46 protein-coding genes and 3 pseudogenes are annotated in these 54,561 nt (G+C 71.2%); 33 read left to right on the forward strand and 16 right to left on the reverse strand.

Features of this window, described 5'->3' with window-relative positions:
* The 3 genes and pseudogenes from I8N67_RS28585 to I8N67_RS28595 form a co-directional block, all read left to right on the forward strand.
* Positions 1-310: pseudogene (locus I8N67_RS28585) on the forward strand (tripartite tricarboxylate transporter substrate-binding protein); the annotation flags it as partial.
* Positions 307-822: a tripartite tricarboxylate transporter TctB family protein gene (locus I8N67_RS28590; RefSeq protein WP_200307100.1), complete on the forward strand. Its 516-nt coding sequence runs from the start codon at positions 307-309 to the stop codon at positions 820-822. The pseudogene I8N67_RS28585 and the gene I8N67_RS28590, both read left to right, overlap by 4 nt.
* Before the next feature lie 13 nt (positions 823-835).
* Positions 836-2,329, forward strand: coding sequence for a tripartite tricarboxylate transporter permease (locus I8N67_RS28595; protein WP_200307101.1), 1,494 nt, complete (start codon positions 836-838; stop codon positions 2,327-2,329).
* Between the two features lie 147 nt (positions 2,330-2,476).
* Here the strand turns inward: I8N67_RS28595 and I8N67_RS28600 are convergent, their stop codons facing one another.
* From I8N67_RS28600 to I8N67_RS28610, 3 genes are all read right to left on the reverse strand, one after another.
* On the reverse strand, positions 2,477-2,665 hold the full coding sequence (locus I8N67_RS28600; RefSeq protein WP_200307102.1) for a hypothetical protein: 189 nt from the start codon (positions 2,663-2,665) through the stop codon (positions 2,477-2,479).
* A 61-nt stretch (positions 2,666-2,726) separates the two neighbouring features.
* The gene (locus I8N67_RS28605) at positions 2,727-3,746 is read right to left on the reverse strand and encodes a pectinesterase family protein (protein ID WP_200307103.1); all 1,020 of its coding nucleotides are present in this window, start codon (positions 3,744-3,746) and stop codon (positions 2,727-2,729) included.
* 72 nt (positions 3,747-3,818) lie between these two features.
* A complete protein-coding gene (locus tag I8N67_RS28610) occupies positions 3,819-4,592 on the reverse strand; it encodes a rhamnogalacturonan acetylesterase (RefSeq protein WP_234046444.1) in 774 nt (257 codons plus the stop codon).
* 795 nt (positions 4,593-5,387) lie between these two features.
* On the opposite strand from I8N67_RS28610, the gene I8N67_RS28615 reads away from it, so the two are divergent.
* The 4 genes from I8N67_RS28615 (at position 5,388) to I8N67_RS28630 (ending at position 8,240) form a co-directional block, all read left to right on the forward strand.
* Positions 5,388-5,591, forward strand: coding sequence for a cold-shock protein (locus I8N67_RS28615; protein ID WP_200307105.1), 204 nt, complete (start codon positions 5,388-5,390; stop codon positions 5,589-5,591).
* A 320-nt stretch (positions 5,592-5,911) separates the two neighbouring features.
* Positions 5,912-7,423, forward strand: a complete 1,512-nt coding sequence (locus I8N67_RS28620) for a DEAD/DEAH box helicase (RefSeq protein ID WP_200307106.1) — start codon at positions 5,912-5,914, stop codon at positions 7,421-7,423.
* A gap of 46 nt (positions 7,424-7,469) precedes the next feature.
* Positions 7,470-7,874 carry a CBS domain-containing protein gene (locus I8N67_RS28625; RefSeq protein ID WP_200307107.1) on the forward strand — a complete coding sequence of 135 codons (405 nt, stop codon included), beginning with the start codon at positions 7,470-7,472 and terminating at the stop codon, positions 7,872-7,874.
* 54 nt (positions 7,875-7,928) lie between these two features.
* Positions 7,929-8,240: an SCO5918 family protein gene (locus I8N67_RS28630; RefSeq protein ID WP_200307108.1), complete on the forward strand. Its 312-nt coding sequence runs from the start codon at positions 7,929-7,931 to the stop codon at positions 8,238-8,240.
* A 546-nt stretch (positions 8,241-8,786) separates the two neighbouring features.
* Here the strand turns inward: I8N67_RS28630 and I8N67_RS28635 are convergent.
* Positions 8,787-10,328: an alanine/glycine:cation symporter family protein gene (locus I8N67_RS28635; RefSeq protein ID WP_200307109.1), complete on the reverse strand. Its 1,542-nt coding sequence runs from the start codon at positions 10,326-10,328 to the stop codon at positions 8,787-8,789.
* A 338-nt stretch (positions 10,329-10,666) separates the two neighbouring features.
* Between I8N67_RS28635 and nhaA the strand changes: the two genes are divergently transcribed.
* The 6 genes and pseudogenes from nhaA to I8N67_RS43050 all read left to right on the forward strand — a co-directional run.
* On the forward strand, positions 10,667-11,998 hold the full coding sequence (gene nhaA, locus I8N67_RS28640; RefSeq protein ID WP_200307110.1) for a Na+/H+ antiporter NhaA: 1,332 nt from the start codon (positions 10,667-10,669) through the stop codon (positions 11,996-11,998).
* Complete coding sequence (locus I8N67_RS28645) at positions 11,995-12,180, forward strand: hypothetical protein (RefSeq protein WP_200307111.1); 186 nt, start codon at positions 11,995-11,997, stop codon at positions 12,178-12,180. Before nhaA ends, I8N67_RS28645 begins: the two co-directional genes overlap by 4 nt.
* Positions 12,181-12,475: 295 nt before the next feature.
* Entirely contained in the window at positions 12,476-12,898 is a 423-nt protein-coding gene (locus tag I8N67_RS28650) for a hypothetical protein (RefSeq protein WP_234046445.1), read from the forward strand.
* Positions 12,899-12,978: 80 nt separating this feature from the next.
* Positions 12,979-15,012: a flotillin family protein gene (locus I8N67_RS28655; protein ID WP_200307112.1), complete on the forward strand. Its 2,034-nt coding sequence runs from the start codon at positions 12,979-12,981 to the stop codon at positions 15,010-15,012.
* A 78-nt stretch (positions 15,013-15,090) separates the two neighbouring features.
* Positions 15,091-20,028 (forward strand): DNA repair ATPase, encoded by a 4,938-nt coding sequence (locus tag I8N67_RS28660; RefSeq protein WP_200307113.1) that lies wholly within the window; start codon positions 15,091-15,093, stop codon positions 20,026-20,028.
* Between the two features lie 109 nt (positions 20,029-20,137).
* Positions 20,138-20,335: pseudogene (locus I8N67_RS43050) on the forward strand (MerR family transcriptional regulator); the annotation flags it as partial.
* Between the two features lie 63 nt (positions 20,336-20,398).
* Here I8N67_RS43050 and I8N67_RS28665 read toward each other — a convergent pair.
* Positions 20,399-22,342, reverse strand: coding sequence for an NAD-binding protein (locus tag I8N67_RS28665; RefSeq protein ID WP_372443815.1), 1,944 nt, complete (start codon positions 22,340-22,342; stop codon positions 20,399-20,401).
* A gap of 113 nt (positions 22,343-22,455) precedes the next feature.
* Here I8N67_RS28665 and I8N67_RS28670 point away from each other — a divergent pair, with 113 nt between their 5' ends.
* On the forward strand, positions 22,456-22,623 hold the full coding sequence (locus I8N67_RS28670; RefSeq protein WP_200307114.1) for a hypothetical protein: 168 nt from the start codon (positions 22,456-22,458) through the stop codon (positions 22,621-22,623).
* Between the two features lie 76 nt (positions 22,624-22,699).
* Here the strand turns inward: I8N67_RS28670 and I8N67_RS28675 are convergent, their stop codons facing one another.
* On the reverse strand, positions 22,700-23,938 hold the full coding sequence (locus tag I8N67_RS28675; RefSeq protein WP_200307115.1) for a cation:proton antiporter: 1,239 nt from the start codon (positions 23,936-23,938) through the stop codon (positions 22,700-22,702).
* 324 nt (positions 23,939-24,262) lie between these two features.
* On the opposite strand from I8N67_RS28675, the gene I8N67_RS28680 reads away from it, so the two are divergent.
* The 3 genes from I8N67_RS28680 to I8N67_RS28690 all read left to right on the forward strand — a co-directional run bounded on the left by I8N67_RS28680 (position 24,263) and on the right by I8N67_RS28690 (position 27,090).
* Complete coding sequence (locus I8N67_RS28680; protein ID WP_200307116.1) at positions 24,263-25,324, forward strand: PucR family transcriptional regulator; 1,062 nt, start codon at positions 24,263-24,265, stop codon at positions 25,322-25,324.
* A 407-nt stretch (positions 25,325-25,731) separates the two neighbouring features.
* Positions 25,732-26,265 (forward strand): MarR family winged helix-turn-helix transcriptional regulator, encoded by a 534-nt coding sequence (locus I8N67_RS28685; protein WP_200307117.1) that lies wholly within the window; start codon positions 25,732-25,734, stop codon positions 26,263-26,265.
* Between the two features lie 144 nt (positions 26,266-26,409).
* On the forward strand, positions 26,410-27,090 hold the full coding sequence (locus I8N67_RS28690) for a hypothetical protein (protein WP_234046446.1): 681 nt from the start codon (positions 26,410-26,412) through the stop codon (positions 27,088-27,090).
* Between the two features lie 25 nt (positions 27,091-27,115).
* Here the strand turns inward: I8N67_RS28690 and I8N67_RS28695 are convergent, their stop codons facing one another.
* Positions 27,116-27,877 carry a DUF4142 domain-containing protein gene (locus I8N67_RS28695; protein ID WP_200307118.1) on the reverse strand — a complete coding sequence of 254 codons (762 nt, stop codon included), beginning with the start codon at positions 27,875-27,877 and terminating at the stop codon, positions 27,116-27,118.
* Positions 27,878-28,247: 370 nt separating this feature from the next.
* Between I8N67_RS28695 and I8N67_RS28700 the strand changes: the two genes are divergently transcribed.
* Both I8N67_RS28700 and I8N67_RS43055 read left to right on the forward strand, forming a co-directional pair.
* A complete protein-coding gene (locus I8N67_RS28700) occupies positions 28,248-28,808 on the forward strand; it encodes a DM13 domain-containing protein (RefSeq protein WP_200307119.1) in 561 nt (186 codons plus the stop codon).
* Between the two features lie 49 nt (positions 28,809-28,857).
* Entirely contained in the window at positions 28,858-29,088 is a 231-nt protein-coding gene (locus I8N67_RS43055) for an Imm51 family immunity protein (protein WP_200307120.1), read from the forward strand.
* Positions 29,089-29,200: 112 nt separating this feature from the next.
* On the opposite strand, the gene I8N67_RS28710 is transcribed toward I8N67_RS43055, so the two are convergent.
* From I8N67_RS28710 to I8N67_RS28745, 8 genes and pseudogenes are all read right to left on the reverse strand, one after another.
* On the reverse strand, positions 29,201-29,539 hold the full coding sequence (locus I8N67_RS28710; protein WP_060893019.1) for a thioredoxin family protein: 339 nt from the start codon (positions 29,537-29,539) through the stop codon (positions 29,201-29,203).
* A gap of 298 nt (positions 29,540-29,837) precedes the next feature.
* Positions 29,838-30,092: pseudogene (locus I8N67_RS28715) on the reverse strand (hypothetical protein); the annotation flags it as partial.
* Positions 30,035-30,349, reverse strand: a complete 315-nt coding sequence (locus tag I8N67_RS28720; RefSeq protein ID WP_200307121.1) for a hypothetical protein — start codon at positions 30,347-30,349, stop codon at positions 30,035-30,037. The pseudogene I8N67_RS28715 and the gene I8N67_RS28720, both read right to left, overlap by 58 nt.
* Before the next feature lie 432 nt (positions 30,350-30,781).
* Positions 30,782-31,264 (reverse strand): hypothetical protein, encoded by a 483-nt coding sequence (locus tag I8N67_RS28725; RefSeq protein ID WP_200307122.1) that lies wholly within the window; start codon positions 31,262-31,264, stop codon positions 30,782-30,784.
* Entirely contained in the window at positions 31,248-31,748 is a 501-nt protein-coding gene (locus I8N67_RS28730) for an RNA polymerase sigma factor (protein ID WP_200307123.1), read from the reverse strand. The genes I8N67_RS28725 and I8N67_RS28730 overlap by 17 nt, the downstream gene beginning before the upstream one ends.
* A 95-nt stretch (positions 31,749-31,843) precedes the next feature.
* Positions 31,844-32,470: a class F sortase gene (locus I8N67_RS28735; RefSeq protein ID WP_200307124.1), complete on the reverse strand. Its 627-nt coding sequence runs from the start codon at positions 32,468-32,470 to the stop codon at positions 31,844-31,846.
* Positions 32,467-32,886 carry a Tat pathway signal sequence domain protein gene (locus tag I8N67_RS28740; RefSeq protein ID WP_200307125.1) on the reverse strand — a complete coding sequence of 140 codons (420 nt, stop codon included), beginning with the start codon at positions 32,884-32,886 and terminating at the stop codon, positions 32,467-32,469. Before I8N67_RS28740 ends, I8N67_RS28735 begins: the two co-directional genes overlap by 4 nt.
* Before the next feature lie 162 nt (positions 32,887-33,048).
* A complete protein-coding gene (locus I8N67_RS28745) occupies positions 33,049-37,299 on the reverse strand; it encodes a bifunctional nitrate reductase/sulfite reductase flavoprotein subunit alpha (protein ID WP_307835397.1) in 4,251 nt (1,416 codons plus the stop codon).
* Positions 37,300-37,657: 358 nt separating this feature from the next.
* Between I8N67_RS28745 and I8N67_RS28750 the strand changes: the two genes are divergently transcribed.
* The 4 genes from I8N67_RS28750 to I8N67_RS28765 all read left to right on the forward strand — a co-directional run bounded on the left by I8N67_RS28750 (position 37,658) and on the right by I8N67_RS28765 (position 40,359).
* A complete protein-coding gene (locus I8N67_RS28750; protein ID WP_200307144.1) occupies positions 37,658-38,047 on the forward strand; it encodes a cell division protein SepF in 390 nt (129 codons plus the stop codon).
* A 106-nt stretch (positions 38,048-38,153) separates the two neighbouring features.
* Positions 38,154-39,356: an AAA family ATPase gene (locus tag I8N67_RS28755; protein ID WP_200307127.1), complete on the forward strand. Its 1,203-nt coding sequence runs from the start codon at positions 38,154-38,156 to the stop codon at positions 39,354-39,356.
* Positions 39,343-39,699 (forward strand): nucleotide pyrophosphohydrolase, encoded by a 357-nt coding sequence (locus I8N67_RS28760; RefSeq protein ID WP_200307128.1) that lies wholly within the window; start codon positions 39,343-39,345, stop codon positions 39,697-39,699. Before I8N67_RS28755 ends, I8N67_RS28760 begins: the two co-directional genes overlap by 14 nt.
* Before the next feature lie 183 nt (positions 39,700-39,882).
* Positions 39,883-40,359: a DUF6099 family protein gene (locus I8N67_RS28765; RefSeq protein ID WP_200307129.1), complete on the forward strand. Its 477-nt coding sequence runs from the start codon at positions 39,883-39,885 to the stop codon at positions 40,357-40,359.
* A 250-nt stretch (positions 40,360-40,609) separates the two neighbouring features.
* On the opposite strand, the gene I8N67_RS28770 is transcribed toward I8N67_RS28765, so the two are convergent.
* The gene (locus tag I8N67_RS28770; protein WP_200307130.1) at positions 40,610-40,774 is read right to left on the reverse strand and encodes a hypothetical protein; all 165 of its coding nucleotides are present in this window, start codon (positions 40,772-40,774) and stop codon (positions 40,610-40,612) included.
* 241 nt (positions 40,775-41,015) lie between these two features.
* Between I8N67_RS28770 and I8N67_RS28775 the strand changes: the two genes are divergently transcribed.
* The 10 genes from I8N67_RS28775 (at position 41,016) to I8N67_RS28820 (ending at position 54,261) form a co-directional block, all read left to right on the forward strand.
* Positions 41,016-41,939 (forward strand): LLM class F420-dependent oxidoreductase, encoded by a 924-nt coding sequence (locus I8N67_RS28775; protein ID WP_200307131.1) that lies wholly within the window; start codon positions 41,016-41,018, stop codon positions 41,937-41,939.
* 205 nt (positions 41,940-42,144) lie between these two features.
* Positions 42,145-43,515 carry an amidohydrolase gene (locus tag I8N67_RS28780; protein ID WP_200307132.1) on the forward strand — a complete coding sequence of 457 codons (1,371 nt, stop codon included), beginning with the start codon at positions 42,145-42,147 and terminating at the stop codon, positions 43,513-43,515.
* Positions 43,505-44,563, forward strand: a complete 1,059-nt coding sequence (locus I8N67_RS28785) for a LacI family DNA-binding transcriptional regulator (protein ID WP_200307133.1) — start codon at positions 43,505-43,507, stop codon at positions 44,561-44,563. The genes I8N67_RS28780 and I8N67_RS28785 overlap by 11 nt, the downstream gene beginning before the upstream one ends.
* 139 nt (positions 44,564-44,702) lie before the next feature.
* Positions 44,703-45,452, forward strand: coding sequence for a glutamine amidotransferase (locus I8N67_RS28790; protein WP_200307134.1), 750 nt, complete (start codon positions 44,703-44,705; stop codon positions 45,450-45,452).
* A complete protein-coding gene (gene deoD, locus I8N67_RS28795; RefSeq protein WP_200307135.1) occupies positions 45,449-46,192 on the forward strand; it encodes a purine-nucleoside phosphorylase in 744 nt (247 codons plus the stop codon). Before I8N67_RS28790 ends, deoD begins: the two co-directional genes overlap by 4 nt.
* Positions 46,193-46,340: 148 nt before the next feature.
* Positions 46,341-47,438 carry a BMP family lipoprotein gene (locus I8N67_RS28800; protein ID WP_200307136.1) on the forward strand — a complete coding sequence of 366 codons (1,098 nt, stop codon included), beginning with the start codon at positions 46,341-46,343 and terminating at the stop codon, positions 47,436-47,438.
* 18 nt (positions 47,439-47,456) lie between these two features.
* Entirely contained in the window at positions 47,457-49,127 is a 1,671-nt protein-coding gene (locus I8N67_RS28805; RefSeq protein WP_200307137.1) for an ABC transporter ATP-binding protein, read from the forward strand.
* The gene (locus I8N67_RS28810) at positions 49,124-50,299 is read left to right on the forward strand and encodes an ABC transporter permease (protein ID WP_200307138.1); all 1,176 of its coding nucleotides are present in this window, start codon (positions 49,124-49,126) and stop codon (positions 50,297-50,299) included. Before I8N67_RS28805 ends, I8N67_RS28810 begins: the two co-directional genes overlap by 4 nt.
* The gene (locus tag I8N67_RS28815; RefSeq protein WP_200307139.1) at positions 50,296-51,231 is read left to right on the forward strand and encodes an ABC transporter permease; all 936 of its coding nucleotides are present in this window, start codon (positions 50,296-50,298) and stop codon (positions 51,229-51,231) included. The genes I8N67_RS28810 and I8N67_RS28815 overlap by 4 nt, the downstream gene beginning before the upstream one ends.
* 165 nt (positions 51,232-51,396) lie before the next feature.
* Positions 51,397-54,261: an esterase-like activity of phytase family protein gene (locus tag I8N67_RS28820; RefSeq protein WP_200307140.1), complete on the forward strand. Its 2,865-nt coding sequence runs from the start codon at positions 51,397-51,399 to the stop codon at positions 54,259-54,261.
* Positions 54,262-54,561 lie beyond the last annotated feature (300 nt).

Below are 54,561 nucleotides of genomic sequence, written 5' to 3' on the forward strand. Positions count from 1 at the left end.
GCTCAAGGGACTCGCCGTACTGAGCGAGAAGCGGCTGCCCGGCCTTGACGCACCCACCGCCTCCGAGCAGGGATACGACGTCACGCTGGCCAACTGGCGGGGCATCTACGGCCCTCCGGGCATGCCCGCGTACGCGGTGACGTACTGGCAGAACGCCCTGCGGCGGGCGGTGGAGAGCGACACCTGGAAGCGCATCGCCGAGCGCAACGAGTGGACCACGACCTTCATGACCGGCAAGACCCTCTCCGACTACCTGGCGAAAACCCAGGCCTCGGTGGAGAAGGGGCTCCGGGAGACGGGACAGCTGTGAGTACCCTGCCGGACCGGTCCTCGCCGAGGGCGGACGTCACAGTGGGCCTGGGGGTCACCGCGGCCGGTATGGGACTGTTCCTGGCGGCGCTGCGCATCGCGGCGCCGCCGGGCGGCTCGGACACCCTCGGCCCGTCCGCCTTCCCCGTCGCGGTGAGTCTGCTCCTGGCGCTGTCGGGCCTGATGCTCGCGGGCAGGGGAGCGCGCGCCGGGCACAGGACGCGGCACACGGCCGTACCGGAGCGGACCGAGGGGCCGCTCGAATCGTCCGAACCCCCGGTTCCCTGGCGTCGACTGGCCCTGATGACAACCCTGTTCACCGCCTACGTACTGTTCTTCATCCCTCTCGGCTACCTGACCGCGACCACGGCCTACCTGTTCGCCACCAGCACACTGATCGACCGGGAACGGTGGCGACGCAACCTCGGCTTCGCCGTCGCCTTCACCGTCGTTGTCCACGTCTCGTTCACCAGGCTGCTCGGGATCGAACTGCCCGCCGGTCTCCTCGGCTGAGCGAAAGGGACTCGTGGACGCGTTCGCCCATCTGTTCTCGGGAGTGGTCCACGCCCTCACTCCCGAGAACCTGCTCTTCGTCTTCCTGGGGGTGCTGGTCGGAACGGCCGTCGGCGTCCTACCCGGCGTCGGGCCGATCACGGCCATCGCCCTGCTCATCCCGCTGTCCTTCGGACTCGATCCGGCGGCCGGTCTGATCCTGCTCAGCGGGATCTACTACGGCGCGATGTACGGCGGTTCGACCACCTCGATCCTCATCAGGACACCGGGCGAGGTGGCCTCCGCGGTGACGGCGCTGGACGGCTACGAGATGGCCCGCAAGGGCCGCGCCGGTGCCGCGCTGGCCACCGCCGCGGTGGGCTCGTACATCGGCGGGATCGTCGCCGTCCTCGGTCTGGTCCTCGTCGCGCCCCTCATGGTGCGGGTTTCCGTCGCCTTCGGCTCGGCCGAGTACACCGTGCTGATGTTCGGCGCCCTGGCCATGACGGCCTCGCTGATCACCGGCTCGCGCCTGAAGGCGTGCGTCTCCGTCCTGTTCGGGATGGCTGTCGCCCTGGTCGGCACCGACAGCCAGTCGTCGGTCAGACGCTGGACCTTCGGCGTGCTCGAACTCTCCGACGGCATTGACATCGCCCTGGTCGCCATGGCGCTGTTCGCCGTGCCCGAAGCCCTGCGGCAGTTGTCGGTCGGCCGGAAGCGGCCGGACGAGGGGGTGGAGATGACCGGTCGTGCCTGGATGAACCGCGAGGAACTGTGCCTCTCGCTGCCCGCCTACGGCCGTGGCACGCTTGTCGGCTTCCTCTCCGGTCTGCTGCCCGGGTTCGGCCCCACCCTGGGCACCTTCGCGGCGTACTCCCTCGAGAAGCGCATCGCGCGCGGCGAGCGTAGACGCCTCTTCGGCCATGGGGCCATCGAGGGTGTCGCCGCACCCGAGACCGCCAACAACGCCGGCGTCGGCGCCGCCATGATCCCCATGATGACGCTGGCCGTGCCCGCGTCGGCGACCACGGCTCTTCTGCTGTTCGTCTTCCAGATGTACGGCCTTCAGCCGGGACCCCAGCTGTTCAGCTCGGACCCCGACCTCGTGTGGACGATCGTGGCCAGCATGCTCGTGGGCAACACGATGCTGTTGATCCTCAACCTGCCCATGGTCCGGCTCTTCGTGAAACTTCTGACGGTACCACCGCCGCTGCTCTACGGCAGCGTGATCGCCTTCACGATGCTGGGTGCCTACGCCCTCACCTTCAGTATGTTCAGCCTCCTGATGCTGCTCGGCATCGGGCTGGTGGGCTACGTCATGCAGGAGAACGGGTTCCCGCTGACCCCCGCCATCCTGGCCGCCGTACTGACACCGCTGCTGGAGGACAACCTCCGGCGCAGCCTGATCATCGCCGGCGGCGACTGGACCGTCTTCGTCGAACGCCCGCTGTCACTGTCACTGCTGGCGCTGATCGCCCTCGGCGTCGGCGTCCCCGCGGTGCTCAGGATCCGAAGGCCCCGTCCGTGATCGTGTACGGGCGAACCCCGTGTCCGGCGCGCCGGAGCTCTCCGGCCGACGCTCTCACGCGGCCACGGAGGAGTAGGAATCGCCCTGGGCGCCCTCACGATGCTCGGCGAGCCGAGAAACCTGCTCTGACCCGGGCTTTTCCACGACTCAGCTGAACATGTCGGCGAAATCGCCTGGGCCGAGTCGGCGGGCGAGGGCCGCGTGGCGGCCGCGGGGTGGCTCGCCCACCGGGTCGGCAGCGGCATCAAGTGCCCGGCGCTCGTCGTCGGTGAACTCCGGCCGGGTCCGGCCCGGCCCGGCCGGTACGCGCTGTTCCCGCTGGTCGGCGTTTGCCACGCGGCGGGTCGGTCCGTTGTCGATGACTCGCCGGTTCGCGCTTCGCCGCAGGCGGTTCCTTTTACGGCACTGGGTTCCAGTTGTCATTGCCGGCCAGGTAGTTCTGGGCGGTGTAGCTCGCGGCCGTCGAGGCGCTCATCTGCGGCCGGTCGCTGGTTCCCTGGGTGGCACCGGAGCCGGTGTTGTTGTACTCCGAGAACCGGCAGGTCTTCCAGGAGAAGCCGCCCATGTCCTGCCAGGCGCCGGCCTGCCGGAGGTGGCCGCCGAGCGTGGAGTCCCGGACGAGCACCTGGCCTATCGCGTCCGTGGCGCCGCCGGCGTGCCAGCAGCGGCCCAGCGCCACCGTCTGCGAGGCGGCGGTACTCAGCAGGGTCGACCGGGTGATCAGGATGCCGTACTTGTTGCTGGTGTTGGTGGCCGCGGCGGTGATGTAGCCGTTGTTGGTGCTGCTTCGGTCGAGCGAGCGGATTGTCGAGCTGTCGATCACCAGCGCACCATTGCCGTAGATGAAGTCGACGGCACCCTCGATGTAGCTCTTGTAGACGTACTGGCGGACCTGGGAGCTGCCGGTGCCGCCCCAGGACAGGAAGGTGTCCTGGTAGCCGAGCAACCGGACGTTGCGGTAGAACTGCCGGTCGCCCCCCGCATACAGGGCCAGGGCCTGGCTGTCGTGGGCGGCATAGGTGTTGGCGATCGTGAGGCCCTTGATCGTGGTGTTCGCGGCCCTGTTCAGCACGGTGGCGCTGCCGGCCGTCCCGGCGGTGGAGGCCGGGGCGCTACCGGTGATCACGACGTCCGTCGAGGTGCCCGTGGCACCCTGCAGGGTGATGCCGGACTTGCTCGACGGAATGGACACCTGACCCTGGTAGGTGCCGGCTTTGATGGTGATGACAGTTCCCGTGGAGGCGGCCGCGACGGCTGCCTGGATGGTGGTGTAGTTGCCCGACCCATCGGCGGCGACCGTGATCGCGGTGGCGGCGGAAGCGTTGTCGGTGCAGACGGTGACGGCCGCGGCCGCGGTGGCTAAGGCGGCGACCGTGGCGCGGGCGCTGACGAATCGGCGCTTGGTGAGAAGGGGCATGTACGGCTGCTTTCTCATGGCCGCGCCGGGGCGCGGCGGACGGATCGCCCCTGGAGGGGAAGCGACGGGTGCTCAGTAGGGTGCGGTGGTGGGCCAGACGATCGCGCTGGTGGGGATTTTGTCGTCGAGCTTCTGGAAGTCGGCCGCCGGAATGACGGCTTGGCTGTTGAGCGAGCGGGCCACCAGGCGGGCTACCTGGATCGCGCCGTACGCCTGGAAGTGGGTGTTGTCCGCGATCCCGTCCGGGTAGTTGGGGTACGTCCCGGCCGGCAGGGTCATGAAGTAGTTCTTGGTGCCTTCGACTCCTTGCGCGTTCCACAGCCGCGTGCTGGAGGCGGTCAGGTCGATCAGCGGCACACCTTTGGCCGTGGCGAGTTCGGTCATCGCGGCCGGGTACTCACCGTGACTGGGCGTGATGACGCCGACGCTGTTGAAGCGGCGCCGCTCGACCGGTGTGATGAGGACCGGGTTGGCTCCCTTGGCCCGCGCCTTGTCGATGTACTGCGACAGGTAGGACTTGTACGTCGTCGCCGGGATCGTGTACCGGGTGGGGTCGTCGACTTTCTCGTCGTTGTGCCCGAACGAGATGAGCAGGTAGTCGCCTGCCGTGATGAGGCCGAGGATGTGGTCGAGCCGGCCGAGGTCGATGAAGCTCTTGGAGCTGGCGCCTGACTTGGCGACGTTCACGACCACCGCGTTGGAGTTGAAGAAGACGGGGAGGGCCTGTCCCCAGCCGGTCCGGGGGGCCTGGCCGGTGGTGTAGGTCGACGCGGTCGAGTCGCCGGCGACGTACACGCGCACCGGGGAGGCGGCATACGCGTTGGTCGTGCCGTGGCTCAATAACATGAGTGGCAGCGCACCCAAGCACACTGCCAACGCGAACAGCGCGCGCCAGGGTCGCCCTACAGCACGCCAACGAGGTCCACGGCTCACGGTTGTGCTCCTGTCGACAGACCGCCGTGCGGCGGGAGCGGGCATCGTCTCGTACTGTCAAATCAGCATCCGTCGAGAAAAATTGTCAACGCCGGTGGATGAAGTTCTTCTGGATGGCTGCGAGCAAGGCGTGTTCGACGAGGCGTTCGACGAGTGCCTGTCTTGAAGTGAGCGTCGGCGCGGATGACGGCGACGAGTTCGGGCGCGTTCACGGGCGGGCTTGTCCTGACCAGGCCGAGAACCTGAGCCCTGTCCTGGCCTTCTTCGGGCGGCGTGGTCTCAGCGGCGCGCAGCAGCGGCTGCGCGGCCCTGATCTGTGTCGAGATTGGCGCACGGTTCGATGGGGGCCGGTGCCACCGGAATAGTTGTGTGTTCTGAGCCGGGAACAGAGACCGCTCTTCCCGAGACGCTGCGCTCCGGACGGGGCAATATCTATGACCGCGAGGTGAGGCTTCAACAGGCAGCGCCGGGAGTGTTTTTATGCTAACTGGCAGAGCGGAGTTATTTACCGTACGTCGGCTGCTACGCCGTGCTACTGTCGATCTCAGTTGCAGTCGTGGTTCCCAAACTTCAAGCGCCTTCGTCGATATTCTGCGGCGACTGGAAGCTTTTGTGTATTGCCGGTATTTTTTCGGACGGGGCATCATCGCGGCGACCCGGTATCCGTGCGTCGCGGGTCTCGGCGTACTGCCCTAGAGGAGATATATCGTGGCATCAGGCACTGTGAAGTGGTTCAACGCGGCCAAGGGATTCGGATTCATCGAGCAGGACGGTGGCGGCGCTGACGTGTTCGCCCACTTCTCGAACATCTCCGCCCAGGGCTTCCGTGAGCTGCTCGAAGGTCAGAAGGTCACCTTCGACATCGCGCCGGGGCAGAAGGGCCCGACGGCCGAGAACATCGTTCTCGCCTGACGTTGACGCGTACTTCGTAGCTGGGGCCCGCATCCCTTGGGGTGCGGGCCCCAGCTACGGGCATTTCCCGCAGTGGTGTCACCTGAACACTGCCGTACCTCTTTCCCCAGTGATCCGCGCCTCTTCGGAGCTGCAACCGGTCGACGTCCGGGATTTCACATCCATATGACGTTACCTATTTCGCCTTTGTGCCCCGCAGTGGATTCACTGCAAGCCAGATTATTTTTCGCATTCCATTCGGCCCGTTCTTGTGATTCCCCGCGCTGCTCTTTTGCTGCGGGAATTCCTTGGTGCGTGCCGCGTATCACGGAAGGTTCTCGATGAACCCCACACGTACGAACGGCCGCTCCTCCCGCCCCCGCCGGACCGAGGGCTCCGCTTTCGGCTCCAGCGCCGGTTCGAGGCGGGGCGCCCGCCTCGGCTCGCCCGCCCCGAGCCGTTCGGGCGGCCCGAGCCGTTCGGGCGGCCAGGGCCGGCGGCCCGCAGCGGCGCAGGGCGAGTTCGCACTGCCGGAGACGATCACTCCCGCGCTGCCCGCGGTCGAGGCGTTTGCCGATCTCGACATGCCGGGGCCGCTGCTGGCCGCGCTGACGGCGCAAGGAGTGAGCGTCCCCTTCCCGATCCAGGGCGCGACCCTGCCTAACACCCTCGCGGGCCGCGACGCCCTGGGGCGCGGGCGCACCGGCTCCGGCAAGACCCTCGCCTTCGGCCTGGCCCTGCTGGCCCGCACGGCCGGACAGCGCGCCGAGCCCCGCCAGCCGCTGGCCCTGGTCCTCGTGCCGACGCGTGAGCTGGCCCAGCAGGTGACCGACGCACTCACCCCCTATGCCCGCTCGGTGAAGCTGCGCCTGGCCACCGTCGTCGGCGGGATGTCGATCGGCCGGCAGGCCAATGCGCTGCGCGGTGGCGCCGAGGTCGTCGTCGCGACGCCGGGCCGGCTCAAGGACCTCATCGACCGCGGTGACTGCCGACTGAACCAGGTCGCGATCACCGTCCTGGACGAGGCCGATCAGATGGCCGACATGGGCTTCATGCCCCAGGTCACCGCTCTGCTGGACCAGGTCCGCCCCGAGGGCCAGCGGATGCTGTTCTCGGCCACCCTCGACCGCAACGTCGACCGCCTGGTCCGCCGCTACCTCACCGACCCGGTCGTCCACTCCGTCGACCCGTCCGCGGGCGCGGTCACCACGATGGAGCATCACATGCTGTACGTCCACGGCGCCGACAAGCACCGGACGACGACGCAGATCGCGGCGCGCGAGGGCCGGGTGATCATGTTCTTGGACACCAAGCACGCCGTCGACCGGCTGACCGAGGACCTGCTGAACAGCGGTGTCCGGGCCGCCGCCCTGCACGGCGGCAAGTCACAGCCACAGCGCACCCGGACCCTGGCCCAGTTCAAGACCGGGCACGTCACCGTGCTCGTGGCCACGAACGTCGCGGCCCGCGGCATCCACGTCGACAACCTCGACCTCGTCGTCAACGTCGACCCGCCGACCGACCACAAGGACTACCTCCACCGCGGCGGCCGCACCGCGCGCGCCGGGGAGTCCGGCAGCGTCGTCACCCTGGTCACACCGAACCAGCGCCGCGACATGACCCGCCTCATGACCGCCGCCGGCATCGTGCCCCAGACCACCCAGGTCCGCTCCGGCGAGGAGGCACTCAGCCGGATCACCGGCGCCCGGACCCCCTCCGGCATCCCTGTGACGATCACCGCCCCGGTGGTCGAGCGGCGTCAGCGCGGTGCGTCCTCCCGGGGCCGGCGCAGTCCTGCTTCGGCCGCCCGGCGCGTGAGCGCGCGGCAGACCTCCTTCGACGCGGCGGCCTAGAGACTTCGTGATCCGCAAGTTGACCCATTCATGCAGGAGGCACCTTGTGACGCTGGTTCAGATGCAGCCCCGCTCGACGAGTGCCACCCCCGTGCACCGGACGGTGGCCGACGCCATGGACGCCGCCGGACCGCAGGTCTGTGACGACATGACCGTCGAGGTGGCCCTGTCCGTCATGGCCGGTGCCCACACCGGGCACCTGCTCGTCCGCGACGACGACGGCGTATGCACCGGACTGGTCACCCGGGCCCAACTCACCGCGGCCCGGGACAGCTCCGCGTACCCGGACCGGGTCCAACTGCGCGACATCCTCGGCGAACGAGGGTCGTTCACCTCGCCCGTGACCACCATGGCCGAAGCCGAGGACGCGATGCGCCGCAGCCGGCTCGATGCCCTGCCTGTGGTCGACGAACACGGCAGAGCCTTGGGCGTCCTCGCCCTTGCCCGCTGAACCGCCTCGACCGCGGCGGAACCATCCCCCTCGTTCTTCTCCCTGTGAGGCATCATGCGCTGTGTCATCGCCCGCTTCCCGTTCGACCTCACCAAGAGCGGCGTTCTTGAAGCGATGAAGGGCGTCAAGCCCGAGCAGGCTTCCGGCGAGTCCGTGATCATCGGCCGACGCACCTACCCCGCCAAACAGGTCGGCCAAGTCGTCACACGCCAGGACCGCCGCGACTTCAGCGCCGGCGAAGTCCTGCGGGCCATGACCCAGCTCGGCTTCACCTGCCGCGACCTTCCCCAGACCCTCGCGCCCACGCGCGTCCTCGACCCGGTGCAACAGGCCTCCGCGATGCTCGGCGTCCCCGCGGCAGTCTGACCGACGGGCAGGGGCCTGCCGTCTCGGCGTTCGGGCCGGTCGGCCGACGTCGCCGCGCGGGACGGTCACCGGGACGCTGGATTGCGCCGGCTGGAGCGCGGCGACCTGCGCACGACGGTCGCGCCACCTGCGGTGGTGGCCGTGGGGGCGATGTGACCGGTACGAGGGTGAGGTCGTCAGCCGTGGACTGCCTCGGAGTCGCAACGGCATGGTCCGGCAGGTGGAGGTGGTGACCTACCGGAAGGCGGCCGCTCAACCGGAGATGGCGTAACCCCGGTCGGTGAGGACCGGCACCCAGGTGGTTGATAGGAGTCGTCACCTCGGTCGGGAGCGTCGACACCGTCACCGCGGCCCGGTCTTCGCCCTGCTCGCCGACCCTGGCCCTGGACCCTATGGTCGCCTCCGCCCACCCAAGCGCCCATTCACGCGGAGCTGCCCGGCATCGTCGTGCACCAGTCTGCCCGGGTTGTCGAGGGCGCTGCGGTGGCGCGGGACCGCCCCGTACCGAGGAGTGGTACGGGGCGGTCCATATGTTGAGCCGTGAGGTCAGAGGACCTTGGTGGACTCGCGTTCGTCCTCTGGGTCTTGGCCGCCCACGGCCGCCCCTGCGTCCCGGCTCCGGACGAAGTCCAGGAAGGAGTCGAGCTCGCGCTTGACCACGGGGACCAGCAGGTAGAGGCCGATGATGTTGAAGACCGACAGCGTGAACAGCGCCGAGTCGGCCAGGCTGATCAGCGAGTCGAGGGAGAGCAGGGAGCCCGCGACGACGAACACGCTCCAGATGATTTTGAAGACGGTCTCGCTGGTCCTGCTCTTCCCGAAGAGGTAGGTCCACGCCTTGAGACCGTAGTAGCCCCAGGTCAGAATCGTGGAGAAGGCGAACAGCAGCACCGCGATCGTCAGCAGGTCGGGGAACCAGGGCAGCACGGTCCCGAAGGCGTCGGAGGTGATCGTGACGCCGCCGATGCTCTCGCCCTCGCGCGCCTCGGCCCAGCTGGCCGGTTTGGCGATGACGATGGTCAGCGCGGTCATGGTGCAGATGACGACCGTGTCGATGAACGGCTCCAGCAGAGCGACCAGGCCCTCGCTCGCGGGGTGCCTGGTCTTGACCGCGGAGTGGGCGATCGGGGCGGAGCCCAGACCGGCCTCGTTGGAGAAGGCGGCCCGCTGGAAGCCGACGATCAGGGCACCGAGCACACCGCCCGTGACACCGTCGGCTTCGAACGCGCCCTCGAAAATTTCCTGGATCGCGTCGGGTACCGCCGTGACGTTCACCAGGATGACGATCAGGCAGGCCACGATGTACATGCCGGCCATCGCCGGGACCAGCCGACTGGTGACCGAGGCGATGGAGCGGATGCCGCCGAGCAGCACCAGGCCGACCAGTGCGGCGACCACCAGGCCGAAGAGGATGGCACCGGCGGAGGAGGCCATGAAGCCGTCCTCCCCGCCGACGGTCGAGGCGACCTGCGCGTAGCTCTGGTTGGCCTGGAGCAGGTTCCCGCCGAAGAGGCCGAAGAAGAGGATCATGACGGAGGCGAGGACGGCGAGCACCTTGCCGAACATGGCGCCGCCCTTGCCGAAGCGCTCGGCGAGTCCCTTGGGCAGGTAGTGCATCGGACCGCCGGAGACGGTGCCGTCCTCGTGCTCCTGGCGGTACTTCACACCGAGGGTGACCTCGACGAACTTGGTGGCCATGCCGAGCAGGCCGCAGAGGATCATCCAGAAGGTGGCGCCGGCGCCACCGATGCTGACGGCGACGGCGACACCGGCGATGTTGCCGAGGCCGACGGTGCCGGAGACGGCGGCGGTCAGCGCCTGGAAGTGGTTGACCTCACCGGGCGAGCCCTCCTCGTCGTACTTGCCGCGCACCACATCGAAGGCGAGCTTGAACTTGCGGGCCTGGATGAGCCCGAACCAGGTGGTGAAGACGAGGCCCGCGACCACCAGCCAGGCGACGATGAGCGGAAGTTCGGTGCCGCCGACGGACACGGCGTAGAAGACGACGTCGCTGACATGTTCGGCGACGGGTTCGAAGAAATCGCTGACTGCGTCGTCGATGGATGTGGTGACGGACTCGAGTGACATCGGGTCTACCTCGGGGAGCGGGGACGTGCTGGCGGGGCGCCGCGGTGGGGGTGGGGAAAGACGCGGTAGGGGCGTGGTGAAGGTGGGCCCGCGACGGAGTGGGAAGTCTTACCATGTTCATTGCGAATCCTTTAGTGACGTGAGTCACCCAAAGGCCCCTCTCGGCGTGAACCCCCAGGGGTGGTGACGTGATCGTTATCCGGATCTGAGCGTCCGTTGAGGGAACGCGGCCGTCTTGTAGAGTGCGAAGAACGCGTCGAGAGGCGCGCGGTGTGCCGGGAAGTCTGGTCGGCGTGTAGGGGCCTTGTGCCCGTCCGTCGAATCCCGGAGGCCCCCGTATGTGTGCTGCCCCGCGTGAGCGTTCCGTCTTCCTCGGGCTGCTGCCCTGGCCGGAGCGTGAGCGGGTGGCCCGGGCGCTGCGTACGGAGACGGTCGGCGGGCTGGTGCTGCTGGTGGCGGCCGCGGTGGCGCTGGTGTGGGCGAACAGCCCGCTGAAGGACCTCTACGAGCGGATACGTGACTTCCACTTCGGCGTACCGGCGCTCGGGTTGGATCTGTCGGTGGGGCACTGGACCTCCGACGGGCTGCTGACGGTGTTCTTCCTGGTCGCCGGGATCGAACTGAAGCGCGAGCTGGTCGTCGGCGAACTGCGCACACCGGCCACGGCCGCGCTGCCGGTCGTCGCGGCCGTGTGCGGGATGGCGGTGCCCGCGGCCGTCTACGTCGCCACGGTCGGTCCGGGCGGCGGCAAATTGGACGGGTGGGCGGTGCCGATGGCCACCGACATCGCCTTCGCCCTCGCCGTTCTGGCGGTCATCTCCACCCATCTGCCCGCTGCCCTGCGCGCGTTCCTGCTCACCTTGGCCGTGGTCGACGACCTCGGCGCGATCCTCGTCATCGCCGTCTTCTTCACCGACGATCTCAATCCGTACGCGCTGGGCGGGGCGGCGGCGGGCCTGATCGTCTTCTACACGCTCCAGCGGCTGCGGGTGACCGGCTGGTGGTGGTACGCGCCCCTCGGAGTCACGGTCTGGGCGCTGATGTACAACGGCGGCGTCCACGCCACCGTCGCCGGCGTCGCCATGGGGCTGATCCTTCGCACCCGCCCCGACGAGGGCGAGTCGGCGTCGCCGGGCGAGCGCACCGGGCACCTGCTGCACCCCCTGTCCGCCGGCGTCGCCGTCCCCCTGTTCGCGCTGTTCGCCGCGGGAGTGAGCGTCTCCGCCGATGCCCTGGGCGAGGTGTTCACCCGTCCGGAGCCGCTCGGCGTCATCCTGGGCCTGGTGCTCGGCAAGATCGTGGGCATCTTCACGGGGACCTACCTCGCGGCCCGCTTCACCCGAGCGCGGCTCAATCCCGACCTCGCCTGGGCCGACGTGTTCGCGCTCGCCACCCTGGCCGGCATCGGGTTCACCGTCGCCCTGCTCATCGCTGAACTCGCCTTCCCCCAAGCGGCGCAGGGCGAACACGTCAAAGCCGCGGTCCTCATCGCCTCCCTCGTCTCCGCTCTCCTCGCCACGCTGCTCCTGCGTCGCCGCAACCGGCTCTACCGGCGCCTGTACGACGAGGAGAGCGTCGACGCGGACGCCGACGGCATCCCGGACGTCTACCAGCAGGCAGTCGAAGCCCCGAGCAGGGCGGACCGGCAGGACGAGGCGTCCGGCCGATGACCGCCGACGCCTCGCTGCCGGCACCCGTGATCGTCGCCGCCGCCCTGCTGATCAGGACGGCGCTCGGCGAACTCCGGCAACCGGGCGGCGCACGCGAGCGGTGGGCCTGGACCACCGACCGCCCGGCCATGGCCGGCGGAGCCGTCGCGGCGATGGCCGTCCTGCTGCTCGGCCGGCACTAGGCCGGCGTTGCCGCCGTGGCCTGGGGGGCGGCGGGCCGCGGTCCGCTTGGTCGCCTTGCGCGGGCCGAGGAGCTTTCCCAGTGGCTCACCGGCACTCAGGCTCTGCTCAACACTGCCGGGACACGGCAATGTATGGGGGTGGTGCGGTCGTACATCATGGCGTTCGGGGGAGCACTGCGGATGGGTTCGGTGCCGGACACCGGCAGGTGTGCGGCACCGAACCCGGACGGAAAGCGGTGCACCGTCCACAGACGCCACAGGTGCCACAGAGGCTGTGTTCGGGAGAGGGGGACGGATGACGCCCATGTCGATGCCGACGCTCGTTCAGGCCGCCGTGGGCTTTCCCGTCCTCCTCTTCACCGCCGGCCTTGTCGTGGTCGTGTGCTTCTGGCTGCTGGTCGCCGTCGGCGTCACCTCCCTGGGCAGCTTCGACGCGGACGTCGACCTGGAGGGCTGGGGGATGGGCGGGGTACCGGTGTCGGTCGCGTTGTCCCTGCTCACCGCGCTCGCCTGGTTCCTCGGTGTCGGCGCGAGCGTCCTGCTGGTCGGACTGACGGGTGAGGGAGCGGTGACCGGCCTGCTGCGTCCGGTGGTGACGGCCGGGGCGTTGTTCGTCGCCTGGCGGCTGACCTGCCTGTTCGTACGGCCGCTGCACCGGCTCTTCCCCGACGAACCCGGCTTCGCCCGTTCCGCGGCGCCCGACCGCCGCAAAGCCTGAGCCACCACACGCCTCGGCGGGGCCCGGCCCCGTACGGCCGTCTCCCACTTCAACCGCCCTATGCCTCAAGGACGTATGCCATGGATGTCATCGGCGTGCTCGCCGTCGTCTGCCTGCTCTTCGTTGTCCTCGTGCTGTTCGTCGTCTCGCGGCTGTTCCGCAAGGTGGAGCAGGGCAAGGCGCTGATCGTCTCCAAGATGCGCAGGGTCGACGTGACCTTCACCGGGCAGGTCGTCCTGCCGGTGCTGCACAAGGCCGAGGTGATGGACATCTCGGTGAAGACCATCGAGATCATGCGGGCCGGCAAGGAGGGGCTGATCTGCCGGGACAACATCCGCGCGGACATCCGGATCTCGTTCTTCGTGAAGGTCAACAAGACCGTGGAGGACGTCGTCAAGGTCGCCCAGGCGGTCGGTACGGCGCGGGCGAGTGACCGGGACACATTGCAGGAGCTGTTCCACGCGAAGTTCTCCGAGGCCCTCAAGACCGTCGGCAAGCAGCTGGACTTCACCGACCTCTACACCAAGCGCGAAGAGCTGCGGTACCGGATCATCGAGGTCATCGGCGTCGACCTCAACGGCTACCACCTGGAGGACGCGGCGATCGACTACCTGGAGCAGACGCCGCTGATCCAGCTCGACCCGGCCAACGTCCTCGACGCGCAGGGCATCCGGAAGATCACCGAGCTGACGGCCGTGGAGCACGTGCGCACCAACGAGGCCCAGCGCACGGAGGAGAAGGAGATCAAGCGGCAGAACGTCGACGCCCGCGAGGCCATCCTGGAGCTGGAGCGGCGGCAGGTGGATGCCGAGATCAAGCAGCGGCGGGAGATCGAGACCGTACGGGCGCGTGAGGAGGCCGAGACGGCGCGGGTGGTGGAGGAGGAGCGGCTGCGGGCGCAGGGCGCGTTCCTCGCCACCGAGGAGAAGCTCGGCGTCCAGCGGGAGAACCAGGCCCGTGAGATCGCCGTCGCCGCGAAGAACCGTGAGCGGGTCATCGCCGTAGAGAGCGAGCGCATCGAGAAGGACCGGCTCCTCGAAGTCATCGCCCGGGAGCGGGAGACCGAGCTGACCCGGATCGCCGCGTCGAAGGAGGTCGAGGCGGAGAAGCGGGAGATCGCCGAGGTCATCCGTGAGCGCGTCGCGGTGGACCGTACGGTCGCCGAGCAGGAGGAGTCCATCAAGAAGCTCCGTGCCGTGGAGGAGGCGGAGCGGCAGCGGCAGACCGTGATCATCGCCGCCGAGGCCGAGGCGCAGGAGCAGCTGGTCAAGGACATCAAGGCCGCGGAGGCCGCCGAGCAGGCCGCCACGCACCGGGCCGCCGAGGAACTCACCCTGGCCGAGGCCCGGTTGAAGACGGCCGACCTCGACGCGCGGGCCAAGGTCCGGCTCGCCGAGGGCGTCCAGGCGGAGGCCGCCGCCGAAGGCCTGGCCGCCGTGCAGGTCCGCGACAAGGAGGCCGAGGTCATCGAGAAGTCCGGCCGGGCGGAGGCGGAGGCCACCGAGGCGCGGATGCGGGCCGAGGCGGAGGGCGCCAGGGCGAAGGCGCTCGCCGAGGCCACCGCCATCGGCGAGAAGCTGAAGGCGGAGGCCGCCGGTCTCACCGAGAAGGCGGCGGCGATGGCCGCGCTGGACGAGGCGTCCCGTACGCACGAGGAGTACCGGCTGCGGCTGGAGGCCGAGAAGGACATCCGGCTCGCCGGGCTTGAGGTGCAGCGGCAGGTCGCCGAGGCGCAGGCCACCGTGCTCGCCACCGGGCTGGAGAACGCCGACATCAACATCGTCGGCGGTGAATCGGTGTTCTTCGACCGGCTGATGTCCTCGATCGCGCTCGGTAAGGGCCTCGACGGCTTCGTCCAGCACTCCGAGACCGCCCAGGCGCTCGCCAAGCCCTGGCTCGACGGCACCGCCAGCTTCCCCGACGACCTCGGCCGCGTCCTCGGCTCGGTCTCGACGGCCGACGTGCAGAACCTCACCGTCTCCGCGCTGCTGATGAAGCTGATGGGGAAGGGCGGGGCCGACTCCGCCGCGTTGCGGCAGCTGCTCGACAAGGCGGGCGAGCTGGGTGTCTCGGACACCGCCCTCGCCGGCCTGAACGGCACCGCCAAGATCTGACCGGCCCGTGGTCAGGAGCTGCCGCACAGGGGACGGCAGCTCCTGGCCACGTTCTTCACGACTCCTGAGAGGGATCCCATGACCACCGGCCCGGACACCGGCACGTACGACGCCGTGGACACCGGCACCTATGAGGTGCTGCGCGACCGGCTCACCGCGCAGGCCGCCGAACTCGCCCGGCGTGCCGAGGCGCTCAACTCCCGCCGCACCGAGGAGTTCGGCTCGACCCGGCTCGAACTGGCCGGCACCGAGCGGCTGCGCACCGAGCACGCCTGTGTGCCCCGCGACATCGTGGCCGTCGGCGACGTGCTGCTCTTCGGGCACAACGTCTTCCTCGACGTGAAGCCGGACACGGCTGTGCGTGATGTCTTCGCCCTGCACGACCGCGACCTGAACCGGCTGCCCGAGGACGCCGTGCCCGGCCTGCTGGACGACCCGGCCTTCGTACGGGAGTTCGCGGCCCTGTACCGCTACTACCGCCAGGCTCATCTGCTGCAACTGCGGCTCGTGGACGGCAAGTTGCTGGCCGTCTTCCGGACCGGTGAGAAGGCCGACGACATCCGGGTGCTGCGCTGGGCGCTGTCCGACGACGGCCGGGCCGTCTTCCTGGACGCGCGCGGCGAACGGGACCATGTCCTGCCGCCCTCCCATGACTTCGAGTGGACCCCGACGACCCGGGCGGACCATGTCCTCGGCCGTCACCCGCATGTGTCCATCGGCGGCGAGGTCTTCGTCGGCACGGTCGGCGGCGCTCTCACCGTCAAGGCCGAGGACGACACCGAGACGAGCGAGGGGATCCACGCCGAACCGGTCGACGAGCCGCTGCAGTCGCTCGCCGACGCGGACATCGCCCACGCGCGCGTGGGCGCCCTGATCCTGCTGCGGATCCGCCCCTACAAGGAGGACGCCCACCGCTACCTGGTGTTCAACACCCTCACCAGGACGGTCGTCCGGCTCGACGGCATCGGGCAGGCGTGCCGTCGGCTGCCCGAGGACCAGGGCATCGTCTTCCCCGGCGGCCACTGCCTTGCGACCGGCACGTACAAGACGTTCGACGGCGTCGACACGGACGGTCCGGAGTTCGAGCGCGTGGTGCGCTCGCCCAACGGCGAGGACGTCGTCTTCGCGTTCCACGCGCGCGTGGCCGGCCGTAGCCTGTTGCTGCCGTACAACGTGATCCGAAAAGAGGTCGCGACCCCGCTGTCCTGCGACGGCTGGGCACTGTTCGACGACGGCACGCTGATGGTCCTGCGCGCGGACCCCGCGGGAGTCGACGCCGAACCGCGGCGCGTGCATCCGGTCCAGCTGTGGCGCTCCCCGTACGTCTCCGACACCCACGCCGCCGGCCGGCCCGTCGGCACCGGGCCCCTGGCCCGCGTCGGCAACGCCGACCTCGTGCGCGGCATCTCCGACTGCCTGTCCGTCACCCGAGCGGTCGCCGAGACGGCGTCGACGCCGACGAGCGAGGTGTACGAGGCGCTGGCCGCCGCCTGCGTCCGGGCCGCCGACTCCCACCACTGGCTGAGCGAGCCCGAACTCGGTGATCTGGGCACCCCGTTGGAGCAGGTCAGGGCCACCGCCGAGCAGGTGCTGGCCGAGTTCGAGACCGTCCAGGCCCTCACCCGCCGGGCTGCCGAAGCGCTCGCCGAAGCCGCCGCGCGCGTCGCGACGGTCGTACGACGGCTGCGCGGGGAGGCGCCGCGCGGTGCCGCCGCCTGGATGGCGGGTCTGACCGAGCTCCGGCAGGCGCACGGCCACCTGCTCACGCTCAGGGACCTGCGGTACGCGGACACCTCTCGTGTCGACGAGCTGGCCGCGGACGCCGAGTCCGACCTCGCGTCCTTCGGGCAGCGGGCCGTCGCCGACCTGGCCCGCGACGGCGCCTTCGCCGACCAGCACGCGGACGTCGAGCGGCTGCTCGCGGACGCCGGGGCGATCGCCACCGTCGCCGAGGGCGCGCCCGTCGCCGCCCGCCTCGGCGAACTGGCCGACCGGCTGCGCGCGGTGACCGAGGTCGTCGCCGGACTCGACATCGGCGACGCCACCGTCCGTACGTCGATCCTGGAGCGGGTCGCCGAGGTGCTGGGCGGAGTCAACCGCGCCCGCGCCACCCTCGACGCCCGCCGCCGCGAACTCCGCGACCGTGAGGGACGGTCCGCGTTCGCCGCCGAGTTCGCCCTGCTCGGCCAGACCCTCACCGGCGCACTCGCGGCCGCCGACAGTCCCGAGAGCTCCGACGACCAACTCGCCCGGGTGCTCGTGCAGTTGGAGAACCTGGAGTCCCGGTTCGCCGAGTTCGACGACTTCCTGGGCACGCTCGCGGACAAGCGTGACGAGGTCCACGAGGCGTTCTCCGCCCGCAAGCAGACCCTCGCCGACGCCCGCGCCCGCCGCGCGGAGCGCCTGGCCGACTCGGCGGCACGGGTGCTGACGACCGTCGCCCGCCGGGCGGCCACGCTTCCCGACGCGGACGCCGTCGCCACGTACTTCACCTCCGACCCGATGCCGGCGAAAGTCCGCCGAGTCGCCGACGAGCTGCGTGAACTCGGCGACCAGGTCCGCGCGGAGGAGCTCGACGGCCGCCTCAAGGCCGCCCGGCAGGAGGCGCTGCGCGCCCTGCGCGACCGCGGCGACCTGTACGCCGACGACGGCCGCACCCTGCGCCTGGGCACCCACCGCTTCGCGGTCAACACCCAGCCGCTCGACCTCACCCTGGTCCCGCACGGCGACACCCTCGCCTTCGCGCTGACCGGCACCGACTACCGGGCCCCGGTCACGGACCCCGACTTCGCCGCGACCCGCCCGTACTGGGACCGTCCGCTCCCCTCGGAGTCGCCCGAGGTCTACCGCGCGGAACACCTCGCCGCCCGCCTGCTGGACGAACACGGCCCGGCGGCCCTCGCGGAGACCGAGCTGGGAGCACTGGTCGGACAGGCGGCGCAGGAGGCGTACGACGAGGGCTACGAGCGCGGTGTCCACGACCACGACACGGTCCTTGTCCTCACCGCTCTGCTCCGGCTGCACGCGAGCGCGGGCCTCCTCCGCCACGAGCCCGCCGCCCGTGCCGCCGCCCAGCTGTTCTGGGCGCACGGCACGACGGCCGAGGCTCGCGCGAGCTGGAGCCGGCGCGCGGTGTCGCTGGCCCGCGCCCGGGACACCTTCGGCCTCGCGCCCGCCATCGAGGATCTGCGCGGCGAGTTGGCGGAGGCGGTCGGTGGGGAGGCCGCCGCCGCGTACCTCTTCGACGAGCTGACCACCGGCCCCGACGGCTTCGTGATCAGTGCCGGCGCCCGCACCCTGCTCGACAAGTTCCGCCGCACGGTGGGCACTTCGGCGTACGACGAGGATCTCACCGCACTCGACGACCTCGCCGCCCGCCGACAGCTCGTCGAGGCATGGCTCTGCGCCTACGCCGCCTCCACCGGTGCGGACGTCACCCCCGGTGACCTGGCCGAGGCGGTGGCCGCCGAGCTGTGCCCGGACCTGGTCCGCTACGAGTCCGACGCGCCGCTGAGCGAGACCGTCGGGGGGCTGCTCGGCAGCCATCCCCGTATCACCGGCCGTGCGCTCACGGTGCGGGTCGACGAACTCCTCGCCCGCACAGCGGAGTTCCGCTCCCGTGAGGTGCCCGCCCACCGCGCCTACCAGCGTCGCCGCGGCGTTCTGGTCGCCGCCGAGCGCACCCGGCTCCGTCTCGACGACTATCGCCCCCGCGTGATGTCCGCGTTCGTCCGCAACCGGCTCATCGACGAGGTGTACCTCCCGCTCATCGGTGACAGCCTCGCCAAGCAGCTCGGCACCACGGGTGAGTCCAAGCGCACCGACACCGGCGGCCTGCTGCTGCTCGTCTCCCCGCCGGGCTACGGCAAGACGACCCTCATGGAGTACGTCGCCGACCGGCTCGGCCTGCTGCTCGTGAAGATCAGCGGCCCGGCGCTCGGCCGCACCGTGACCTCGCTCGACCCGGCCGAGGCGACCGACGCCACCGCCCGCCAGGAGATCGAGAAGATCAACTTCGCGCTGGCGGCGGGCAACAACACCCTCCTCTACCTCGACGACATCCAGCACACGTCACCCGAGCTGCTGCAGAAGTTCATCCCGCTGTGCGACGCCACCCGCCGTGTCGACGGCGTACGGGACGGTGAGCCGTTGACGTACGACCTGCGTGGCAAGCGGTTCGCCGTCTGCATGGCCGGCAACCCCTACACCGAGTCCGGCAGCCGCTTCCGGGTCCCCGACATGCTCGCCAACCGCGCGGACGTGTGGAACCTCGGGGACGTCCTCACCGGCAAGCGGGACGCCTTCGCGCTCAGCTTCGTCGAGAACGCCCTCACCGCCAACCCGGTCCTGGCGCCGCTCGCCGGCCGTGACCGGGCGGACCTCGATGCGCTGATCCGCCTCGCCGAAGGCGACCCCACCGCACGCGCCGACCGGCTCGCCCACCCCTACGCCCCCGCCGAGCTGGAGCGGATCCTGGCCGTACTGCGCCACCTGCTGACGGCCCGCGCGACGGTCCTCGCCGTGAACGCCGCGTACATGGCCTCCGCCGCGCGGTCGGACGCCACCCGCACCGAACCGCCCTTCCAACTCCAGGGCTCGTACCGCAACATGAACAAGATCGCCCAACGCGTCGAGCCGGTCATGAACGACGCCGAGCTGGCCGCCCTTGTCGACGACCACTACACGGCCGAGGCCCAGACCCTCACCACCAACGCCGAGGCCAACCTCCTCAAACTGGCGGCGCTGCGCGGCACATTGACGGGGGAACAGGCGACGCGCTGGGCCGAGGTGAAGACCGCCTACGCCCGCACGCGGGCTCTCGGCGGCCCCGAGGACGACCATCCCCCGGCCCTCGGCCGGAGGGACCCCCATCTCGCCGCGCTCACCGGCGCGGTGGCCGCCCTGGGCCTGCTCGCCGACCGCGTCGCCGCCGTCGAGTCGGCGATCCACCACGCCGCCGACCCGCGCGGCCCGCTCGTCAACCCCGGCGCGCGGCACGCGACCCGCCCTGACTGATGCCGGCTCGTCGCGCGGGCGGTGTGCGGATCCGCGTGAGCCGGTCACCGGGGCGGGTCCGCGGTCCATCTCGCGGTGATACCAGTCGCCGCACGACGTCCGGCAGTACGTCCGGCACCGCGAGGAGACCGGCCTCGTCATCCCCTCCGCCCGCTCCCAGGGCGGCTTCCGCCTCTACAGCGAGGCCGACGGAGCCGGCCTGATGGTCGTACGCCGTGCGAAGGCGCTCGGTTCGACCTCGGACATGCGCGCTCTGCCGGACGCCACCGATCCGGGCCTGACGCGGCTCGTGCCCGGCGACCCCGCGACCGCGCCGGGAAGACGATCCCATCCGCCGGGCGGGCGGGTCGGTGCCCGGCTCCGGCGGCCTTCATGTCTCGCGGATGCCGGGTCCGCGCGTCCTCAGCCGTGGCTGCCGCCCGAGGAGTTCGGCCAGGCCCTGGCGGGTCGCGGCCAGGACGACGCGGTCCTGCGGCCGTAGGACGTACCCCGGGTGGAGGTCCCAGACGAGGCCGGCGGGGCGGTCGGCCGCGTCGTGTGCCGGAGTGGAGGAGAGGTCGGGGAGCCGGTCGTCCGGCGCGGCGGTGTCCAGGGCGATGACGCGCCAGGCTCCGGCCCGGAAGGACTCGGCGACGGTGCGGCCTTCGAGCTGGGGGTGTCCGGCGACCGTGAGGGCGGCGAAGAGCAGCACACGGCGTTCGACGGGGATGGCGCCCAGGACCTGGCGGCCCATCATGGCGCCGGCGAAGGCGGGCGCGGCGAGAGTGGAGACACTGCGGCTGCGGGTGAGGGCGTCGGGGTGGACGGCGCGCAGGGTGCGGTGGACGGCGGTGGCGAAGTCGTCGTCGTACAGCCGCAGGGCCACCCGGAGGTCGGGCTTGACGGAGCGGGCGTACAGGGCCGCTTCGAGGTTGGTGGTGTCGTTGCTGGTGAGGGCGAGCAGGGCGTGCGCACGGTGGATCTTGGCTGCTTCCAGGACGCCTTCCTGGGTGACGTCGCCGAGGACGGTCGGCACGCGCAGCCGGCGGGCGAGCGCGATGCCGCGCGCTTCCGGGTCCTCCTCCACGCACACCACGGGGATGCCGAGCTCCCTCAGCCGGGCCAGGACCCGGGTGCCGACCTTGCCGAGGCCGAGCAGGACGACGTGGCCGGACAGTCCGCGCGGCGGGCGGCGCAGTGCGGAGGCGGTGCGGAAGGTGCCGTACGCCTCCAGGGCGGCGGCCAGGAGGACGGGCAGGAACAGTAACCCGGCCAGTCCGGCGAGGAGTTGGAGCACCTGGCGGGCCGTGGAATCGTCGAGCGCCGGGTCGTTGATGGCGAAGAGGTCGAGCAGGGTGAGGTAGGCCGCGTGCAGCGGGTGGCCGCCCGCGGTCACCCAGGTCGCCACGGCCAGCCCCAGCACACAGCTCACGAGTCCGGCCAGCGTCCAGCGCAGCCGTGCCGAGAACAGTGAGGCCAACGGCAGCCCCCGCCCTGCCAGGCGGCCCCGGGCGGGCGCGGTGCCGGTGTGCGTGACGGTCTCCAGCACCACCGTGCCGCGCCCGGTGGCGGCGGCCACGGTCCGGTCGTCGGGCAGTAGCGTGGGCCCCTCCCGGCCACTGGCGTCCGAACCCTCCGCGCCCGCCGGGTCGTTGGTGGTCGACGACAGCAGGGCGAGCGTGCACAGACCGGGATCGGCCACTTCGCTGTGGTCCGGCGGGGTGCGCTCCACCGCGCGCAGCAGCAGCCCGTCGGCCTGGACGACCTTGCTCGTACCGGCGACGGCGGTGGCCGCGAGCGCCGGAGCCGCCGTGTCCGCGTCCGACAGGACGGTCGTGGAGGTGTCCAGGGCCTCCGGGTCCAGACCGGGGACGGCGAGCACGGCGGCCTGGTCGAGGAGTTCCTCCAGGTGCTGGCCGAGCTTGCGGTTGTAGAGGCGGATGACCAGGCGCAGCCGGGGGTTGAGACGGCGGGCGGCCAGCGCGGTGCGGATGTTGGTCTCGTCGTCGTCATGGACCAGGGCCAGCGCGGCGGCCTCCCGCACACCGGCCTCGGCCAGGACTCTCCCGTCCAGCTCCAGGGCTTCGAGGACCCGAGGAGCGCCGGGGCTCCCGTCCGTACGGCTCATCACGGCCTGTACCCGGCCGAGCAGGGCCGAGGCGCGTGCCCGCCCGGCAGGGCCGAGGTGCCGCGCGGGTGGTACGACGAGGGTGACCCGTTCTTGGTACACCGTGGTGAGCTCGGCGGCCAGCCGCTCGGCGAGCGTGTCGTCACCGCACACGATCATGTGCCCTGGAAGCGGGGCGCCGCGTGTGTGCTGAGGGAACACGGTCATCGGTCCGTCACCTCCGGTTCGGGCAAGGGCGAGGGCGAGGGCGAGGGCGAGGGTGGGAGTGGGAGTGGGAGTGAGGCGGTGCGGCCGCACGTATCCGGCCGGGAGGGCTGTTCGTGCGTGCGATGACCCTCGCCTCGTCGAGGTCCCGCCCGTCCGGGACGTCCGTCAGCAGCGGGTCCGGCGGTGTCGCGCACGCCGACATGAGCTGCCCGACGAGCCGGGCGCGGGGCACGACGGCGGACGGCCCGGGCTTCGGCGCCGACGACCAGGAGGGCGGGTAACCCGTGCCGGGGCGGCAGCCGGACCGCGTGAGCGGCGTTCTCGTCCGGGGTCACGTACGGGCATGGCTCGGCCGGCTCACGCGCCGACATGACCGGCCTCCTCGACGGTGCGCGGTGAGGCGTCACCCGCCTCTTCCACGCCGGCGAGGCCCTCGACGTGGAAGAGGCGGGCGATGGGCACGTCGGTGGAGCTGTGCGCGATGATCGAGAAGGCGATGCACACGGCGATGAGCGTGAACGCCTCCTCGCCCTGCGGGATCCCGGCCTGGAGCACGAGCAGCCCGTACACCACCGACGCGAAGCCCTTGGGCCCGAACCAGGCGGCGACCAGCTTCTCCTGCCGGGTGAACCGGGTGCCGAGCAGCGACAGCAGCAGCGAGGCGGGGCGGATCAGCACGATGGCCAGGACCACCGCGGCGTAGCCGCCGAAGGACAGGTCGCCGAACAACCGCGGCGTGAGCAGCGCGCCGAACACCAGCAGGGCCGCGAACTTGGCCAGCTCCGCCAGCGCCTCGCCCAACGGCTCGAACGCCTCCTTCGCCTCCAGGGAGCGGGCGGTGAGGACGGCACCGGCGGAGAACGCCGCGAGGTAGGGGTTGGCGTGGGTGAGGTGGCAGAGCGCGTACAGGATCACGCCGACGGCGAGTGGCAGCAGTGGCTGGAGCTTGGGCTCGGCGCCCAGCAGCCGGAACCGTACGAGCTCGATCACCACCCACGGCAGGGCCACACCGAAGACCAGCCCGAGGACGAGCTCCAGGGCGATCTTCCCCGGGTCGGCCTCGGCGTGCCCGGAGGTCGGTCCGGCCGCGGCGATCAGGATGAGGACGACCGGCAGGGCGAGCCCGTCGTTGATGCCGCTCTCCACGTTCAGCAACTGGCGCAGCTTCGAAGGGACTTCCTTGCGTCCGACGATCGCGGAGGCGAACACCGGGTCGGTGGGCGCGAGGACGGCGCCGACGAGGAAGGACGTCGTCCAGTCCAGGCCCACCAGGTAGTGCGTGATCAGAGCCATGCCGACGAACGCCAGCGGCATGCCGAGCCCGAGGGCGCGGGCCGGGTTGCGCCAGTTCGCGCGCAGCTTGGTGAAGGAGACGTGCATGCCGTCGGTGAACAGCACCGCGAACAGCGCCAGATCGGCCGTCACGGACACGATCTCGCTGTCCGGCGTGATGTGGATCAGGCCGAGGAATCCGTCGCTGACGAGTGCCCCGCCGACCAGGAAGAGCAGCGATGTCGACAACACGGTCCGGGCGGCGAGACCCGACAGCAGTACCGCGATGAGAAGCGCCACCCCGAACACCACGACAAGCACCATGACCACGACCCCCGATCAGCGAAGAGAGCTCTCTCAAGACCGCCGACCAGGCTTCCCGGCACACCGACGGGAACCTTACGCGCTCTTCACGCCGCGTCGACAGGCTCCTGGCACGCACTCCGGGACCCGGGACATTGCCGGAATCCGGCATTGTGCGTCGCGGGAGGTGTCAATCGCCGCGCCGCTCGGAGTGAGGACCTTCGCGCCTCGGCGCCGCCTTCGCGCGCTGCCGGAGACCGGCAGTCACATCGACCCCCTGTGGTCCCGATCCGCGCCCCATGCGTTAGAAAGGCGTCAACAGCGCATCGGAATACGGGGGCGTGGATGTCGGGGCGGGGCGTGTCCGAGGAGTACATGGAGTACCTGGAGGGGTATGCGCGCATTCTCGCGGACGCCTCCGGGACCGGCCGCCGCCTGACCCGGGAGGAACTCGACTCGCGGCGTGTCCTGGGGGAGCGGGCCGCGGAGGCCGGCCTCGGGCTGCGTGCCATGGTCGGGGCCCACATGGCCGCGACGCGGGCGCACTGGCCGACCGGCAGCGGTGCTTCCGTGGACGGCGTGCTGGCCGCCGCCGCCCAGGCCCTGGACGCGTTCGCCGAAGGCTACGAGCGCGCGCAGCGGCATGCCGTACGCCAGGAGGAGGTCGCCCGCCGCGAGTTCATCGACGACCTGCTGTACGGGCGCAGCGACCTGGGCAGGCTGGCCCAGCGCGCGGAACGCTACGGCCTGCGGCTGTCGTACGAGCACGCGGTCGCCGTGGCGCAGGGCTCCGTCGCGTACGACGAGGGCGACCCGGTGCCCAGGGAGGTCGAGCGCGCTCTGATAGGCCGGTTCGGCGACCGCAGCATCCTGCTCACCACCAAGGACGGCCGCCTCGTGTGCATCGCGCCCGGCGACCAGGACGACGTCCTCGCGTACTTCGCGAAGCAGGCGTTCGCCGCCACCGGCGGCGGACGGGTGGCCATCGGCCGACCGCAGTCGGGCGCGGCCGGTGTCGTCCAGTCCTACGAGGAGGCCCTGAACGCCCTCGACCTGGCCGAACGCCTGGAACTCGACGAACCCGTGCTGCGCGCCGCCGACCTCCTCGTCTACCCCGTCCTCACCCGGGACCGGCAGGCCATGGCCGACCTGGTGGAGAGCGCCCTCGGCCCGCTGCGCCAAGCCCGCGGCGGGGCCCAGCCGCTCCTCGACACCCTCACCGTCTACTTCGACTCCGGCTGCGTCTCCGCGGAGGCCGCCCGGCGGCTGTCGCTCAGCGTGCGCGCCTTCACCTACCGCCTGGAACGCATCCACAAACTCACCGGCGCCGACCCCTCCGACCCGGTGCACCGCTACCCGCTCCAGACAGCGGTGATCGGGGCCCGGCTGCTGGACTGGCCGGCGTAAGCGTTCTGAGTCGATGAGGTGATGATGCCCACCGCCCGGTGGTCAGGGACGCTTACCGGCACCGGTGCTCACCCACGTCGACGCCCGCCGGTACGACCCGACATCGGCCTTCATCGGCGTCGACCCGCTCCCGCAGACCGGCTTCGGGCAGAAATGCGGCCGCCGCGGCGGTGGCGCCCCCGGGAGGAGCCTGAGCTCCCGGGGGCGCAGCCTGTCGGCCCAACCGCGCGGACGGCACACCTCGGGACCGTCTCACGACGACGCCGCGATGCTGTTGCTCCGCTGTCACGGACATGGGAGCGATCAGTGGCCAGGCCGTGGGCGTGAACCATGGAAGGGTCATGGGAGTGGAAAATTTGTTCCTACCGGTTGAGTGGGTGGTGGTCCCGGCGCGGTAGAAAGGGCGTATGGCGGAATGTGAGGCCCCGGTCGGGGGCATGGACGATGTCGACGTGGTGACCCGTGCGGTGCTCACCGCGTCGAGACTGCTGGTCGCCGTCTCCGCCCGGTCGCTGGCCGAGGTGGAGGAGCGGCTGACGCTGCCTCAGTTCCGGATGCTCGTGGTGCTGTCCACCCACGGTGCCACCAAGCTGGTGACCCTCGCCGACGTCCTTCAGGTCGCGCCGTCGACCGCGATGCGCATGGTCGACCGGCTGATCGCGGCCGGGCTCGCCGACCGGCAGACCAACCCCGGCAACCGCCGCGAGACCGTGCTCCGTCTCACGGCGGAGGGGCGGCGCACCGTCGAGGACGTCACCGCCCGACGGCGGGCCGAGATCGCCGCCATCGTCGAACGCCTCGCCCCGGACCGGAGGGCGGCCCTGGTGGACGCGCTCACCGCCTTCAACGAGGCCGGGGGCGAGCCGCTCGCTCCGGCGGCGGACGGCGCCGAGCCGCATCCGCTGGGCTGGGTGGACCTGCCGGCTGTCCGGGGCGCGTGACCGTCCTGCCGAGAGTCCCCGCGTGAGCGGCGCTGCCCACCCCCCGTTTCGGAGCAGGTCCGATTTCGCGCCACCCCGCCGATTTTGCATAATGCAAGAGAGCTGTGTGGGTGGACATGGGGGAACCAAGGGGTGGAGCGGCGGATGCGCGGACCGGGTCGGCGACCGCCCGTGGGGGACTCGGGTGTGATGGCCCATGTGAGGGCCGCGGTCTGGGGGCCGGCGGAGTTCGTGGGCCTGCCCCCTCGGTGGCTGCTCACCGAGGGGGTCCTGGTGGGGATCCTGGCGACGGGCGCGATCATCGGGCTCGGGATCGCCGGGGTGTGGACCGGGCGCCCGTCTCTCGCCGCCGGGGAGGGCGGCCTGGTGATCGTGGCCGCGCTCGCCGTGTACCTCCTGATCACCGAGGCGGGCCGCGCGCTCGTCGGACTCGTCGCGGTGCTCGGCGTGTGCCTGGCGCTGCTGACGCCTCCGTCGCTGGCGGGGCTGGTGCTGGTCCACCGCGGCGAGGTGCGGTCGGTGGTGGTGACCTCGGTCGAGGGCGGACCGGTGGCCGGTACCGAGGGCGGCCGGTACCTGTGCTCGGTGGCCGACCGGGCCGGCGTTCCCCTCTCCACGCGGATCTGGCGGGGTTGCGAGCGGTCGACCCGGCCGGGGGACGCCCTGGACGTCGTGTACGACCCGGACGGCGTGGTGCCGCCGCGAGGCGTGGCCCCCGGCACGGACCGCGGCCCACTGCTCGGCGCCGCGGCACTCGCCGCCGGGCTCGTCGCCGGGTGCGTGCTCGCTGTCGTACGGTCCTTCCGGCTGAGCCCCGCTCCGTGACCGCCGCCGCTCGGCGGAACGGGTGTCACCCCTGGTCGGCGGAGGCCGAGGCCGAAGGGCTGGGCGTCGCGTTCGGTGCGGCGGTGTTGACGTCCAGGTCGGGTCGGGGGGTGAGGACGACCATGGGGGCGCCCGGCTGGGGTACGGGCGGGGTGGCCTGGTCCTTGGGGATTTTCGGCGGGTTGGTCTGCTGGTAGTTGACCTGCTCGTGGTTCACGAGGCCGGTCTTCTCCAGCACGGTGATGTGGTCGAGGACGGTGTCGTTGGCGAGGTCGGCCAGCTGACGTACCAGTGTGTTGCGCGTACTCGCCCGGATCTTGGCGATGGCCGGGAAGATCTGGCCGTGTGTGACCCGCATGATGGTGACGGCGGTGGAGTCGAACTCCTTGCCGGTGGCGGCGTCGGCGGTGGCCACGAACTGCTGCTGTTGCGGGCTCGCCTGGTTGTTGAGGGTGATGCCCAGCTCGGGGGCGATCTTCCGGCACAACACGTCGAGCCCCGCGTGTCCGACGACCAGATGCTCCCCGGCCTCCTTCATCTCCGGCGTCGTCCCGCGCTCCATCGCCATCTCCCCCAACGGGTACTCCCACAGCCCCGCCGACCGCACCTTGATGACGAAGTCCCGGTCGGCCTCCGTCAACGGACCGAACGGCGTGTTCGCGATGATGCGCTCCGTCGACGTGGCGGTCTTCTCGACGCCCAGCATGGCGGGATAGGCGAGCGCGGCGACGGTCATCAGCAGGCCGCCGCTGATGAAGATGGCTCCTGCGGTACGTGGGATGCGCATGGTTCCTCCTGGCGTGCGGGCGCGGGCGCCCCGGGCGGGGGCGCGAGGGCGCCCCGGGTCCGCCGGGAGCGGATTCGGTCGCCAGGAGGTACGGAAGGGGACCGCCGATGAATCATTGCCCAGGGTAAAAATTGCACTGGGATGTGTGGTGTGCGTCACAACCGGTGGCGGCAGCCTGCGCGACCGCCCGCGAGGAAGTGACCCTGGAGAACGCGGTCTTCATCCTCAGCCGTTTCGACGGCACCACAAGTGGTCTGCCCACCGGGTCCTGATCCCGGCGACGTAAGGCTTCCGTCATCTCTCGCGGAGCACAGGGCGGCTGTCCGGCCCGTTGAATGGGGGTAGCGACAGAATGTGGGAGGGAGCGGGCATGGGACGTGCGCGCACGGTGTTGAGCAGGCCGTTCGTCGTCGGGATGCTGGTGTTCGGCGTGGCCGCGATGGGCTTCGGGCTGTACTGGTTCCAGCCGTGGAAGCTGTGGCAGGACGAGACCGTGGAGGAGGCTCTGCCCGTGGCCGTGGCGACCTCCGCGCCGCCCGTGGAGGCGCCTTCCGCCTCCTCCTCTCCCGCGCCCGGGCCCCGGACGCTGGCCGGCGGCGAGCTGATCAGCCACGAGCACGAGACCTCCGGCACGGTGAAACTCGTACGGCTCGCCGACGGCTCCCACGTCGTACGGCTGGAGAACCTCGACACGAGCAACGGCCCGGACCTGCGCGTCTGGCTGACCGACGCTCCCGTGAAGCAGGGGACCGCGGGCTGGCGCGTCTTCGACGACGGCGAGTACGTCAGCCTGGGCAAGCTCAAGGGCAACAAGGGAAGCCAGAACTACACGGTGCCCGCCGGCGTCGATCCGTCCGGCTTCACGAGTGTGAGCATCTGGTGCGACCGCTTCGACGTGTCCTTCGGCGCGGCCGAACTCGCCCGCGTCTGACGGGTGTTCGTGGCGTCGTCGCGTCGCCGCTCGGGCGGGACAGCGGGTTGTGGCATGGCCAGGTACCTGCGCCTGGTCAGCCGGGCGCTTCCCCTGGATCCACGCTCCGGAGCTGGCCGACCGGATCGGCGGCTTCGATCCCGAGGCCGGGATGATGTGCGTCTACGGCAAGGACGAGGCGGCTCTGCGGGAGCTTGGGCTCATTCTCAGCAGCGCCTTCCACGACCGCGCGAAGCTGGCCGCGCTGATCGAGGCCACCGACCCCGGAGACTGGGACTGAACCCGGACCCACCGGCTTGATCTCGGGTTGATCGTTTTCGATCTGCTGCGGCTGTCCGGGACCGACACGGCTTGCGTGAGGGGTGTCGCGCCCGCAGTGCCGCGGCGGCCGCTCAGAGGTGGCCGTCCAGAAGCTCCCGTACCTCGGCGATGGTCATAGGTCCTGTGCCGTGCGCCACCGCTTCTCCCTCCTTCAGCAGGACGTAGGACGGGGCTCCGGTGATCCCGTATCGCTCGGTTGCGGCCGGACAACGCGTGATGTCGGTGCGGACGGCCGTCAGGCGGCCCGTGTAGTCGTCGGCGATGCCACCCACGACGAGGTCCATCACCCGGCAGGGCTCGATTGCCTTGGGCCAGGTCCCGGTGAAGTACGCGAGGACCGGAACTCCGCTCATCCCGAGGATGAAATCGAACTCCGCGTCCTCACGGGGTTGATGAAACCGCTTCGCCATGGAAGCTCCCGACCTCGCGTCCGTCATTCCGTCCCCATCATCTCCCGCGCGGTGCGGCAGGCCGGCCCGGACGATCGACCGGGCCGGCCTGCCGGAAGTGAGGGACGGGGCCGTCGCGGAAGCACGGTGGTCCCCGGCGCGAGCGGGCCCAGCCCCCGCCCCTGGTGACCCGGTGCCCGGCCGACCCGCCGGTCACCCAGCCGCAGCCCGCCACGCGCCCATGGGTCAGCTCGTGCCAGGACAGGTCGATGTGGGCCGACGGTTCAGCTCGACGCGAGTGTGCGCTGGTGATCGCCGGTCAGCGGCGGCCGGTGGCCAGGATGACGAGGAACTGGCCACCGCCCGCCTCGGTGTCGGCGGTCACCGGCAGCCCCGGTACCAGTCGGGAGAACCGGTCCACCAGCCACTCCGCCGCCTCTTGGGCGTCCTGCCTGGTCGGACAACGGCCCACCATCTCGCGGCCCCCCTTGTGCTCCAGCCTCTCGGCAACGGTGATCAGCGGCGCGGGTTCGACCACGTACAGGCGGTCCGGCCAGGCGATGACCAGCCGGACGCCGACCCCGCCCTCCACACCTGGGTCAGCCCGACGGCGGTGGCCGCCGTCACCGTCCCCAGCAGGAAGAAGGCGCCGAGCAACGGATGGCTGACCGGCACCAGGACGCAGACGGCCAGCAGCACATTGCCCACGGCCACCGCGAAGGCCCAGCCCAGCACCCGCGACGAACCCTGCCGGGCCAGGGTGTGCAGCGCGATGAGGACACTGAAACCGGCCGGCAGCCAGAGCTCCAGGGACCACTGGGTCAGGGCCACGAGAGACCACGAAGAACGTGACGGCCGGGGCCCCGCGCCGCCACCACAGCGGAAGGGCGAAGGCGGCGATGAGGACGAACGGGACGGCGGACGGCGACTGGTCACGGGCGTCCGTGTCCCCGAAGGGCGAGCTGCCGTCGCCCACAGCAGATCGGGAAGGCTGCCGCACACGACGATCAGCACCACCGCGGTGTCGAACAGCCACGGATGGCGGCGGTCCAGCTGCCGCCGGTCCTGCTGACCCCGCCACATACGGCCCAGGACGGGGTGCGCCCAGGCGGCGTCGAACCCGGGGGACGCCGGGAGCGCCGGCCCCCGGGGGCGTCCGCGGCCCCTGCCGCGCGCTCCGCGCTCATGGACACCATTGTCCTCGTGATCGCCTTCGTGATCGTCCTTTCCTGCCCGCGGCCCGTGTGCACCGAATCCGTCGGCTCAGCCGGCGTCGACCGAGCCGCGAAGCGCGGAGGGCTCGGTGGACGGGGCGCTGTTCGGGCTGGGCGGCGCGCTGTCCCGGGCGTTCGGGGTGGACGGGGCGGGGGTGTCGGGGGCGTGGGAGGCGGGTTGTTCGGTGGGGACGGGGGTGTCGGGGGCGTGGGAGGCCGACGGTGTGGGGGCGGGGGTCGACGGGAGTGTGGGGGACGGGCTGGTCGCGGGGGGCGGGGCGAGGGGGACCGAGGGGGACCTCGGGGCGTCGTCCGTGGCGAAGCGGACGGGCAGGGCGACGAGGGCGACGGCCGCGCAGGCGGCCACGGCGGCACCGGCCGCGGTGCGCAGGAGACGGCGGCGGGCGGCGGTGCGGCGGATCGCCTCGTAGTGGCCGGGCGGTGGGCCGAGGTGGTCGGCGGGCGGGCGCAGGATGACGGCCAGCGGGTCGTCGGGCTCGAAGTCCGGGCCGTCGTCAGAGTGTGTGATCAAGGCTTCTCCTCAGGTGGGCGCGGAGCAGTTCGCGGGCCGCGTGGAGGTCGGCCTTGACGGTTCCTTCCTTGCGTCCGGTGAGCGCGGACACCTCCCGGATCGGCATGTCAGCGTAGTAGTGCAGCAGGATCGGCACGCGCAGCCGTTCCGGCAGCGACCGCACGAGCAGCCGGACCGAGGGGTCGGACCGTTCGGCGTGGTCGGACGGCGGGCGCACCGCGGCCTCGGCGGTGACCCGGTGCATCGCCCGGCGTTCGCGTTCGAGCTTGCGCCAGTGGTCCCGGACGAGGTTGGCCGCCGTGACGTAGAGAAAACCGTGCGGCTCCGCCACCGACGTCCAGCGGGCCCAGAGCCGCGTGAACGCCTCCGACGCGATCTCGTGGGCCGTCTCGTCGTCGTCGACCAGCCGACGGCACCAGCCGGCGAGACGTGGATAGAGGGCGGCGAACAACTCGGACGCGGCCTTCTCGCGGGACCGTTTCAACACTCTCCATGGTCGTGACGGTGCGACAAGCGGCAGCGGCGGCTGGGGACCGGCGGTCGGCGGCAGCCGGTGCGCGGCCGGTGGTGAGGGACGGGTCACCGGCCCGGTGCGCTCAGCGTCGCGAAGACGATCACGTTGTCGCGGTACTCGTCGCCGCTGCGGGGACCGCCGCAGGTGATGAGGCGCAGCGCGGGACGGTCCACGTTCCCGTAGACCTCCTCCGCCGGGAAGTCGGCCTTCGCGACCGTCCGTACGGAGTCGGCGGTGAACTCCGCCGTCGTGCCGTTCTCCAGGCGCGCCATGATCCGCCCGCCCCGCCGCAGCTCCCCGAGCCGGCGGAAGACCCCGTCCCCGTAGGAGCCGACCGTGACATGGCCCAGGATCACCGACGGGCCGGTCTGCCCCGGCGTCGGCGAGTGCCGGTACCAGCCCGCCCGGTCGTGCGCCGTGATCGGCGGCACCTCCACGGTGCCGTCCGGGGCCAGCCCCAGCCGAATGACCGGGGTGTCGACCTCGATGTCCGGTATCAGCAGCCTGACCGGCACCGAACGGCCCAGGGGCCGCGCGGCGGCCGACGAGGACGGCGAGGGCGAGGACCCGCTCGCCGGGGACCCGTTCGTGGCGGGTGCGGTGGTGGCGTGGTCGGTTCGTCGGCCGTCGCAGCTCACGAGCAGCGAGGCCGTCGCCGCGGTGGCGAAGGCGCGCCTGGAGAGCAAGGTCACGCCCCGTTCGCCCGCCGGCGCCGTACGAGGACGACGGCCGCGCCGCCGCCGAGGAGCAGCGCGGCGGCCCCCGAGCCGGCCAGCACGCCCCCGGCACCCGACCCCTCCGACCGCGGCGCCGTACCGGTGTCCGGCGCGCCACTCGGTACGACGGAGACCTGGCTCGGCACCGGGGTCGGGCCGGTGTCCTTCGCGTCCCTGGTGGGCGAGGGCGTGGGCGTGCGCTCGTCCGTTGCGGGGGTCGACGCGGCGGGGCTGGGTGCCTTGGTGGCGGACTCCGGTACGGGCGTCGGGTTCGCGCTGCTCGTGCTGCTCGTGCTGCTCGTGCTGTTCGTGCTGTCGGCGAACGCGGGCAGCGTGGTCGCCAGGACGGCGGTGCAGGCGAGTGCCGCTGCACTGAGGACGGTTCGGCGCATGAGTCGCTCTCTCTCGTCGGGGCCGCCCGTCCGGTGACCGGACGGGCGGCCCCGGGTGACGTATCGAGCGGAGAGACGAGACAGACGGGGGACGGGTTGTAAAGAGATGGCAAAGTCGTTGAGGAGTGGCTCAGCCGGGGACCGGTTCGGCCATGGGCGGGCTCAGTACACGTCCCGCACGTACCGCTTCTCCGTCGCCAGCTGCTTCACATACGCGGCGGCCTCGCCCTCGGTCATGCCGCCGTGGGTGCGTGCGATGTCGCGCAGGGCCTGGTCGACGTCCTTCGCCATACGGGAGGCGTCGCCGCAGACGTAGAAGCGGGCGCCGTCCTGGAGCCAGTGCCAGAGCTCGGGGCCGTGCTCGCGCATCCGGTCCTGGACGTAGACCTTGGCGCGCTGGTCGCGGGAGAAGGCGGTGTCCAACCGGCTGAGTACGCCCGTCTTTTGAAGATCCGTCAGTTCCTCTTCGTAGTAGAAGTCCGTCGCCCGGTGCTGCTCTCCGAAGAACAGCCAGTTGGGCGCCCGGTGGCCGAGGGCCTGCCGCTCCTGGAGGAAGCCGACGAAGGGGGCGACACCGGTGCCGGGGCCGACCATGATCATGGGGGTCACCGGGTCCGCCGGCGGCCGGAAGTGCGGCGAGCGCTGCACGAAGACCGGCACTTCCAGGTCCGCCTCGCCGTCCGCGAGGAACGGTGAGCAGACCCCGCCACGCGGGCGCCCGTGCAGGTTCTCGTACCGCACGACCGAGACCGTCAGCGACACCTGGTGCGGATCGACGAGGGGGCTGGACGAGATGGAGTACAGGCGGGGCTGGAGCCGCTTGAACACCCCGGCCCACTCCTGCGCAAAGGCCCGTACGGCGAACTCGGTCACCACGTCCACGGCCTGCCGGCCCCATGTCCACTGCGCCAGGCCGTCCTTGTTGTCCGGGCGCATCAACTTCTTCAACTCTCGGTTGTCCCGCGTCCGTTCGGAGACGAAGCGCAGCAGGTCCGGGGTGATCCGGGTGACGTCGAGATGCCGGTGCAGCGCCTCGGCGAAAGGCACGCCGCCAACACCGTTGACCTCCACGGGAGTCGAGCCGTCCAGGCCGGTCACCGCCAGCCACTCCGCCACCAGACCCAGGGAGTTGACCGGCCGTACGCTGAGCGCGTCACCCGCCTCGTACGACAGCCCCGTCCCGCTGGTGTCGAAGGTGAACCGGCGCACCTCCTTGCCCGCTCCGGGCAGGCTGAGCAGCCGGTTGCCGACCAGGCGGGCGGCGGCGGGCGCGGGCTTGGTGGAACGGGTGGTGGGCGCGGGGGTGGCGGCGGGCGCGGTCTGCGGCCTCGCTTCGGGCACCGTGCCCGCGCCCGTGCCTATCTCCGTCTCCGGGTACGTCTCCGTGCCGAGCGCGGTGATGACCTCGCCCAGCCAGGCGTCCGCCGAAGGCTCGTAGTCCGGCTCGCAGTCCGTACGCGGGGTCAGGCGCTCCGCGCCCAGTTCGTCGAGCCGGGCGTCCAGCCGGCGGCCGTGCCCGCAGAAGTCGTCGTAGGAGGAGTCCCCGAAGGCCAGTACGGCGTAGCGCACACCGTCCAGGCGCGGGGCCTCCTGGTGGGCCAGCGCGTCCCAGAACCCGGAGCCGTTGTCGGGTGCGTCGCCGTCCCCGAAGGTGCTGGTGATCAGCAACAGGTCGGCCCCGTACGGCAGTTGGCCGGGGTTCGCCTCGTCCATGCCGACGAGCGTCGCCCGGTGCCCCGCGGCCCCCAGATGCTCGGCCGTCGCCACCGCGAACTCCTCCGCGGTCCCGGTCTGCGAGGCCCACAGCACGACGACCTCACGCCCGCCGATCTCCCGCCCGACGGCCTCCCGCCCGGCAGGCTCGACGACGGCCGGAGCCGCGCTCGGGGCCGCCGACCGCGAGTACATCCCGGCGAGCACCCCGTTCACCCACACCGCGTGCTCGGGGCTGAACGGCGCCTCCGCCGGCAGCACGGGCACTCCGACGACCCCGGACCCGAGCCCGGTGAGGAAGCCGGTGAGGTACTGGCGCTCCTGGGCGGACAGGACGGGGGGCGGCGCGGGTTCGAGACCGAAGGGGTTCGCGCCGGGCGTGACCGCCGTCGGCACAAGCGCCCCGGCGGGCTCACTCTCGATTGGAGCGGGAGCCGGGACCGGGACTTGAACCGGCACAGAAACCGGCACAGAAACCGGCACAGAAACTGGCACCGAGACCGGCACCGAGTTCGGCATCGAGACCGTCACCGGCGCCGCCACCTTCGCCAGCGACACCGCGCACACCTTCAACTCCGGCTGGAACGACAGCGGATCGACCGCGTCGCTCGTCACCGCGTTGATGCTCAGATACTCACCGAACAGGTCGTTCCAGTGGAACGGCGCGAACACACACCCCGGCATGACTCGGTCCGACACCACCGCGGGCAGCACGGCCCGCCCGCGCCGTGACGCCACCTCCACGGAGTCCCCGTCCCGCAGGCCCAGTTCACGGGCGTCCCGCGGATGCACCTCCACGAACGGCCCGGGGTTCAGCTTGTTGAGCTTGGCGACCTTGCCCGTTTTCGTCAGCGTGTGCCACTGGTGCTGCAACCGCCCGGTGTTGAGCACGAACGGATAGTCGTCGTCCGGCATCTCGGCGGCCGGCATGTGCGGCCGCGCATGGAACACGGCCCGCCCGCTCGCGGTCGGGAAGAGCGGCCCACGGCCCCCGTCCCCGTCGCCGCGCACGTACCGGATCGGATTGCGCGCAGGCCCGTCCTGCGACGCCGCCGGCCACTGCACGGACTCGGACCGCAGCCGCTCGTACGTCACGCCCCGCAGGTCCCACCCGGTCTTCGGGTTCCACGCCCGCTTGATCTCCTCGAAGACCTGCTCGGCACTGTCGTACGAGAACCCCTTCTCGAAGCCCAGCTCGCGGGCGACGGCCGCGATGATCCGCCAGTCGGCCATCGCCTCGCCCGGCGGGTCGGCGGCGGGGGCGGCGAGCGTGAGGTTGCGTTCGCTGTTGATGAGGACGCCCTCGGACTCGGTCCACAGGGCGCCCGGCAGGACGACATCGGCGTACGCGTTGGTCTCCGTGTCGGCGAACACATCCTGTGTGACGACGAACTCGGCGGCCTCCAGACCCTCGATGACGGTCTTCCGGTTGCCCACCGACGCCACGGGATTGGTGCAGATGATCCAGCAGGCCTTGATCTCCCCGTCGGCCATCTTCTGGAACATCTCGACCGTGCCCTTGCCGACCCCGTCCGTGCGGAGGGTGTCCGGCGCCAGCTCCCACAGCTCCTCGACGAACGCCCGCTCCTCGTCCACGAGCACGGACCGCTGCCCCGGCAGCCCCGGGCCCATGTACCCCATCTCCCGCCCGCCCATGGCGTTGGGCTGACCGGTGAGGGAGAACGGCCCGCTGCCGGGCCGGCAGATCGCGCCGGTCGCCAGATGCAGATTGACCAGGGCGTTGGTGTTCCAGGTGCCGTGCGTGGACTGGTTGAGCCCCATGGTCCAGCAGCTCGTCCACTCGGTGGCCTCACCGATCAGCCGCGCGGCCTCGCGGATGTCGTCGGCGGCGAGCCCCGTGATCTCGGCGACGGCGTCCGGCGCGTACTCGGCCAGGAAGCCGGGCATCGCCTCCCAGCCCTCGGTGTGGGCGGCGATGAACTCCGGATCGGTGTGGCCCTCGGCGTGCAGCAGATGAAGAAGCCCGTTGAGGAACGCCAGGTCGGTACCCGGACGTATCTGCAGGAACAGATCCGCCTTCTCGGCCGTCGCCGTGCGGCGCGGATCGACGACGATCAGCTTCGCGCCCGCCTTGACCCGGTCCATCATCCGCAGGAACAGGATCGGGTGGCAGTCGGCCATGTTCGAGCCGATGACGAGGAAGACGTCCGCCTTGTCGAGATCCTCGTACGAGCCGGGCGGCCCGTCGGCGCCCAGCGAGAGCTTGTAGCCGGTCCCGGCGCTCGCCATGCACAGCCGGGAGTTCGACTCGATCTGGTTGGTGCGGATGAAGCCCTTGGCCAGTTTGTTCGCCAGATACTGCGCTTCGAGGCTCATCTGGCCGGAGACGTAGAAGGCGAACGCGTCGGGCCCGTGCTCGTCGATGACCGCGCGCAGCCGCCGGGCGGTCTCGGCGATCGCGTCGCCGACGGGCGCGGGGACCGGCTCGTCGCCGCGGTCGCCCCGGACGAGGGCGGTGGTGAGCCGGCCGGGCGCCGCCAGCATGTCGGCGGTGGTCGAGCCCTTGGTGCAGAGGCGGCCGAAGTTCGCCGGGTGGGACTTGTCGCCGGTCGCCTTCAGGACCGTACGCCGTCCGTCGGGACCCAGCCCGACGGACAGGAGCATGCCGCAGCCGACACCGCAGTACGAGCACACGGTCCGCACCTGGGTCGTGGTGCTCTGCGGGCCCTGCGCGGCCACGGGCGGCCCCTCTCTGTCGGCGTCCGGGATGTCCGGTCGGGTGTTCCTTCGGTTCGCCGGGCGGGTGGCCGGTCGCTGTCCGGTACGGCGGCCGGTCGGCATCCGCTCAGCGTCCGAGTCACCGCCCGGTAGACCCGATCGTACGAATTGCCCGTTACGCCGATGTCACATGACCTGATCATGAGGCGTTACGCCCGCCACACATGGCCGCGCAAGGGGCTGTGAGGGCGGGATCCGGCCGTTGTGCCGAACGGAGGTGTGGCGGATCGTGTCGCTGTTGGGCCGAACGGGTGACCATGCGTAAGAATTGGCCGATGCAGTCATTGAGTGCGAGCCAGGGGGAAGGCCGGTGAACAGGGTGAACAGCCACGATGTCACCGACGAACAGTGGGAGGGGCTCGCCCAGGTAGTGCCGCTGCGGGGCCGGGACGCCTGGCCGTCCGCGGTCGGCCACCGGACCATACCGGAAGCCGAGACGGAGGCGCGGCGCCGTTTCGTGGTCCTCCGTATCAATGTCTTCGCGGATGCCCGTGAGGTCGCGGAGACGCTGATGGCGGGCATTCCGGTGCTGCTGGACCTGTCGAGCGCGGAGACCGACACGGCCAAGCGGGTGCTGGATTTCAGCACGGGGGTTGTTTTCGGCCTGACCAGCGGAATGCACCGGGTCGACCGGAACGTGTTCCTTCTCACGCCGCCGGGCACCGAGGTGCGGGGACTGATGGAGGGTGCGGGAGTGCCCGGGGTGTGACGCGAGGCGCGGAGCGCTCCCGGTCCGTCCGGGGCGCTCCCTCGATCGTAGGAAGATCGACTGGGCGGAACGGTTTTCCTGGCAGATGGGCCCCTACTGTCCGCATATGACCGTGTCATCCCCGTCGTCCCTCTCATCCTTCTCATCCCTGACGTCCGTGCTGTCCGGCGTGGACGCCGCGGCGCGTCCGGAGCGGCCGAGCGTCACCGAGCTGCGGCTCTCCGCCTTCGCCGGACACCGGGGTGCCGCTTTCCCCCTGGGCCCGCTGACCCTGCTCGCGGGAGGCAGCGGCAGCGGCAAGACGACCGCACTGCGGGCGTACGAGGCCTTGGCGCGGCTCGGCGGCGGCGCCCCTCTCGACGAGGCGTTCCCGGACCCGGAGAGCTGTGTGCCCGAGCGGGCCCGCCCCGACGCCCAGCGGCGGCGCGGCTTCCGCATCGGCTGCACGGCCGACGGCCCCGGGGGACCCGTACGGCTCGACGTCGCCGTCCAGACGGAACCCGAACTCCGCGTCGTGGGCGAGCGGTTGACGGCCGGCGGGCTGACCCTCTTACAGACGGCGCTGGTGGACCCGAGCCGTCCCGTCGTCCAGGCCGCCTGGCACACGGCGGGCTCGTCCACGGTCACCCGCGGCCCGCTCCCCGACGACCGGCTGGGCACCGCGCTGCTGCCGCTCCGCGTCGCGGGCAAGACGGACGGGCAGCGCCAAGTGCTCGCCGCCGCCGAGCAGATGGTGGTCGCACTCCGCTCGGTCTACGCCTGCGATCCGCGCCCCCGCCGGATGCGTGCCCCCGTGCCGCGCGGCTCCGGACGGCTGCTCCCCGGCTGCGACAACCTCGCCGACGTGCTGTGGCGCACCCGGACCGAGTGCGGCCGACGGCACGCGCTGCTGGTCTCCGCCGTCCGCGACGGCTGCGCCGGACCGGTCCTCGATCTGCTGGCCGAGCCGCTGCGCGACGGCGCGGTGCGGGCGGTGCTGGACCGGGGCGACGGGGTGCGCACGGCCCTCGGGCTGCTCGGGGACGGGGAGTTGAGGTACTTGGCGCTGGCCCTCGTGCTGTTCACCGGTCCCGGTGTGCTGGAGGTAGACCCGGTCGTGGAGGTACCGGCGGCCCTGCAGACCCTCACGGTCCTCGCCGACGGCTTCGACCGCTCGCTGGACCCGAGACAGGCCCTGGAGCTGGTGCGGCTGGCGGCGCGGATGTGCGAGCGGGGACACATCCGGCTGGTCGGCGCGGTGAGCGACGCGTCCTGGGCCGCCGGGGTGGCGGGGGTGACGGTGGTAGACCTGAGCCGTGAAAGATCCTGAATCCGCGACGCCGCGGAAACTCGATGTGCCGACCCTGCAGCGACGGCTCGCCGAGTTCGCCGCCGCCCGCGACTGGCAGCCTTACCACACGCCCAAGAACCTGGTCTCGGCCCTGAGCGTCGAGGCGTCCGAACTGGTCGAGATCTTCCAGTGGTTGACTCCGGACGAGTCGGCGCGCGTGATGGCGGACACGGAGACCGCGCACCGCGTCACGGACGAAGTGGCCGACGTGCTCGCCTACTTGCTCCAGCTCTGCGAGGTGCTGGGCATCGACGCGCTGGCGGCCCTGGAGGCGAAGATCGACCGCAACGAGCGTAGGTTTCCGGCGCCGGAGCGGCCTTGACGGTGAGCGCGCCCATCCACTTGTCACTCTCCGGAGTTGAAAAGTTGTCCACAGTCGATTTGTTATCCACAGATTTCAGGCTTCCACTGGTTTTCTGTCTCACACGCCTTCACTGTGGGTAATGAACAGACAGGAGTTCGGACGGACGTGTGAGAGCGCGTCGGGACAGTTCGGGGGCAGCGCATGGATGCGGTGCGGCTCATCTTGGCGAGCAGGCTTGCTCTGGCGAGCAGCGTCGAGGGACCTCAGATCATGGCGGAGGCGTGGCAGTCCTATGCCCTCGCCCAGGCGATCGGCAGCCGCCTCGCGGTCTCGGGTCCGCCCGAACTGCGCGGCGAGGCCCTGGGGTTGACCGAGCTGGCGGGCAGCGGCTGCGGCATACTCGGCGCCCCGCCGCTCGGCGTGGGCGACTTACGCGCCGCCCAGCTCACCGAGTTGGGCGACGCCCACGACTCCCTCCACCGCCTCGGCGGCCTCCTCGGCGAGGTCGGCATCGCCCTCGTCGGCCTTGCCAGCGCGGCCGACGAGGAAGCGGCGTACTGGCAGTGCATGGAAGCCATCGACGCGGCGGACGAGGCACGCGACCGCGTGCTGGAGATGCTCCGCCGGCTGGCGGTGAGGGAAAAGGTGCTGTCGGAACGGGACGCGACGACCGGCTGACTCGACGACCGGCCGACTCTTCGCAGCCAGGGGGCCGGGCAGGTTCTTCAGGGGCGCGGGGAACTGCGCGATCAGCTCCCACCCACCCACCCGCACGCGTGCTACGACCGTAACCGACCGAGCTCTGTGCGGGGGTCGCAGGGGCGCAGCCCCTCGCGATGCGACGGTGCGAGGGGACCGCCGCCGCACACAACGAACGCCCGGCCGAATGGGCGGCGGCCGGGCGTCGATCCCACGACTCGGGAAGGATTCAGACCGTGTCGCTCTCCTTCGCGGCAGCCCCCCGCGTAGAGAGGTCCGCGTCGAGCTGGGACAGGTCCGCGTTCAGCGCAGCCATCAATTCCTCCATCTGCTGGAGCAGACCCTTGGGCTGCGCAGGCACGGCGGCCTGCTCCGGCACGGCTTCCTGGGACATGTGACGGCCTCCTCGGCCCTCGCCCCCCCCGAGGGGGCACGTAGGCAAGCGTCCCGGCAGCGGCCGCCGGCGACGGGTGCCGGGCGGTCCGGCTCCTCCCGAGCAACGATCACCGTTCCCGCCGGTCACTGGCCCGAGCCCGTCCCCTGTGCCGGATCGACGGATTTTCACCCGACCGTGGGCCGGGGAACCCGGCGGGACCGATGCGGTTGACCGATGGGGGAGCGTGCAGGATGGAGCCATGGATCTTCGCATCTTCACCGAGCCCCAGCAGGGGGCGACCTATGACACGCTGCTGACCGTCGCCAAGGCCACCGAGGACCTCGGCTTCGACGCCTTCTTCCGTTCCGACCACTATCTCCGCATGGGCTCGACGGACGGCCTGCCCGGCCCGACCGACGCCTGGATCACCCTGGCCGGACTCGCCCGTGAGACCAAGCGCATCCGCCTCGGCACCCTGATGACCGCCGGCACCTTCCGCCTGCCCGGCGTGCTCGCCATCCAGGTCGCGCAGATCGACCAGATGTCCGGCGGCCGCGTCGAACTCGGCCTGGGCGCGGGCTGGTTCGAGGAGGAGCACAAGGCGTACGGCATCCCGTTCCCCAAGGAGAAGTTCGCCCGCCTGGAGGAGCAACTGGCCATCGTCACCGGCCTGTGGGCCACCGAGGTCGGCAAGGCCTTCTCGTACGAGGGCACTTACTACCAGCTGGCCGACTCGCCCGCCCTGCCCAAGCCGGCGCAGGCCAAGGTGCCGGTCCTCATCGGCGGCCACGGTGCGAGCCGCACCCCGCGTCTCGCCGGGCAGTACGCCGACGAGTTCAACATGCCGTTCGCCTCGATCGAGGACAGTGAGCGGCAGTTCGGCCGTGTCCGCAAGGCCGCCGAGGAGGCCGGCCGCAAGGGCGACGACCTCGTCTACTCGAACGCCCTGGTCGTCTGCGTCGGCAAGGACGACGCCGAGGTCGCCCGCCGCGCCGCCGTGATCGGCCGCGAGGTCGACGAACTCAAGGCCAACGGCCTCGCCGGCTCCCCGGCCGAGGTCGTCGACAAGATCGCCCGATACCAGGCGATCGGCTCCCAGCGCCTCTACCTCCAGATCCTCGACCTCGACGACCTGGACCACCTGGAGCTGATCTCCACTCAGGTGCAGTCCCAGCTCTCGTAGCGAGGACGCACGACAGAGCGGACCCGCCAGGACCCGGTGCGCCCGTTCCCCGCGCCCCGTTCCCCGCGCCCCGTTCCCCGCGCCCCGTTCCCCGCGCCCCGCAAGGGCTCGGGGAGCGGGGCGCGGACATACCCGGGACACGCTCCCCGAGATCCAAAGCCTCCCGTTGTTGTGCAAAACGTTTTGGATATCTAGCTTGTGCCGCATGAGCGACAGAACGCCCCCTCCCACGACCCGCCACCTCCTGGTGCGCGGCTGCGACGTGCTGCGCGTCCCGGTCACCGGCGAGTGCGACGTGCTGCCCGCGCAGGACATCGTCGTGGCGGACGGTGTCATCGTCGACGTACGGCCCACCGGCGCGGACCGGCCGGCCGAGCGGGGCGCGGAGGTCGTCGACGGGCGCGGGCTGCTGGCCCTGCCCGGTCTGGTCAACGCGCACACGCACAGCCCGATGGTGCTGATGCGGGGCGCGGCCGAGGACGTGACGGTCGAGGGGTGGTTCAACGACCGGGTGTGGCCGATGGAGTCCAATCTGACCGCCGAGGACGTGCGGGCCGGAGCGCGGCTGGCCTGCGCGGAGATGATCAGGTCGGGGGTCACGACCTTCGCGGACCACTACTTCTTCCCCGAGGAGATCGCCGCGGCGGTCGCCGAGACGGGGCTGCGGGCGGACCTCGCACCCACCTACTTCAGCAGCGGCGGCCGGCGGGCGCTGGACGCCACCGTCGCCTTCGCCGAGGCGTGGCACGGCGGGGCCGACGGCCGGGTGACCGTCTCCCTCGGACCGCACGCGCCGTACACCGTGGACGACAAGGATCTGCGCACCCTGTCCGACCACGCCCGGCGGCTCGGAGTGCGGATGCACATCCATGCCGCCGAGCACCTGGAGCAGACGGAGTCGAGCCTGGAGCGGCGCGGGATCACCCCGGTCCGGGTGCTGCACGAGACCGGCGTACTGGACGCGGGCGCCCTCATCGCGCACGGCTGCGGGATCGTCGAGGAGGACCTGCCGCTGCTGGGCGAGTACGCCGGCACGACCGCCGTGGCCTGCTGCCCCAAGGTGTACCTCAAGCACGCGCTCTCCCCGCTGACCCCGGTCCGGGAACTGCTGGCCGCCGGGGTCACCGTGGCCGTGGGCACGGACGGGGCCGCCGGGCACAACACGCTGGACGTGTGGGAGGCGCTGCGGCTGGTCGCGCTCACCCAGAAGCAGGCGGTGCGCGACGCGACCTGGATGACCGTCTCCGACACCCTCCGGCTGGCCGTGCGGGGCGGGGCCAGGGCGCTGGGGCTCCAGGACCGGATCGGGGCGCTGGAGCCGGGCATGCGCGCCGACATCGTCCTGACCGACCTGTCCGGCCCGCACTGCCGCCCGCTGCACGATCCGCGCGCCGCGCTCGTCTACAGCGCCCGCGCCAGTGACGTACGCACGGTCGTCGTCGACGGACGGGTCCTGATGCGCGACGGACGGCTGCTCACCGTCGACGAGCCCGCCCTGCTCGCCGAGGCCGACGCACGCGTCGCACGCGTTCTCGACACGTCCCACGGGAAGGCGGTGCAGCACTATGACCCGTGATCTCCGCGAAGCGGGCCTCACCCAGCAGAGACCGGTGGTCCGCCGGGCCGCCTCCATCAAGGACGTGGCGGCCGCGGCCGGCGTCAGCCCGACCACCGTCTCGCATGTGCTGAGCGGCAACCGGCCCGTCAACGAAGAGACGGCCGCCCGGGTGCGCGGTGTCGTCAACCGGCTCGGGTACGTCCCCGCGTCCCTGGCCCGCAGCCTCCAGGCCGGGTCCACCTCCGTGATCGGACTGCTGATCCCGGACATCAGCAACACCTTCTTCGCCGAGCTGGCCAAGGGCGCCGAGGACGCCGCCCACGACCTCGGGTACGGGCTGATCCTGTGCAACACCGAGTTCGACGCCGACCGCGAGGACCGCTACCTCGGGATGATCCGCAGCCGGTTCATCGACGGCATGGTGTACGCCTCCGGGTCCCCGCCCTCCCGGCGGCGGCTGGAGGCGCTGATGGGCAAGTTCCCGATCGCGCTCGCCGACGAGGAGGTCGAGGGGCTGCGCGGCGCGCTCATCGCCGGCGCCGACCACGAGGCGGGCGGCCGGCTGGTCGGCGAGCACCTGCGGGCGCTCGGCCACCGGCGGGCCCTGATGCTGACCGGCCCCCGCGACCTGAGGAGCGGCGCGGCCCGCGCGCACGGCTTCGTCCAGGCATTCGGAGGCGAAGTCGTCGAGCGGGTGGGCGACTTCAAGGAGGACTCCGGGTACCGCCTGGTCGCCGAACTCCTCGACGCGGGCGGCTTCGAGGACCGTACGGCCGTGTTCGCTGCCAACGACCTGATGGCGTTCGGGGCGCTCGCCGCGCTCCGGGAGGCCGGGGTCTCGGTGCCGGGCGACGTCTCCGTCGTCGGCTTCGACGACATCCGGGCCGCCTCGCTCGTCAGCCCGTCCCTGACCACCGTCCACCAGCCCGCCTACGACATCGGCCGCACCGCCACCGCCCAACTCCTCCAGTACGTCTCCCGCGGCGAGGTGCCACCCGCGTCCCGGCACACCCTCCCCGTCGAACTGAAGGTACGGGGGAGCACGGCACCACCCGCCGCCCGCTGACCCGCACCTCCCCTCCTTTCCCCTCCGCCCAGCCCCGCTCCGGCCGCCGCGCCACGAGGCCATGTCCCTGTGCGCACCGAAGCCCCTTGACGCGCCCATAAGTACCCACAAGTGCCTCCGAACGAAAGGCGGTTCACCCATGTCCAGACTCCTCGTCATCGGCGAGTCCTGGTTCACGTACACGGTCCACCAGAAGGGCTTCGACGCCTTCCACACCGCCGAGTACACCGAGGGCGGCGGCGTCTTCCTCGACGCGCTGCGCTCGCGCGGCCACGAGGTGACGTATGTGCCCGCGCACGAGATACCCACCCGGGTCCCGGACTCCGCCGAGGGCTTCGACGCGTACGACGTCGTGGTCATCAGCGACGTCGGGGCCAACAGCTTCCAGCTGCCGCCGGAGACCTTCGGCCGGTCCGAGCCCGCGCCCGACCGCTCGGAGCTGGTACGGGCCTTCGTCGAGCGCGGCGGCGGGGTGCTGATGATCGGCGGCTACCTCACGTTCAGCGGCATCGACGCCCGCGCCCGCTGGGGACGTACGCCGCTGGCCGCCGCCCTGCCGGTGACGGTCCTCGACCGCGACGACCGAGTGGAACTGCCCGCCGGGGCCGTACCCGAAGTAGTCGGCGGCCACCCGGTCGTGGCAGGCCTCGACCGGACCTGGCCCGCCCTGCTCGGCCTCAACGAGGTCGCCGTACGGCCGGACGCCGCGCTGCTCGCCGAGTGCGCCGGGCATCCGCTGCTCGCCGTCGGCGGGCATGGCGCGGGCCGGTCGGGAGCCTTCACCTCCGACGTGGCGCCGCACTGGGCCCCGCCGCCGTTCCTGGCGTGGGACGGCTACCCGGAGCTGTGGGACCGCCTGGTGCGCTGGCTCGCCGGGGAGGAGCTGTGACGCCGGGACACGGTACCCCTCACCTCTCCGCCGCACCCGGCGACTTCGCCCCGCTGGTGCTCATGCCGGGCGACCCGTGCCGGGCCCGACGGATCGCGGAAACGTTTCTGAACGACACCCGGCTGGTCACCGACGTGCGCGGCATCCTCGGCTACACCGGCACCCACCGGGGCGTACCGATGTCCGTCCTCGCCTCCGGCATGGGCATTCCGTCGATGTCGATCTACGCGACGGAGCTGTTCCGGCACTACGGGGTCCGCCGGATCGTCCGGGTCGGCACGGCGGGCGCGCTCCCGGCCTCGGTCGCCGTACGGGATGTCGTCATCGCGTCCGCCGCGCACACCGACTCCAGCGTCAGCCGCCTCCTGGTGGACGGGGTGACCCTCTCCCTCGCCCCCTCCTACCGGTCGCTGCGCGCGGCCGTGGACGCGGCGGACGCCGTCGGACGGGAAACCTCCGACGGGGCGGCGGTGCACATCGGCCCCGTGTTCTCCAGCGACCACTTCTACCTCGACCGGCCCGCCGTGTTCGACGCCCTCGAACGGCGGGGCACCCTCGCGGTCGAGATGGAGGCCGCCGGGCTGTACGCCGTGGCCGCCGCGGAGGGCGGCGAGGCGCTCGCCGTGCTGACCGTGTCGGACCATGTGCGCACCGGCGAGGCCCTGTCGGCCGAGGACCGGGAGACCTGCTTCGACCGGGCCGTACGCATCGCGGCGGCCGGGCTCCTGGCCAATGACTGAAGACGATGACTGAAGACCATGACTGAAGACGACTGAATTTCCCCTGGAAGAAATCAAACAGAAACCCGTCGGCATAGCCAAAACGTTTTGCACTTCCTACTGTCAACCAAGCCCCTTATTGCAAGAGCAGAAAATGATCAGGAGGTCGATGACGATGAGAAGTTACGGACCGGGTGCCGCCGTCGCGGTGGCGGGAATGCTCGCACTGGCCGCGTGCGGGGGATCGGGCTCGGACGACTCCGGGTCTGCCTCCTCCGGAAAGACCCGGATCAAATTGGTGGTCAATGGCGGGCTGGGCGACAAGTCGTTCTTCGACTCCGCCTACGAGGGCCTGAAGCGGGCGCAGAGCAAGCTCGGCTACGAGCTGAAGGTGGTCGAGCTGGGCTCGGACCGCACCAAGTGGGAGCCGGGCTTCGAGGACGCGGCGGCGGCCGACGACTACGACATCCTCGCGGCCGGCACCTTCGACGTCACCGACTACATCGGGGAACTCGCCCCGCAGTACCCGGACAAGAAGTTCTGGGTGTTCGACTCGGCCGTCGACTACACCGGCAAGAACGGCTGTTCCAACAAGTGCGAGAACGTCTACTCGGTGACCTTCAAGCAGAACGAGGGCGGATATCTGGCCGGATTCCTCGCCGAGAAGCTGGTCGCCGAGGAAGCCCTCAAGGGCGCCGAATCCCTCAACAAGGTCGGTGTCATCGGCGGAGTGAAGATCCCCGTCATCGAGGACTTCATCGTCGGATTCAAGGCCGGATTCAAGGCGGCCGGCGGCAAGAACTCCGACGTCCTCGTGCAGTATGTCGGCGGTGACAAGCCCTTCGGCGACCCCGCGAAGGGCAAGGAGATCTCCACCGCGATGTACGGACGGGGCGCCGCCCTGGTCTGGCCGGTCGCCGGGCTCTCCGGACTCGGCACCTTCGAGTCGGCCGCAGGCGCCGGGCGCTACACCTTCGGCGTCGACTCCGACCAGTACCAGACCCTCACCGACAGCGCCCAGAAGGACACCGTCGTCACCTCGATCCTCAAGAACGTCGGCAACGCCCTCTACCAGGCTGCCGAGGACGACAAGAAGGACGCCGTGAAGTACGGCGCCGTCGAGAGCGTCGGGCTCTCGGACGACGCGGTCGGCTACGTCGACGACGACCACTTCCGGGAGCTGGTGCCGGACGGCATCCGCAGCGACCTCCAGGAGGCCGCCGACCAGGTGAAGTCCGGTTCCGTCACGGTCCCCAGCGCCTTCTGATCCCCGAACGGCCTTGAGATGAACGAGTCATGGGACCCGGCCGGGCCCGCCGTCGCCACCCGCGCGGTCACCAAGACGTACGCCAACGGCGTCCGCGCGGTCCGGGGCGTCGACCTCGACGTACCGGCAGGTGAGATCCGCGCGGTCGTCGGCGAGAACGGCGCCGGCAAGTCCACGCTGATGAAGCTGTGTTACGGCCTGGAGCAGCCCACCTCCGGCGAGCTCCTGATCGGCGGCCGGCCCCGCGTGCTGCGCGGCCCGGCCTCCGCGATCGCGCTCGGCGTGGGCATGGTCCACCAGAACCTGATGCTGGTGCCGTCCTTCACGGTCGCCCAGAACGTCGTCCTCGGCGTCGAGCCCGGTCGCCGGGGCCGCCTCGACGGCAGGGCGGCCGTCGAGGCGACCGCCCGGCTCGCCGAGGAGGCCGGGCTCGCCGTCGACCCGCTGGCCCGCGTCGAGGAGGTGTCGGTCGGCATGCGCCAGCGCGCCGAGATCCTCAAGGCACTGCACCGCCGCGCCCGGGTGCTGATCCTCGACGAGCCGACCGCCGTTCTCACCCCGCAGGAGACGGAGGACCTCTTCGCCGCCGTACGCCGACTGCGCGACGGCGGGATGACGGTGCTGTTCATCTCCCACAAGCTGCGTGAGGTGCGGGAGATCAGCGACAAGGTGAGCGTGATGCGCGCCGGGGCCCTGGTCGGGACCGTCACCACCGCCGACACCACCGAGCGCTCGCTGGCCGCGATGATGGTCGGCCGCGAGATGTCCCTGGACGTGACCCGGGCCCCCGCCCGGCGTGCCGGGACCACGCTCCGGGTGCGCGGCCTGGCGTACGCGGCCCCGACCGGACAGCCCCTGCACGGCCTCGACTTCGACGTCGCCGCCGGTGAGATCGTCGGCGTGGCCGGCATCGAGGGCAACGGACAGACCGAACTCGCGGAGATCCTGGCCGGGTTGAGGCGGCCGGGCGCGGGCACCGTACGCGTCGGCGACACCGACACCGCCGGCCTGGACGTCGCGGGCCACCGCCGGGCCGGCGTCGGCTACGTCCCGGAGGACCGCCTCCACGACGGGGCCGCGCTCGACGAGTCGATCGCCGACAACCTCGTCGTCGACCGGCACGACCGCCCGCCCCTCGCCCGCCGGGGCATCCTGCGCCCGGCAGCCGTACGCGCCCACGCCGAGCGGCTCATCGAGGACTACGCGATCCGCACCCCCGACCCGTCCGTCCCCGTGCGCGCACTGTCCGGCGGCAATATGCAGAAGGTCGTCGTCGCCCGTGAACTCTCCGCAGGACCAAGGCTGTTGATCGCCTCCCAGGTCACCCGAGGGGTGGACATCGGCGCCATGCGCTTCATGTACGAACGCCTCGTCGCCGCGCGGGACGAGGGCGCGGCCGTCCTCCTCATCTCCGCCGACCTCACCGAACTCCTTGCCCTCTCCGACCGGTTGCTCGTCCTCAAGGACGGCCGCCTCGTCGGCCGCTTCGACGACACGACCGGCCTCACGGAGAAGGGGGTCGGGCTCTACATGCTCGGGGTCGAACACCACGAACGGGCCCACCTGACGGCCGGGTTGGACGACACAGCGGGGTCGGACGGCACGGCCGGTCCCGACAACACCGGTCCCCGCGACACCGGTCCCCGCGACGCCGGTTCCGGCGACTCCGGAAAGGCGACCCCCGAATGACCACCACCCTCATCGAGAGCGAGGACCGCCGGGAGTACAAGGCCACCCGGCGCCGCGGCCTCGTCGTCGACCTCAGCATGACCCTGGCGACCATCCTGGCCGCCCTCGTCATCGGCTTCCTCGTCATGCTCGCCACCGGCAAGGACCCGATCGCGGCCTACGAGGCCCTGCTCACCGGCCCGTTGGAGCGCTCCTTCCGGGTCGGCCGCTGGCTGGAGGACGCCACGACGCTCACCCTGCTCGGCCTGTCGGTGGCGATCCCCTTCCGGGCCCGGCAGATCAGCCTGGGCGCCGAGAGTCAGCTCTACGCGGGCGCGCTGGCGGCGGCCACGGTCGCGATCTTCCTGCCTCTGCCGCCGGTCGCCGCCGTGATCGTCCCGATGGCCGCTGCGGCGGCGGCCGGGGCCGGCATGGGCTTCGTACCGGGATCGATGAAGGCCCGGCTCGGCGCCAACGAGATCGTCGCGACCCTGATGCTCAACGCCATCGTCGTCCGCGTCTACGACTACCTGGTCAACGGCCCGCTGAAGGAGCCCGGCAGCAGCGCCGTGCACTCGGAGCCAATCCAGCCGGACTCCGCCCTCACCCCGCTCACCGAATGGCTCGGCATCCCCTTCGGCAGGGCGAACGTCGGCTTCCTCCTGATGCTGCTCACCGCCGTCGCGCTGTGGCTGCTCATCACCCGCACCCCGCTCGGCTACCGCATCCGGATGACCGGCTCCAACCCGCACTTCGCCGAGTACGGCGGCATCCGGGTGCCCCGCGCCATCGAGTGGAGCTTCGTCATCGGCGGGGCGGTCGCGGGCCTGGCCGGCGCGCACCTCGTGCAGGGCGTGTACGGACGCCTCGAACCCGGCCTCGCCGGCAGTCTCGCCTTCGAGGGGATCGTGGTGGCGCTGCTGGCCCGGAACAACCCGCTGGTCGTCGTGGTCGCCGGCCTCTTCTACTCCTATCTCCGTGCCGGGGGCGACATCATGGAACAGCAGACGGACGTGGGCACGGAGATCGTGGTGGTGATCCAGGCGGTCATCGTGCTCCTTGTCACCGCGCAGGCCCTGCCCGACCTCCTCAAACGCCGCCTCGCCCGCAGGCAGGCGGGCACCTCGCACAAGCGGTCCGGCACTTCGGACAAGCGGACCGGCGCCTCGCACGGGAAGGCGGATGCCCGATGAGCTCCGTCCTCGACGTCGTCCTCAGCAGCGCCTTCCTCGCGGCCGTCCTGCGCGTCGCGACCCCGTACCTGCTCGCCGCCATGGGCGGACTCGTCGCCGAACGCGCCGGCATCAGCAACATCGCCCTGGAGGGGCAGATGCTGAGCGCCGCCTGCACGGGCGCCCTCGTCGCCGGATACAGCGGATCGGTCGCGGCCGGGGCCCTCGCCGGAGTCGCGGTCGCCGTCCTCCTGGGCCTGCTCCTCGCCGCGCTCCGCCTGGAGCTGGGCGCCGACGCGATCATCGCCGGCATCGGCCTCAACCTGCTGGCGTCCGGCGGCACCGCCTTCGCCGTCTACACCCTCCTCGACGACAAGGGCGGCACCTCCGGCCTCAGGAGCGGCACCCTGCCGGCCGTCACCCTGCCCGGCATCGAGGACATCCCCGTGGTCGGCGATGTGCTGAGCGGCCAGAACACGGTCACCTGGCTGGCCTTCCTCGCGGCCCCCTTCGTCGCCTGGCTCTTCTACCGCACCCGCTTCGGCTTCCACCTCCGCGCGGTCGGCGAGATGCCCGACGCCGCCGCCTCGGTCGGCATCGCCGTACGGCGCGTCCAGTACGCCGGGCTCGCCCTCAGCGGCGCCCTCGCCGGCCTCGCCGGGGTCTTCCTCAGCATGGGCTACGTCTCCTTCTTCGTCCGGGACATGACGGCCGGCCGTGGCTTCATCGCCCTCGCCGCGGTCTTCCTCGGCGGCCTGCGCCCCTGGGGCGTCTTCCTCGCCGCCCTCGGCTTCGGCGCGGCCGAGGCCCTGGCGGTACAGCTCGGCACCCTCGACGTACCACCGCAACTGGTGTCGACCATCCCGTACGCCCTGACGCTCGTCGCCCTCGCGCTGTACGCGTGGCGCAGGAAGCGGCGAGGCGCGGCGGAGGTCGCTCCGGCCTCCCTCTGACCCCACCCCCGCTCCACCCCCGCTCCAGGTCCGACAGCCTTCGTGCGCGGCGGAGCCGGACCCCTCCTCCGGCCTGCCCGGAAGACCCTCCTCACCCCGCTCGGAAAACCACCTTCACCCCGCCCGGAAAACCACCTTCACCCCGCCCGGAAGGGACACCCGCCCATGCCCCGACACAGACAACCAGCCCGCCGCCGACGTGCCACGCTCGCCGCCCTCTCCGCCTCGGCCCTCCTCGGCGGTCTCGCCTACGCCGGTGGCTTCGCGGCGGACGCGGCCCCCGGGGCGGACGGCACCCCGAAGACGACCCAGAACGGCGTCACCCTCCTCGACACCCTCACCGTCCCCGCCGCAACCACGGAGTTCGGCATGCCCTTCGGCGGCCTGTCCGGCATCGACTACGACCCGCGGACCCACACGTACGCCGCCCTCAGCGACGACCGCTCAGAGAACGGCAAGGCACGCTTCTACACCCTCCAACTGCCGCTGAAGGGGAAGAAGTTCGCCGACGACAAGCCCGCCCTCGACGCCCTGACCGTCCTCGACGACACCAACGGCGGACCCTTCGCCGCCAAGGCCGTCGACCCAGAGGCGATCCGCTGGAACCCGGACGGCAAGAGCCTGCTCTGGACCAGTGAGGGAGCCTCCGCCTCCGGGCAGCCGGCCTTCGTCCGTGAGACGTCCGCGTCCGGCGCGTACGTAAGTGAACTGCCGCTGCCGACGGCGTACGCCCCCGTCCGCTCCGAGACGGGCACCCTCACCGCCGGCGTCCGCAACAACCAGGCCCTGGAGGGGCTGACCCTTTCCCCGGACGGCCGCAAGGCGGTCACGGTCACCGAGAACGCGCTCGTCCAGGACGGCCCGGCGGCCGGTCTGACCGCGAAGAGCCCGTCCCGGCTGCTGGTGATGGACCGCCGCACCGGCAAGGCGGAGGCCGAGCACGTCTACGAGGTCGACCCGATCTCCGCCGCGCCCACCGCCCCGCTGCCCGCCCCCGTCGGCACCTACTCCGCCGACCGGGGAGTCTCCGAGATCCTCGCGATCAACAAGACCGACTATGTCGCCGTCGAGCGCTCCTTCGCCTCCGGCGTCGGCTTCGCGATCCGCCTGTACTGGACCACCACCCGAGGCGCGACGGACGTACGCGGCGAGGCGAAGCTGTCCGGCTCGGAGCAGCCGATGCCGAAGAAGCTGCTCTACGACTTCACCCTCTCCGGCACGGACGCCGACAACGTCGAGGGCATCACCTGGGGCCCGACCCTGCCCGACGGCTCCCGCTCCCTCGTCCTCGTCGCCGACGACAACTTCGGCTTCAACGGCAGCGCCACCAAGTTCCATCTGCTGTCCGTCAGCCCGGCTCTCCTCACGGGCCACGCCTTCCCCACCACCCCGGAGCAACCGTCCACGGCCGACGTCCAGTTGCTTTCCTTCAACGACTTCCACGGCAACCTGGAGCCGCCCACCGGCCGTGACGCCAACCTCGGCTCCAAGCTGGACGCGAAGTCCACGCCGGTCGGCGGCGCGGAGTACCTGGCGGCCCGGCTGAAGCAGCTCCGCGAGGGCACCGACGCCTCGCTGACCGTCGCCGCGGGTGACGTCATTGGCGCCAGCCCCTTCCTCTCCGGCCTCTTCCACGACGAACCGACCGTCGAGTCCATGGAGAAACTGCGCCTGGACGTCACGAGCGTCGGCAACCACGAGTTCGACGAGGGCACCGAGGAACTGCTGCGCATCCAGCACGGCGGCTGCCACCCCGAGGACGGCTGTTACATCGAGGACGAGCCCTACGACGGCTCCGCGTTCCCGTGGCTGGCGGCCAACGTCCTCGACCGCACCACCGGCGAGCCGCTCCTCGCCCCCACCTGGGTCAAGAAGGTCGACGGCGTCAAGGTCGGCTTCATCGGCATGACCCTGGAGGGCACCCCCGAGGTCACCGGCCAGTCCGGCATCAGCTCCGTGCGCTTCACGGACGAGGTCGAGACCGCCGACGCCGCCGCCCGCGAACTGCGCCGCCAGGGCGTCGAGGCGATCGTGGTCCTGCTCCACGAGGGCGGGATACAGGCGGGCTCGTACGGGCAGTGCGACGGCATCTCCGGGCCGGTCGTCGACATCGCCAAGCACCTGGACCCGGCCATCGACGCCGTTGTCACCGGCCACACCCACCAGCCGTACATCTGCTCCCTGCCCGACCCGGCCGGCAACCCCCGCACGGTCACCTCGGCCTCCTCCTTCGGCCGCGTGGTCACCGAGACCCGGCTCCCGGTGGACCGCCGTACCGGTGACGTCGTACGGGAACGGGTCGCGGCGATGAACCACCTGGTGACCCGCGCCGGCGCGAAGGACGCCGACCAGACGGCTGTCATCGACAAGTGGAAGGCCCTCTCCGCGCCCCTCGCCAACCGCGTGGTCGGCAGCGTCACCGCCGACATCACCCGCTCCGAGACCCGCGACGCCGAGTCGGACCTCGCGAACCTCGTCGCCGACGCCCAGCTCGCGGCCACCTCGGCACCGGAACGGGGAGGCGCCCAGATCGCGTTGATGAACCCGGGCGGCGTACGGGCCGACCTCGTCCACGCCTCCTCGACGGGCGGCGAGGCCCTCGGCGAGATCACCTACGCGGAGGCCTTCGCCGTCCAGCCCTTCGCCGGGACCCTGGTGTCGGTCGACCTCACCGGAGCGCGGATCGAGCAGATCCTGGAGGAACAGTTCAACGACTCCGGTACCCGTGCCCCCACCCTCATGCTGGGCGTCTCCAAGGGCCTGACCTACTCCTTCTCGCGCGGCGCCCCCGCCGGCGACCGCATCGACCCGGCGTCGATCAAGCTCGACGGCGAGCCCCTGGACCTCTCCGCCACCTACCGGGTCACCGCCAACACCTTCCTCGCGGCGGGCGGCGACGGCTTCACCACCTTCGCCGAAGGCAAGAACACGATCGGGGGCGGCGACGACATCACCGCGCTGACGGACTACCTCTCGGCCCGGAGCCCGGTGGCCCCGCCGGGCACGGACCGGGTGACCGAACTGCCCTGACGGGTGAGGGGAAGGTCTCCGGCGCAGGGAAAATAGTCACTGGGGGCTGAGTGTCCGCTGTACGTTGGGCATGCGCAGGACGACGACGACGCTGCGCGGATCTCCGCAGCTCAGACCCCCACTCACCGACCCCTGACACCCACGTCAGGACAGCGGCTGACACCCATAAACGGCGAAAGATCATGGACCGAGGCTAGGAGCAACAGGTTCTGCCAGCCATCCAGGCCGCCCCCCCGACACATCGGGTGCTAACCGGATGGACATCACCACGGCAATCGGAACAATCACCAGCCTCATTAC

It is taken from the genome of Streptomyces adelaidensis (assembly GCF_016598475.1).
Taxonomy (GTDB): Bacteria; Actinomycetota; Actinomycetes; order Streptomycetales; family Streptomycetaceae; genus Streptomyces; species Streptomyces adelaidensis.

What these genes read in the sequence shown, in the direction of transcription:
- I8N67_RS28605 (WP_200307103.1), bottom strand. Translation starts at nt 3,746, where the DNA reads ATGCCCCTTCTCACCAAGCGCCGATTCGTCAGCGCCCGCGCCACGGTC.
- I8N67_RS28610 (WP_234046444.1), bottom strand. Translation starts at nt 4,592, where the DNA reads ATGTTATTGAGCCACGGCACGACCAACGCGTATGCCGCCTCCCCGGTG.
- I8N67_RS28620 (WP_200307106.1), top strand. Translation starts at nt 5,912, where the DNA reads ATGAACCCCACACGTACGAACGGCCGCTCCTCCCGCCCCCGCCGGACC.
- I8N67_RS28630 (WP_200307108.1), top strand. Translation starts at nt 7,929, where the DNA reads ATGCGCTGTGTCATCGCCCGCTTCCCGTTCGACCTCACCAAGAGCGGC.
- I8N67_RS28635 (WP_200307109.1), bottom strand. Translation starts at nt 10,328, where the DNA reads ATGTCACTCGAGTCCGTCACCACATCCATCGACGACGCAGTCAGCGAT.
- nhaA (WP_200307110.1), top strand. Translation starts at nt 10,667, where the DNA reads ATGTGTGCTGCCCCGCGTGAGCGTTCCGTCTTCCTCGGGCTGCTGCCC.
- I8N67_RS28645 (WP_200307111.1), top strand. Translation starts at nt 11,995, where the DNA reads ATGACCGCCGACGCCTCGCTGCCGGCACCCGTGATCGTCGCCGCCGCC.
- I8N67_RS28650 (WP_234046445.1), top strand. Translation starts at nt 12,476, where the DNA reads ATGACGCCCATGTCGATGCCGACGCTCGTTCAGGCCGCCGTGGGCTTT.
- I8N67_RS28655 (WP_200307112.1), top strand. Translation starts at nt 12,979, where the DNA reads ATGGATGTCATCGGCGTGCTCGCCGTCGTCTGCCTGCTCTTCGTTGTC.
- I8N67_RS28660 (WP_200307113.1), top strand. Translation starts at nt 15,091, where the DNA reads ATGACCACCGGCCCGGACACCGGCACGTACGACGCCGTGGACACCGGC.
- I8N67_RS28665 (WP_372443815.1), bottom strand. Translation starts at nt 22,342, where the DNA reads ATGACCGTGTTCCCTCAGCACACACGCGGCGCCCCGCTTCCAGGGCAC.
- I8N67_RS28675 (WP_200307115.1), bottom strand. Translation starts at nt 23,938, where the DNA reads ATGGTGCTTGTCGTGGTGTTCGGGGTGGCGCTTCTCATCGCGGTACTG.
- I8N67_RS28680 (WP_200307116.1), top strand. Translation starts at nt 24,263, where the DNA reads ATGTCGGGGCGGGGCGTGTCCGAGGAGTACATGGAGTACCTGGAGGGG.
- I8N67_RS28685 (WP_200307117.1), top strand. Translation starts at nt 25,732, where the DNA reads ATGGCGGAATGTGAGGCCCCGGTCGGGGGCATGGACGATGTCGACGTG.
- I8N67_RS28690 (WP_234046446.1), top strand. Translation starts at nt 26,410, where the DNA reads ATGCGCGGACCGGGTCGGCGACCGCCCGTGGGGGACTCGGGTGTGATG.
- I8N67_RS28695 (WP_200307118.1), bottom strand. Translation starts at nt 27,877, where the DNA reads ATGCGCATCCCACGTACCGCAGGAGCCATCTTCATCAGCGGCGGCCTG.
- I8N67_RS28700 (WP_200307119.1), top strand. Translation starts at nt 28,248, where the DNA reads ATGGGACGTGCGCGCACGGTGTTGAGCAGGCCGTTCGTCGTCGGGATG.
- I8N67_RS28710 (WP_060893019.1), bottom strand. Translation starts at nt 29,539, where the DNA reads ATGGCGAAGCGGTTTCATCAACCCCGTGAGGACGCGGAGTTCGATTTC.
- I8N67_RS28740 (WP_200307125.1), bottom strand. Translation starts at nt 32,886, where the DNA reads ATGCGCCGAACCGTCCTCAGTGCAGCGGCACTCGCCTGCACCGCCGTC.
- I8N67_RS28755 (WP_200307127.1), top strand. Translation starts at nt 38,154, where the DNA reads ATGACCGTGTCATCCCCGTCGTCCCTCTCATCCTTCTCATCCCTGACG.
- I8N67_RS28765 (WP_200307129.1), top strand. Translation starts at nt 39,883, where the DNA reads ATGGATGCGGTGCGGCTCATCTTGGCGAGCAGGCTTGCTCTGGCGAGC.
- I8N67_RS28770 (WP_200307130.1), bottom strand. Translation starts at nt 40,774, where the DNA reads ATGTCCCAGGAAGCCGTGCCGGAGCAGGCCGCCGTGCCTGCGCAGCCC.
- I8N67_RS28775 (WP_200307131.1), top strand. Translation starts at nt 41,016, where the DNA reads ATGGATCTTCGCATCTTCACCGAGCCCCAGCAGGGGGCGACCTATGAC.
- I8N67_RS28780 (WP_200307132.1), top strand. Translation starts at nt 42,145, where the DNA reads ATGAGCGACAGAACGCCCCCTCCCACGACCCGCCACCTCCTGGTGCGC.
- I8N67_RS28785 (WP_200307133.1), top strand. Translation starts at nt 43,505, where the DNA reads ATGACCCGTGATCTCCGCGAAGCGGGCCTCACCCAGCAGAGACCGGTG.
- I8N67_RS28790 (WP_200307134.1), top strand. Translation starts at nt 44,703, where the DNA reads ATGTCCAGACTCCTCGTCATCGGCGAGTCCTGGTTCACGTACACGGTC.
- I8N67_RS28800 (WP_200307136.1), top strand. Translation starts at nt 46,341, where the DNA reads ATGACGATGAGAAGTTACGGACCGGGTGCCGCCGTCGCGGTGGCGGGA.
- I8N67_RS28805 (WP_200307137.1), top strand. Translation starts at nt 47,457, where the DNA reads ATGAACGAGTCATGGGACCCGGCCGGGCCCGCCGTCGCCACCCGCGCG.
- I8N67_RS28810 (WP_200307138.1), top strand. Translation starts at nt 49,124, where the DNA reads ATGACCACCACCCTCATCGAGAGCGAGGACCGCCGGGAGTACAAGGCC.
- I8N67_RS28815 (WP_200307139.1), top strand. Translation starts at nt 50,296, where the DNA reads ATGAGCTCCGTCCTCGACGTCGTCCTCAGCAGCGCCTTCCTCGCGGCC.
- I8N67_RS28820 (WP_200307140.1), top strand. Translation starts at nt 51,397, where the DNA reads ATGCCCCGACACAGACAACCAGCCCGCCGCCGACGTGCCACGCTCGCC.